Genomic DNA, 43,874 nt, shown 5'->3' with positions numbered 1-43,874 from the left:
GTCAATCCATGATGTCTACAGGGGAACCCAAGGCCCTGAAACCCAGTATCCCGTTCATGCTGATCGAAGGGGTCTTGATCTTTCCCCGTATGGCTCGCCGAGCACGGGGGTGTTGCGGGGAAAAAGCCCGTCAGGGGCGCCGCAAGGATGCGGCGCGTCGATCGTCAGGCCACGGATGGCCTGTCGATCGCCCCCCCGCAACGCCCCCGCGCGCAGGGTACCCCGAAGGGGCGAGACATCCGGGTGTCGTTTCTTTGGTTCCTTTCTTTGGACAAGCAAAGAAAGGAACTCGAGCCCCGCGCAGCGGGGTTCGAAACGCCTTTGATTTTCAAAGTCTCGCAACAGAGCAACAATCGAGAAAATGGTGACCATAGGCACCAAGAGGATCCAAATGACCGACAAACCCATCCGCACCCTCACCTTCGGCGCCGTAGGCTGGAACAACCCGCAGGTGGCCAACGCCCTCTATCCGGAGGATGCCCCGCGGGCCTGGTGGCTGCCGTGTTACGCGAGCCATTTCGACACCGTACTGGTGCCTGAGGCGGACTGGCAGGCCGCGGCGCCGGAGGAGGTGGCCAGGTGGCGGGAGGAACTGCCCTCGCAGTTCTGGTTCTATCTGCTGGCCGAGCATGCGCCGGACGAGGCGCATCTGGCCCAACTCGCCGCAGTGGGCAAGGCGCTCGGTGAGCGGCTGGGCGGGGTCGTGCTGGCGGGCGTGGCGGCCGATGCCTTGCCGGCCGCGGCGCAACGTCTGGACGGGGTGGCGCTGTTCAGCACCAGAGCGGATGCCGGCGGGCAGCGGTTGTGGACCGGTCCCGGAAGCCCCTGTCCCTGCGGCCACGCGGGGCTGGTGGATTTGGAGACCAGCCCCTCGCCCCGGGCGTTGCGCGAGATCCTCGAGGCGTTTCTGGCCTGCCAGCAGGAACCCTGGTCCGTCCTGTTCATGCGCGCGCCGGTGTCGACGTTCGACGATGCACGGGTGATCGGGAAGCTGCTGGGGGTGACTTGACTCCGCCCGCGGGCGCCCCGACACTCCCGGGTTGACTCGCGCGGCGCGCTGCGCGGATGCGCGCACCCAGAACCAGAAAAGAAGGGCTCCGGTTATCGAACCCCAGGTCCACAATCACGCCCCGGTCCGGCAAGACACCCTGGTGGAGATACGGGACCTGCATTTCTCGCGCCGCGGCCGACCCATCTTCCGTGGGCTCAACGCCAGTATTCCGCGGGGCAGCATCACCGCCCTAATGGGACCCAGTGGCACTGGCAAGACCACGCTGCTCAAGCTCATCGGCGGACAGCTTCGGCCGGATCGCGGGCAGATCCTCGTGGACGGCGTGGACATCCACCGCCTCGGCCGCGCGGATCTCTACCGCATGCGCCGGCGCATGGGCATGCTGTTCCAGACCGGGGCGCTGCTCACCGACCTAAGCGTGTTCGAGAACGTGGCCTTCCCGGTTCGGGAGAATGCCGTGCTGCCGGAAGGGGTCCTGCGCACCCTGGTGCTGATGAAACTCGAGGCGGTGGGTCTGCGCGGGGCGCGTGACCTGATGCCCAGCGAACTCTCCGGCGGCATGGCTCGCCGGGTGGCGCTGGCCCGGGCCATCGCCCTGGACCCGATGATGATCATGTACGACGAGCCCTTCACCGGGCTCGATCCCATCACCATGGGCGTCATCGTCGCCCTGATCAAGCGTCTCAACGATACCCTGGGCCTGACCAGCATCCTCGTCTCCCATGACGTGCAGGAGGCCGCGTCCATCGCCGATCGCCTTTATCTCATCTCGGACGGCCTGGTGGTGGATTCGGGCTCGCCCGCCGACATGGAGCGCACCGAGTCGCAGTGGGCGCAGCAGTTCATGAAGGGGCTGCCGGACGGGCCGGTGCCGTTTCACTATCCCGCGCCCGACTACCTCTCCGACCTGATGGGCGCCGCCCAGAAGGAAGGTGCCTGACATGCTGGGTTCACTGGCCAGTCTGGGGCGCTGGGCGCTGGGCGTATTCGAGCGCCTGGGACGCGGTCACCTGTTCCTGCTCAACATCCTGATGTCCCTGCATGTGGTGGTCACCCGGCCGCGGCTGGTGATTCGGGAGCTGTACTCGGTGGGCGTGCTGTCGCTCCTGATCATCGCGGTGTCCGGGCTGTTCGTGGGGATGGTGCTGGGCTACCAGCTCTACATCACCCTGGTGCGCTTCGGTGCGGAGGAGGTCCTGGGCTCCGCGGTGGCGCTGTCTCTGGTACGCGAACTGGGCCCGGTGGTCACGGCGCTGCTGTTCGCCGGCCGTGCCGGTTCCGCGCTCAGTGCGGAAATCGGCCTGATGAAGACCACCGAGCAGCTCTCCGGGATGGAGATGATGGCGGTGGACCCGATCAAGCGGGTCATCGTGCCGCGCTTCGTGGCGGCCTTCATTTCCCTGCCGCTGCTGGCCGCCATCTTCAGTGCAGTGGCCATCATGGGCGGCTATTTCATCGGCGTGGGCCTCCTGGGCGTGGACTCCGGGTCGTTCTGGTCCCAGATGCAGGCCAACGTGGATTTCTACGAAGATGTCATGAACGGCATCATCAAGAGCCTGGTGTTCGGCTTCGTGGCGGCGTGGATCGCCGTGTTCGAGGGCTATGACGCCGTGCCCACCTCGGAGGGTGTGAGCCGGGCCACCACCCGCACGGTGGTGCACACGGCGCTTGCGGTTCTGGCGCTGGACTTTATCCTCACCGGCCTGATGTTCGGTGACATCTGATACCTGGAGGCGGACGGGCCATGACGACACGTACCATTGAAATCTCCGTGGGCATACTGGTCGCCCTGGGCCTGGCGGCGCTGTTCATGCTGGCCATGCAGGTGAGCAACCTGACGGAGTACCGCAATGGCGACGGCTACACGGTCAGCGCCTATTTCGGCAATATCGGCGGTCTCAAGGTGCGGGCGCCGGTGACGGTCTCCGGGGTGCGGGTGGGACGGGTGAGCGCCATCCGCTATGATCCCGAGCGGTACCAGGCCCGCGTGGAGATGACCATCAGCGCCCTGCACGATTATCTGCCGGCGGACACGCAGGCGAGCATCTATACCGCCGGCCTGCTGGGTGAGCAATACATCGCCCTCGAGCCCGGTGGCGAGGACGAGGTCCTGGTCGATGGGAGCGAGATCTATTTCACCCAGTCCGCCATCGTGCTGGAACAGGTGATCGGGCGCATCGTGACCAACATGGCCACGCAATGACGAAACGAACCCATCCGGAACGACCGGGAGTCCAGTCATGATCAGTGGTATCCGATTCTTGCGGTTGCAGTCCCTGCTCCTGCTCATGTCGGCCGCGCTGGCCTTCGGGGCCGTTGCGCAGGCGAACCCCGGCGATCCGGTGGAAGTCGTGCAGACCTCGGCCAACCGGGTGCTGCAGCTTCTTCGGGACAACGAGGATCGTCTCAACAGCGATTCCAGGTTCGTCTACGACCTGGTTGAGGAGGAGATCCTGCCCCTGGTGGACGTCGAGGGGATGTCCCGCCTGATCCTTGCGCGGCACTGGCGTACGGCCACGCCCGAACAGCGTGAGCGCTTCGTGGAGGCCTTTACCGACACCATGGTGCGCGCCTACGCGGGGCAGTTGGCCGAGCATGCCGACAAGCGCATCATCGTCAACGAGCGGCGCAGCCGGACCGACGGCAACCGCGCCAGCGTGGCCACCGAGATCGTGGTGGGTCAGGGTCGGCCGAACATCCCGGTGGTCTATGACCTGAGGGTGGTGGACGGCAAATGGAAGGCCTTCAATCTCACCGTGGAAAGCTGGAGTCTGGTGACCAACTTCCGCACCAGCTTCGGCAACGAAATCGAATCGGCCCGCAGCGAGGCCGAAGGCCTGGAGAACCTGATCCAGCGTCTGGAGCGGCGAGACGGGGCGCTCGTCGAGGAAGCCGTGGGTTCGTGAGCGCCACCCCGTCCATCCGGCAGGCCGACGGCAACCTCCAGGTGGCGGGCCGGCTCGGGTTTGCCACCGTGGCCGACCTGTGGGCACAGGCCCTGCCCCTGTTCCGCGACGGCTCGGGGGCTTATGAGCTCGATGTTTCCGGCGTGGAGCACGTCGACAGCGCGGGGGTCGCGCTACTGGTGGAATGGATGCGCCTGGCCCGGGAACGCGGGGCCGGGTTCAGCATCGTCGGGGCGCCGCAGGCCATGAAGGACCTAATCCGACTGGCCGACCTGGAAGGCCTGCTGCCCGTGACGTCCTTCCGTCAGGATCCCGCCTGACCTCTGCAGCATCCGGCCCGCCCCCGGCGGTCCCCCCGAAAGCCGTTTTTCGCTATCATAGGCGTCTTTTTCCCACCGGACAGGGCCTTGCCGCGCCCAGAGATCGACGATGGACAAGCTGATCATTCGAGGCGGACATGCGTTGTCCGGGGATGTGCGCATCTCCGGCGCCAAGAATGCGGTGTTGCCCATCCTGGCCGCCACGCTGCTGGCCGACACGCCCATGAGCATCGGCAACGTCCCGCACCTGCAGGACGTGACCACCACCATGGAGCTGTTGGGCCGCATGGGCGCGACGCTGACGGTGGACGAGCGCATGCGCATCGAGGTGGATCCCACCACCACGGACCAGTTCGTGGCCCCCTATGAACTGGTGAAGACTATGCGCGCCTCCATCCTGGTGCTGGGGCCGCTGCTGGCACGCTTCGGCGAGGCCGAGGTGTCCTTGCCGGGCGGCTGCGCCATCGGTTCCCGACCGGTCAACCTGCACGTGGACGGGCTGGCGGCCATGGGCGCCGATATCGACGTGGACGCGGGCTACATCCGTGCCCGCGCGAAGCGGCTGCGCGGCGCTCGCATTGTCATGGACCTGGTGTCCGTGACCGGCACCGAGAATCTGATGATGGCCGCAGTCCTGGCAAAAGGCACTTCGGTGATCGAGAATGCCGCGCGCGAGCCGGAGGTGGTGGACCTGGCCAACTGCCTCATTGCCATGGGCGCGCAGATCTCCGGTGCCGGTACCGACACCATCGTCATCGAAGGGGTGGCGAACCTTGACGGCTGCCGCTATGACGTGCTGCCGGACCGCATCGAGACGGGCACCTTCCTGGTGGCGGGGGCGATCACCGGCGGCCGCATTCGTCTGCGCAATACCGCGCCCGGCACCCTGGACGCCGTGCTCGCCAAGCTGGAGGAGTCCGGTGCGCGGATCAACACGGGCCCTGACTGGATCGAGCTGGATATGGAAGGGCGCCGGCCCAGGGCTGTCAACCTTCGCACGGCGCCGTACCCGGCGTTTCCCACCGACATGCAGGCCCAGTTCATGGCCCTGAACGCGGTGGCGGACGGCACCGGCGCGATCACGGAGACCGTGTTCGAGAACCGCTTCATGCACGCCCTGGAACTGCAGCGCATGGGCGCCGACATCCGTGTGGAAGGCAACACGGCGGTCATCAGGGGCATGCCGTATCTGACCGGCGCCCCGGTGATGGCCACCGACCTGCGCGCATCCGCCAGCCTGATCCTCGCGGGGCTGGTGGCGCGGGGCGAGACTACGGTGGATCGCATCTACCACATTGATCGCGGCTACGAATGTATCGAGGAAAAACTGGCGCAGCTGGGCGGAAGCATTCGCCGCGTGCCCGGATGAGCACATCAACCCCATGAGCAACGACACTCTCACCATCGCGCTGTCCAAGGGCCGGATCTACAAGGATACCCTGCCGCTGCTGGCGGCCGCAGGGATTACGCCGGTGGATGATCCCGACACCAGCCGCAAGCTGATTCTCGACACCAATCACCCGGATGTGAAGCTGGTGGTGATCCGTGCCGCCGACGTGCCCACCTACGTGCAGTACGGTGCCGCCGACCTGGGCGTGTCCGGCAAGGACGTACTCATGGAGCACGGCGGCGAGGGGATCTACGAACCGCTGGATCTCGGCATCGCCCGCTGCAGGCTCATGGTGGCGGGGCGGCCGGGCGCGACCGACAGGGCGGGTCGCTTGCGCGTGGCCACCAAGTTTGTTAATACCACGAGACGGCACTATGCCGCGCAGGGCCGCCAGGTCGAGGTCATCAAGCTCTACGGCTCCATGGAACTTGCGCCCATCGTGGGTCTGTCCGACTGCATCGTCGATCTGGTGGATACGGGCAACACCCTGCGCGCCAACGGCCTCGTGCCCCTGGAGCACATCGCCGACATCAGCGCCCGGCTGGTGGTGAACAAGGCCTCCATGAAGATGAAGTCGGCGCGGGTCAAGGATCTGATCCGGCGCCTCACCGATGCCGTGGTCACGGCGATCCCCAACCCCTGAAGGCAAGAAGAACACGCTATGCGCTACCAGACCGATGACCTGCGCATCCTCGAGATCCGCGAAGTGTCGCCCCCCGTCCTTGTGCACGAGGAGTTGCCCATCACCGATGAGGCGGCGGCCACCGTGCACGATGCCCGCATGGACATTCACAACATCCTGGCAGGGCAGGATGATCGCCTGCTGGTGATTGCCGGTCCCTGCTCCATCCACGACGTGGATGCCGCCATGGAGTATGCGGGGCGCCTCAAGCACATGCGGGATGAACTGATCGATGACCTGCACATCGTCATGCGGGTCTACTTCGAGAAGCCGCGCACCACGGTGGGCTGGAAGGGGCTGATCAATGATCCCAACCTGGACGGCAGCTTCCAGATCAACAAGGGTCTGCGCCTGGCCCGCGGCCTGCTGCTGGACCTGGCGAAGATGGGCATGCCGGCGGGCACGGAGTACCTGGACCTGATCAGTCCCCAGTACGTGGCGGACCTGGTGGCCTGGGGCGCCATCGGCGCGCGCACCACGGAAAGCCAGGTACACCGGGAACTGGCTTCGGGCCTGTCCTGCCCGGTGGGTTTCAAGAACAGCACCGACGGCAGTCTGCAGGTGGCGGTGGACGCCATCCGCTCGGCTTCGCGGCCGCATCACTTTCTCTCGGTGACCAAGGCCGGCCATTCCGCCATCTTCTCCACGGCCGGCAACACCGACTGTCACATCATCCTGCGCGGCGGCAAGGAACCCAACTTCGATGCCGACAGCATCGAGCACGCGGCCACGCGCCTGAAGTCGGCCGGGTTGCCTGCGAGCCTCATGGTGGACTGCAGTCACGCCAACAGCCGCAAGGACCCGGCGCGCCAGGTCGAGGTGGCCAGGGTATTGGGCGAGCAGGTCGCCGGCGGCGACCGGCGCATCATCGGCGTGATGCTGGAAAGCCACCTGGTCGCGGGCCGCCAGGACGTGTCCAGGGACAAGGAACTCACCTATGGTCAGAGCATCACCGACGCGTGCATGAGTTGGGAGGATACCCGCCAGGTCCTCACCGAACTGGCCGCCGCCGTTCGCTCGCGGCGCGAGGCCGCTTGAGCGCCGAACAGTTTTTGCCACAGAGGGCACAGAGGTCACAGAGAAGAAGGGATTCTGTCACGTAGGTCGGGCTTCAGCCCGACGCCGGGCGCCGGTGGAAGCCCATTTGTCGACCGAATTTGAGCATTCTCTGTGCCCTCTGTGGCCAGCAACACACCGACACAGACTTTTCCGGACCCCACAGCCATGCCCACCATCAACCGCCTCAGCACGAGCGATGCCGATTTCCGCCAGCGTCTGGATGCGCTGCTTGCCTGGGAGGGTGTCTCCGACGAAACGGTGCTGGCCACGGTGCGCGAGATCCTGAACCGCGTGCGCGACGAGGGGGATGCCGCCCTGCTGGAGTACACGCGGCGTTTCGATCGCCGGGAGATCAGCGACGCCGCCGACCTCGAGATCCCGCTGTTTCGACTGGAGCAGGCGCGTACGGCCATTTCGTCCGAGCAGCTGGAGGCGCTGGAGACCGCGGCGGCGCGCATCCGGCGGTATTCCGAGCGGCAGAGGCTGAGTTCCTGGCAGTACACCGAGGAGGACGGCACCGTGCTGGGTCAGCAGGTCACCCCCCTGGATCGGGTCGGCCTGTACGTGCCGGGGGGGAAGGCGGCGTATCCGTCCTCGGTGCTGATGAATGCCATTCCGGCCAAGGTGGCGGGGGTGGAGGAACTCATCATGGTGGTGCCCACGCCCGACGGCGAGGTCAATGAACTGGTGCTTGCAGCGGCCGCCGTGGCCGGCGTGGACCGCGTGTTCGCCGTAGGCGGCGCCCAGGCGGTGGCGGCGCTGGCCTACGGCACGGATACCGTGCCCGCCGTGGACAAGATCGTGGGCCCCGGCAATATCTACGTGGCCACCGCCAAGCGCATGGTCTTCGGTGCGGTGGGCATCGACATGATCGCCGGTCCTTCGGAGATCCTCGTGATCTGCGATGGGCAGACCGATCCTGACTGGATCGCCATGGACCTGTTTTCCCAGGCCGAGCATGACGAGGATGCCCAGTCACTGCTCGTGAGTCCGGACAAGGCCTTTCTGGACCGGGTGGCGGAAAGCATGGACAAGCTGCTGGCCGACATGCCGCGGGAAGACATCATCCGTGCTTCGCTCGCGGCTCGGGGTGCGCTGATCCAGGTGGCGGACATGGACGAGGCCGTGGACCTGGCGAACCTGATTGCACCGGAGCACCTGGAACTCTCTGTGTCGGAACCGGAGCGGATGGCCGGGCGCATACGGCATGCCGGCGCCATCTTCATGGGCCGTTACACTGCAGAGGCCGTGGGCGATTACTGTGCAGGCCCAAATCACGTGCTGCCCACTTCGCGCACGGCGCGCTTTTCGTCGCCGCTGGGTGTCTATGATTTCCAGAAGCGTTCGAGCCTGATCAATTGTTCCGCCGAGGGCGCGGCCACGCTGGGGCGTACCGCCTCGCGGCTGGCCCGCGGCGAGGGCCTGGTGGCCCATGCCCGCTCGGCCGAATACCGTATCAAGTAAGGCATCGCCCATGACGGACACGACACTGGTGGCCCGCTGGGTCCGGCCGAGCATCCGCTCGCTGGCCGCGTATCATGTGCCGGACGCCTCGGGACTGGTGAAACTGGACGCCATGGAAAACCCCTATCACTGGCCGCCGGAACTGGTGGATGCGTGGCTGGAGACGCTGCGCAACGTCGCCCTGAATCGCTACCCGGACCCGCGTTCGCCGCAACTGATCGACACCCTGCGCCGGGTGGCGGGCATCCCGGCGGACCAGTCCGTGATCCTGGGCAACGGCTCCGATGAACTGATTCAGGTGATCATCATGGCGCTGGCCGGCCCGGGGCGCGTGGTCATGTCGGTGGAGCCCAGTTTCGTCATGTACCGCATGATCGCCGGCTACGCCGACATGGATTACGTGGGTGTGCCGCTGGGCGAGGGTTTTGCCCTGGACAGGGAGGCCTTCATCGCCGCCATGCAGGCACATGAGCCCGCGGTCGTGTTCCTTGCCTATCCCAACAACCCCACCGGCAACCGGTTCGCGCGCGAAGACATGGAAGCGGTCATCGAGGCGGCCCCTGGGCTCGTGGTCGTTGACGAGGCCTACGCGCCGTTTGCGGACGACAGCTTTCTCGGCGATCTCGGCCGCTACCCCAACCTGGTGGTGATGCGCACGGTGTCCAAGCAGGGCCTTGCAGGCCTGCGTCTCGGGTACCTGTGCGGCCCCCGCGCGTGGCTTGAACAGTTCGACAAGCTGCGCCTGCCCTACAACATCAACGTCCTGACGCAGGCCAGCGCGGCGTTTGCGCTGGATCACCATACGGTGCTCGACGAACAGGCCGCCGCCATCCGCCGCGACCGCGAGTCGCTCATGCAGGCGCTTGCCGAGATGCCGGGCGTGATTCCCTATCCCAGCGAGGCCAACTTCATCCTCTGCCGCGTGCCGGCAGGGCAGGGGGATCGGGTCTTCGAGGGCCTGAAGTCACGGGGCGTGCTGATCAAGAACCTCTCCCCCCAAGGCGGCCCCCTCACCGACTGCCTGCGCGTCACCGTCGGCCGCCCCGACGAGAACGAGCGCTTCCTCGCTGCGCTCGGAAGTGTTCTTGGTCAATAGTCAGTAGTCAGTTGTCGAAGGTGCAATACAACTGACAACGGACCACTGACAACGGACAGCGTTTATCGCCGCGCCGGACGCTTGCCGACGTCGCTGCGGATCTCGATGGTTTCGCCGTCGCGGATGCCCTGCATGGGGAGGGTGTCGCCGGGGCGGGCGCGGGCGATGAAGTTGAGCGCGTCCTGGGCGTCGTTGACGCGGTCGCCGCCGATGTGGGTGATGATGTCTCCCGGCTGCATGCCGGCGCGTCCGGCGGGGCTGTCGCGCAACACGCCGGCGATGAGCACGCCGCGCCGGTCGCTCAGGCCGAAGGATTCCGCCAGTTGGGGCGTGATCTCCTGCACCTCGATGCCGAGCCAGCCGCGCACCACCTGGCCCTGTTCGATGATCTGGGTCATCACGTCCCGGGCAAGGTCCACGGGAATGGCGAAACCGATCCCGTGGGATCCTCCGGAACGGGTGAAGATGGCGGTGTTGATGCCCACCAGTTCGCCATGGGCATTGATCAGCGCGCCGCCGCTGTTGCCCGGGTTGATGGCCGCATCGGTCTGAATGAAATCCTCGTAGGTGTTGATGCCGAGCCGGCTGCGGCCGGTGGCGCTGACGATGCCCTGGGTCACGGTCTGGCCCACGCCGAAGGGGTTTCCGATGGCCAGCACCACGTCTCCCACGCGCAGGCCCGCGGACCCTCCGACGGTGATGGTCGGCAGTTCGCCGCCGTTCTCGATGCGCAGCACGGCCAGGTCCGTATCCGGGTCGGTCCCCACGATGCGGGCATGCAGGCTGCGTTCATCGGCCAGCATGACCTCGATCTCCTCGGCGTCGCGGATCACGTGATGGTTGGTGAGCACGTAGCCCTGGGGGCTGAAGATCACCCCGGATCCGAGGCTTGTCTGGGTGCGCTGGCCCGGCGTGCCGAAGCGGTCTCCGAAGAAGCGCCGGAACAGCGGGTCATCGGCAAACGGATGCGACTGCTCGGCAACCGTCTTGCGGGTGTGGATATTGACCACGGCCGGGGCGGCATGGCCCACGGCGTCGGCGTACGAGACAGGGCCTTCCAGCCGGGGTCCGACGGGGGCGTCGTTGCCCTGGCGCACCTCCACCACGGGTCGTGTCTCGCGCACGATCTCGGGGAAAAACACCACGACCACGGCGGCTGCGATCACGCCGGCCACGACCACCTGCAGGAAAAATCGCGATACCTTCGTCATGAATTTACAATAGCATGAGCCGCGAGCGTCGGGTGGGCTTTTGGAGCGTGCCGGGCGTTTGAGTCCACGGGTTTCTGCTTCGAACGATTAGCCACAGAGGGCGCAGAGGTCACAGAGACACGGAACCTGAAAACCCAGGACCCGAAAGCCACCATGAAGGATGCCAACAGCTCGGCCCATCAACGCCATTATCGAATTCCAGCTCTGTGACCTCTGTGCCCTCTGTGGCTCAAGCCCGTATCAAATGGTTGAGAACCCCCATGACCGACATCCGCGAGATTGCCCGTTACGCCGACGAACTTCTGGAGGTCGGCCGTTTTGCCGATTACTGTCCCAACGGCCTGCAGGTGGAGGGCGGCCGCCCGGTGCGCCTGCTGGCCAGCGGGGTGACCGCCAGCCGGGCCTTCATCGAGGCGGCCATCGACCAGGGCGCCGATGCGCTGCTGGTTCACCACGGCTATTTCTGGAAGGGCGAGGATGCCCGCATCACAGGCATGAAGCGCGAGCGCCTGCGCCTGCTGCTGGCCCACGACGTGAGTCTGCTCGCCTACCATCTCCCCCTGGATGCCCATCCCGAGCTGGGCAACAACGCGCAATTGGCCGCCCGCCTCGGTTTCTCGGTGGAGGGCGTGCTGCGCGAGGACGGCATCGGCCTCGTTGGCAGCGTGGCCGAACCCGTGGACGCAGAAAGCCTGGGTGCGCGCCTGGAGGCAGCGCTCGGCCGGGCGCCGCTCTGGGTGGAGGGCGGGCCGGCGCGGATCCGGCGCATCGGGTGGTGCACCGGCGCAGCCCAGGGATTCATCGACCAGGCTGCGGGCCTGGGACTGGATGCCTATATCAGCGGGGAGGTCTCCGAGCAGACCGTGCACGTGGCCCGCGAGGCCGGCATTCATTACTTCGCGGCGGGTCACCATGCCACCGAGCGGGACGGCGCCAGGGCCCTGGGGGGGCGTTTGGCCGACGTATTCAAGCTTCAGCATGCCTTTATCGATGTGGATAACCCGGCGTGAATCAATGCAATGCGAGTTAGACGATCGTCCGAACTTGACCTGAACACGCAGTTCGGGAATCCTATCGCGTCTTAATTCGCCCGCCAAAGGAAGGGGTGCACGGCCGCAGGTCGGGCTCGCACCCCACGGATACCAGCCCGGCGTCAGTCCGGGCGGCAATAAACAGAATTGATTGCACTCTCAGTGGGAGATTGGTAATGGCTAACGATGGCGTTAACCAGGGCCGGCGCCGTTTTTTGGTGGCAGCCACAACGGTGGTGGGCGGCGCGGGTGTCGTGGCGGCCGCGATACCCTTTGTGGCGTCCTGGCAACCCAGCGCGCGCGCCCAGGCGGCGGGCGCCCCGGTCGAGGTGGACGTTTCACGGATGGAGCCGGGCCAGCTGATGCGCGTCGAGTGGCGCGGCCGCCCCGTGTGGATCGTGCGGCGGACCGAGGAGATGCTCGCGGCCCTGCCGGATCTCAATCCACGCCTGCGTGATCCGAACTCCGAGGTGGAGACGCAGCAGCCGCATTACGCACAGAACATCCATCGTTCCATCAAGCCTGAGTTCCTCGTGGTCATCGGTGTCTGCACGCATCTGGGCTGCTCCCCTTCGTATCGGCCCGAGGTGGCGCCGGACGATCTCGGTCCCGAGTGGCGCGGCGGGTTCTTCTGCGGCTGCCACGGTTCGCGCTTTGATCTGGCTGGTCGTGTGTACCGCAACCTGCCCGCCCCCACCAACCTGGTGGTCCCGCCGCATACGTACCTGTCCGACACCCTGATGGTGGTGGGTGAGGACGAAGGAGCAGCCTGATGAGCAAGTCATTGACCGCCCTGGCGGGCTGGATCGACGCGCGGTTCCCCATGACCAAGTGGTGGAACGAGCACCTGGCCCAGTATTACGCCCCCAAAAACTTCAATTTCTGGTACTTCTTCGGATCGCTGGCGCTGCTGGTGCTGGTGATTCAGTTCGTCACCGGCATCTTCCTCACGATGTTCTACAAGCCCGATGCGGCGTACGCCTTCGCCTCGGTCGAGTACATCATGCGCGACGTGGAATGGGGCTGGTTCATCCGCTACATGCATTCCACCGGCGCTTCTGCGTTCTTCATCGTGGTGTACCTGCACATGTTCAGGGCGCTGCTTTACGGCTCCTACAAGCAGCCCCGCGAACTGTTGTGGGTCTTCGGCTGGCTGATCTTCCTGGTGCTCATGGCCGAGGCCTTCATGGGCTACCTGCTGCCCTGGGGTCAGATGTCCTACTGGGGCGCCCAGGTGATCGTGAACCTGTTCTCCACCATCCCGCTGATCGGACCGGATCTGGTGACGTGGATACGCGGCGACTTCCTGATTTCCGATGCCACGCTGAACCGCTTCTTCGCGCTGCACGTGGTCGCTCTGCCGCTGGTACTGGTGATGCTCGTGTTTCTGCACATCATCGCGCTGCATGAAGTGGGTTCGAACAACCCGGACGGCATCGAGATCAAGAAGAACAAGGGGCCCGACGGCAAGCCCCTCGACGGGATTCCCTTTCATCCCTACTACACCGTGAAGGATATCGCCGGTGTCGGGGTGTTCCTGATCCTGTTCTTCGCGGTGGTGTTTTTTGCGCCCGAGATGGGCGGCTACTTCCTGAAGGCCGCGAACTTCGAGATGTCGGATCCGCTGGTGACGCCGGACTTCATTCCGCCGGTGTGGTACTACGGGGCGTTCTACACCACGCTGCGCGTGATTCCGGATCCGTTCCTGGGCGTGTTGACCATGTTCGGCGCGGTGTTCGTGCTGCTCTTCCTGCCGTGGATCGACCGCAATCCGGTGAAATCCATTCGTTACCGCAGCCCGGTGCACAAGTTCAATATCATGCTGTTCGGGCTGAACTTCATGCTCATGACCTGGCTGGGCACCGAGCCCACCGATACCGTGCTGGTCGAATGGGGTCTGCGCGCCACGGTTGTCTACTTCATGTTCTTCGTCGTGCTGTGGTTCCACAGCCGTGAGCGTTCCATGGCCTTCAGCCTTGTCAGCTTCCTGGTGCTGGCCGGCCTGTACACGTTCTATGACCTGACACGGGTGGATGCCGAGACGGCCATGCTGGTCTGGGGCACCTGGCTGTATCCCACGGCTTACCTTGCCATTACCCTCCTGCTGCCCGCCTTCGTTCGCAACCTGGGTCAGGACAAGCCCGTTCCGGAAAGGGTGACCGCGTGATGAAGAAACTGATTCTGGTACTGATTCTCCTGGGCCTGGCACTGCCGGGCATGGCGATCGCCGCGGGCCCGGCAGTCAAGCTGGATCGGGTGAGTGTGGACATCACCAACCAGGCATCGCTGCAGCGCGGCGCCCGCATCTTCGTGAATTACTGCATGGGTTGTCATGAAGCCCAGTACAGCCGCTATGCCCGTGTCGGACAGGATCTGGGACTCACCGAGGAACAGGTGCGCGAAAACTTCATCTTCACGCGAGACGACCGGGGTGATCCCACCCGCGTGGGTGATCTGATGACGAATGCCTATCCGCCACGCGAGGCCGCCGAGGCCTTCGGCGTGGCCCCGCCGGACCTGACCCTGGTGGCGCGGGTGCGCGGCGAAGACTGGCTGTACACATTCCTGCGCGGTTTCTACCTGGACCCGGAGCGCCCCTTCGGCGTGAACAACGCCGTATTCACCAACACCAGCATGCCCCACGTACTGTGGGAACTGCAGGGCTGGCAGGAACTCGTCTCGGATGACGACGGCGACGTGCGACTGGAGGTGGCCGAATCGGGCAGCATGAGCCGCACCGAATATGACGCCATGGTGCGCGATGTCGTGACCTTTCTGTCCTACATGGGAGAGCCGGTTCAGCATCAGCGCAAGATGATCGGGATCTGGGTGCTGTTGTTCCTGGGACTCTTTACGGTCCTCGCCTACCTGCTCAAGAAGGAATACTGGAAGGACATCCACTGACAGGACTCCCACGGCGGTCCGGGGCGGGAAGCCCCCAAATCGGGTGTGCCGCGTTATAATGGGCCTCCGGACACGGGGGATGACACATGGCACACAGATTCCCGGCGCATTCCCGCCGGTGAGGACCCGGGCCGTCCGAGGGAGAAACCAGCATGGCGTTGATCGCCGCAAGAAGGTCCGTAATGACGCTTTTCTCTGCGCCGCTGTGTGTGCAGAGCCACCGGGTACGTATCGTTCTGGCGGAGAAGGACATCACCGTCGACGTCATCAACATCGATCCGGACGACAAGCCGGAGGATCTCTCCGATCTCAACCCTTACAACTCGGTGCCCACCCTGGTGGACCGCGACCTGGCCCTCTACGGCCCTCAGGTGATCACCGAGTATCTGGACGAGCGATTCCCGCATCCGCCGCTGATGCCGGTGGATCCCGTGTCGCGCGCGGCCGCGCGCCTGGCCCTCTATCGTATCGAACGGGACTGGTACAGCGTGGCGGAGGAGGCCGAGGCCAACGGGTTCAAGCTGCCCGCCAAGAGCCGCAAGATCCTGCTGGAGAGCCTGGTGGCGTCGGCGGACATCTTTGCGTTGAAGCCCTACTTTCTCAGTGATGAGTTCAGCCTTGTGGACTGCGCCATTCTGCCGATCCTCTGGCGTCTGCCCGCCTACGGCATCGCGCCCAACAGTGTGCCCAAGCCGGTGGCGGCCTACGCCAAACGGTTGTTTGCAAGGCCGTCCTTCAAGCACAGCCTGACCGATGCCGAAAGGGAACTGCGCCCCTGAGCATCGGTTGACCCGTCTGTCGGCGGCACGGCCCGATCCTCCACTGATGATCCAGGCTTCTGACGGAGGCTGCCCATGACCGAACCCATGACTTCAAGCCGGCCGTACCTGGTGCGTGCCATCTACCAGTGGATCGTGGACAACGGCCTGACCCCACACCTGTTGGTGGATGCGAGCAACGACGACGTCATGGTGCCCTCCGATTTCGTCGAGGGCGGACGCATCGTCATGAACATCGCCCCCATGGCGGTTCAGGGCCTCACCCTGGGAAACGAAGAGGTCACCTTCAGCGCACGCTTTGGCGGAAAGCCCATGAGCGTGCAGATCCCTCTGCATCGCGTGATGGCCATCTACACCCGGGAGAACGGCCAGGGGATGATGTTCGCCGAGGAGGGCGGAGACGGCCCCTCCGGCGACGGCCCCGATACCGGAGGCAAGGGCAGCCACCTGCGCGTGGTCAAGTAGCCGTTCTTATCCGAACGGATCATCCGAACAGGAAAGTCAAAAGCCGGAAAGCGAAGGGCGCGAAGGCATGCGCGAAGGGACGCAAAGGAATTCTCGTGTAAGAAAACCTTGCACCCCTTCGCGCCCTTCGCGGTTTGCTTTTCGCGAGTCTGGTTAAAGCACCTCAAGAGGAGTTTGCGGTCAGCGACCGCGTCCGCCGCCTCCCGGACCACCGCCGCCGGGGCCGTAACCACGGTCAGGGCCCGCGCCCTCGGGGCGTCCGCCGCCGTCACGGGGGCCATAACCGCGATCCGGGCCGGCCCCTTCGGGGCGTCCCCTCGGCGTATCGGGCAGGTCCACGCCCCGTTCCTGGGCGCGTTGGGTCATTCGCTCGCGGTGCTCCTGCAGATAGGCCTCACGCTCCTCACCCCGAAGCGAGCGCATGTTTTGCCGGTGTTCCCGGATCTCGTCGCGCGTCATCAACTCACGGCCGTAGACCTCCTCCTCCTGCCCCATGGCGATCAGGGGGCTCATGGCACCCACTGCGAATGTTGCAAGCAGGGACTTTGTGAATGTTCTGCGGTTCATACGGCTCTCCGATGTATGGGTTCACGCATGCTTTGATGCGATTTCACACATTAGGTGCCGCGCCCGGCGTCGATCTGCTTTGCCCGTCACATTTCTCCGGGTGCGAAACGCTGACAAGCCCCAGAAGCCACACCGCAAAGGGCGCGAAGGTCTGCGCGAAGGACGCAAGGTTTTCTTGCAAGAGAGTTCCTTCGCACCCTTCGCGCAGACCTTTGCGCCCTTTGCGTTCCGGCTTCTGATTTTCAGAAAACACCAACAACTTCAGGCAGGGTCCGGGAAGCCCTTGCCCGGGTTCAGGATGCCCGCCGGGTCGAACTGGGCCTTGATACGGCGCATGAGGTCAAGAGTTTCGGGTTCGATCTCGCGGTCCACGAAGGCGCGCTTGACAAGGCCGATGCCGTGTTCACCCGAGAGGCTTCCGCGCAACTTCAGGACCAGTGCAAAGACCTCGTCCAGGCATTGTTCGGCGGCCTGCATCTGTTGTGGATCTTCGGGGTCCACCAGCAGGTTGACGTGAATGTTGCCGTTGCCTGCATGACCGAAATTGACGATGGTGATCCCGTGCCGCTTGCCGAGGGTCTGCAGGCCCTCAATCAGGTCCGGAATGTGTGATACCGGCACCACCACGTCCTCGTTGATTTTCTTGGGCGCGACGTTTCGCAGAGCCGGCGAGAGCGCCTTGCGCGTCGCCCACAGTGCCCGGACCGCCTCGTCGCTTCTCGCCACCTCCACCGACAGAGCGCCGTCCACCCGCGCGACCCGGGCCACGGCTTCGGCGGCGGTGTCCACGTAATCTGCGGCGCCGTCCACCTCGATCATTAACAGTGCCCCCGCATCCACGGGAAGGTCCGCTTCGGCATAGGCGCGAATCATCTCGATGGCGCCCCGGTCCATGAACTCCAGTGCGCAGGGGGTAACCGGTTGCGCCATCAACGCTGCCACGGCGCGTGCGGCGTCGCTCATGTTTCGATAGACCGCCTGCAATGTGCGCTTGGCATCGGGCAGCGGTGTGAGCTTCAGTGTGGCCTCCGTGATGATGGCCAATGTCCCTTCCGAACCGATGATCAGGCGCGTCAGGTCATAGCCGACCACGCCCTTGGTGGTGTGAACGCCGGTGCGCAGCATATGACCATCACCCGTGACAGCTCGCAGGCCAAGGGTGTTCTCGCGGGGCGTCCCGTATTTCACCGCCCGGGGTCCGGCCGAGTTGTAGGCAAGGTTCCCGCCCACGGTGCACACGGCAGCGCTGGTCGGGTCCGGTGGCCAGAAGAAACCGTGTTGCCCGGCTGCGTCCTGCACCGCCTGATTGGTCACGCCGGGTTCCACCACCATGAGCCGATTGTCCGGATCCACCTCCAGGACCCGGTCCATGCGCTCGAAGGACAGCACCACGCCACCGCCCACCGGCACGGTCGCCCCCGTGGTGCCCGTGCCGCGTCCGCGTGCCACCAGGGGCGTGCCGTGTTCATTGCAAAGCCGTACCACCTGCTGCACCTGCTCCGCGTCCGTGGCGAACACCACCGCATCGGGCAGGGCCTGCTGGCGTGAGTTGTCGTACCCGTAGGCCCAGCAGTCACCAGGCTCAGTGAGCACTTGGTCCGCGGGTACGCATAGGCGCAATGCGGCAATGAGGGGGCTTTCGTTGCTCATTTGTCTAGTGTGCCACGGGAGGCATCGGATGCAATTTGTCGGTTATCGGTACGAACTGACCGAAGAGCAGGCTCTCTCGCGAAGACGCGAAGCACGCCAAGGCAGCTCAAGGAGCCTCATGGCCATTCGCAATTCGCTCTTCTTCGCGGGCTTCGCGTCTTTGCGAGAGTATTCTTTTTGCTTCAGGCTCGCGCGCTGAATCACACGCTCAATCCAGCGGTGCGTCGAAGGCATTGGGAATCCAGTGGGGGGCGGCTCCGCCGTCCAGGGCGACCACGTCGAAGCGCACCGGGCCGTCCGGTTCACCCCGGCTGAGCAGGTAGTGGCGAGCCGCTGTACACAGTTTGCGCTGCTTGGCAGGCGTCACGCTGGCGGCGGCGCCGCCAAAGGTGCGGCTGACCCGCATGCGCACCTCCACGAACACCAGCGTCGCGCCGTGTGTCATGACCAGGTCGATCTCGCCGGCGCGGCAGCGGTAGTTGGTTTCGACCAGGCGTAGTCCCCGTGCCTGAAGGAAATTCAGCGCCTCCTGTTCGGCCCGCCGTCCCTGGCGTTGTGTTTTCACAGGCCGGAAGGTTCTCTGATGACGGTGGGAACCACGCGCGGCGCGGCTTCCGGTTCAGCGGCGACCATCGGTGCAAGGGGCCGCAGAGTGCCCCGATGGAAGCGGGCCCAGTGGAGCTGCCGGTGAATCCGGCCGGCGTCGTCCAGGTACAGGTTGCCGGTCAGGCCCGTGAAGCGCTCCCCGGGGCGGGCATGCAGGTGCTCGAGCAGGGGCACCAGGCGCAGCGCGTCGTGGCCCATGGCCACCAGCCGTGGCAGTGCGCGGCTGGAGGAGGACAGCACGGGTAGCAGCGACTCGCGGTCCGGTGTGCCGTCCACGGTGACGTCGAGCACCCAGGGAATGTCCGCGAGCACAACGCCGTCCAGGTCCTCGTCCGCGCGCGCATCACGCGTGCCGGAGTAGGCATGGGAAGTGCTCAGCACCGGGAGATCCCCCGCCCGGTGAAAGCGCAGCTGGGGCGCCAGCAGTCGCGCCTCCCGCGGAGAGCCCACCATGAACACCATGTCCAGATCCTGCCGGCGTCGGGGCTCGAACTCCAGCGTCGTGCGCACCACGCTCTGCAGCTGCCGATGGCGGCCGCGGCTCTCGGTGAGGCCTACGCCGAAGGTGATGGGTCCGGCAAAGTCCGATGCCTGGGGCGAGTAGAACTCGGTGGCGAGCACCATGCCGCCCAGATCCTCGAAGCGCTCGGCAAAGGTCCGGCTCAGGCGCTCCCCCAGGTCGTTGCGGGGCGCCAGAACCAACGCATGCAGGTGACCCTCGATGGCGGCCTGCTCGGCGGCCTGGCGGGCCTCGTCCTCCGGATTCAGCCCGTACTGGTAGAAGCGCTCGGGGGCAACGGAATCCGAGGAATGATTCAGGGCCAGGACGGGTACGGGCAGCATCTCCGCCCGTGAAAAGAGAGTGACCGCGCGCCGCTCCAGCGGGCCGATGACCAGATCCGCGCCGTCGTCCACGGCCTGTTGATAGAGGGTCCATGCCGCCTCGGCCTGTTCGCCGGTGTCATAGAGTCTGACCACCGGTCGGGCGTCCACCGGGAGACTGTAATAGGCGGCCATCACCCCTTCGTACACGGCGGTGGCCACCGTGGAGAGTCGCCCGCTCATGGGCAGCAGCAAGGCGACGGTGTCAGGGTATCGACCCAGGGCCGCCCACTGCTCCCGGAGCAGACGAATCATTTCGGGTGCGGCGGGGTGGTCGGGATAGGCACGGGACCACTCCTCGAGCGCGCGATCGAGTTCCTCGGGGATCGGCCCGGTACCTCGGGCGACGCGGGCCAGTGCCAGCCAGCCGGCCGCCGCGCGGCTTGGAACCTCGCCCTCCAGGCGCAGGAGCGTACTCCGCTCCAGGCTCAGCATCCGATCCCACAGGGCGGCCCGGTTGGCGGCCACGCCCTCGGCGTCCGGTTGCCACGCTTCCAGGCGGACATGGGTCTGAACGGCGCCTGCCAGGTCGTCGAGCGCCAGGTAGGCGCTCAGGCGTGTTTCCTCCACCTGACGTCCCAGGTGAGCGGGCACACCGACCACGTCCGCCGGCAATGCCTCAAGCGCGGCGGCGGGTTGCCCGCGCCACATGGCCAGTCGGGCAGTGGCGAGGCTGACGCGAGTTGCCTCCACCGGCGGCAGCTCCATGGGGGACAGTTCGGTCAGGACCGCTTCGATGCGCTCCTCGTCCTGGGGTTCGGGTTCGCTGTCCAGCAGCAGGTCCACCCCCCTGAGCCGCAGTTCCGTACGCTGCGGGTCCTCGGCTCGCTCGGCCAGCTCCAGGTACAGGCGTCCGGCCTCGACGAGCCGGCCTTCCTGTTCCAGGACGACGGCGCGGGACGGATCCGGCGGCTCCACGGGGCGGGGGGCCGGTGCACAGGCGGCCAGAATCAGGGCGGTGAGCAGCGCGGTCAGCAGCCGCGCAATGGACAGTGTCTGGGTCATGAAAATGATCGGAATTGGTCTCGTGGTACTGGCGTGCGCGCACCGGCGGCGAGCCAGATTACATGTTGCGGCCGATGCATTGCGGGCACAATAACAAGTATGCGCCGCCGGCGATGGGATTTCCGGCATCCAAGTCGCACACCGGGATGCCCGGGCGCGAACCATGCGGACAGCCTGCTAGCCGGCAGGGGGCCAGTATCTTGACGGGGGGTGGGTGTGTCAATTGAACCGGGCATCCTGTACGTGGTCGCCACGCCCATCGGCAACCTGGGCGACATCGCGCCGCGCGCGCTGGAGATCCTCGGCGCCGTGGACGTGGTGGCCGCCGAGGACACGCGGCGCACCGGCGCCCTGCTGAGCCATTTCGGCATCAGCGCCCGCCAGGTGAGCCTGCACGAGCACAACGAGCCCCGTCAGGTGCCCGGCCTGATCGAGCGCCTGCGCGCCGGCGGCACCGTGGCGCTGGTCTCGGACGCCGGCACGCCCCTCATCAGCGACCCGGGATATCGGCTGGTGGTCGCCGCCCGGGAGGCGGGCATCCGCGTCTCCCCCGTGCCCGGCCCCGTGGCTGCCATCGCCGCGCTCTCGATCAGCGGACTCCCGTCGGACCGCTTCGTGTTCGAGGGTTTCCTGCCTGCCAAGGCGTCTGCACGGCGCCAGCGTCTCCAGGCCCTGGCCGAAGATCCGCGCACCCTTATCTTCTATGAATCCAGCCACCGCATCGCCGACTGCCTTGCCGACATGCGGGAGACGCTTGGCGCAGATCGGCGCGCCGTGGTGGCCCGGGAACTGACCAAGACCTTCGAGCAGATCCGGGGCGGCAGCCTCGATGAACTGTGCAACTGGCTCGCCGAAAACGAGGATCACCGCAAGGGCGAGTTCGTGGTGCTCACGGCCGGCGCGCCCGAACCGACGGGGGAGGGTGTCACACCGGAGGCGGAACGGATCCTCGGTCTGCTGCTTGCCGAACTGCCGGTGAAGAAGGCGGCGAAGCTTGCCGCCGAGATCACGGGTCTGGGGAAAAACCAGTTGTATGCGCGGGCGGTGGGTCTGAAGTCGGGGGAGTGAGTTGACAAGGTAGAGGCAGGAACTGCGACGCAAAGGCGCAAAGACGCAAAGATTCGCCACTCATAGGGCGGCCCATGGCCGCCCTATGAACTGTTGGTGGGCTATTCGGGCTAACCCGCATATTTCACCAAGGCGGCCCGCGGCTTCGTGTAACCTTATGAATGAGTGGCATAAATCGGCGTATCTGGCGGAAATGCCGTGGTGACGGTTTGTACCTCCGCCGCCGGCCTATCGCGATGCTTGCGGCCTCTGGNNACCATCATTCGCGATCCTTGGTGAAATATGCGGGCTAAAGCCCCTGACTTGCCAACTGAATCCGACGTTTCCAGCCGTAGGAGACGGCCTGTTTGCATATGTGGTAGGCATGGTCGCCTGCCAGGATGCGGCGGGCGATCCCAGATAGCTGGCGCTTGATGTAATCCTTGTCGACCAAGCCCGGTCTTGGAACCAGATTCATTGCGGCGCTGCAGGTATTCTCGCGCATCAGCATCTCTCCAAGTTTCTCAATCACTCGGTCGTTGACGGGCCAATCCGCCGCTTCCTGACCAAAGAAATAGGCAAGGACAATTCGGGCGTCCCTTTTCTCTCGGTCCGTGAGCATGGGTGCTTCCCTCTTGTGTGCTGAATCAAGTCAGTGAACGCTCAAGACGATACGCTTGAACCCTTGGAAGTCCATGTTCAGGGCGTCAATGCGGAGAAAGTAATCCTCTTGTTCAGTCCTGGTGATGAGCGCTTGGCCGCTGAATCCCACGAGATCCCCGTCAGAAAGGAAATAGTGGATCCCGGCATGCCGAACGTGCAGCGCGTGGCTGGCATTCTCAAAATGGTATCGCTTCAGGGACAGGGCAAAACGCCACACCTTTTCGTCTTCCTGTGTCAGGAAAGCGGCGTCCTCCGGTGTTTTCAGAAAGATCATTTTGGGAATCTGGTTAGGCACTATCGTGACGCCGGCATCCCGGAGCTGCGGAAGGCGTTCCGGACCGATGACAAGAACTGCGTCATTACCGAGGTGAAGGTAGAGCGTCTCGCCATCTGCAACGATCCGCTCGGGAGGGGGGACGGAAACATGGAAGCCGGCAATGTCCAGCCTGATTCCGGACGCGGGTTCAGCGAGGAGTTCTGTTCGCTCCGCCACCGTGTAACAGTAGGCATGGTCACACAGTGGCTCCGCATGAGCGGGAGGCAGTCCAGGGAACAGAAGGAGGAAAAAAATCGAAAGATAGCGTGCGATGTGCATGTGATCTCCTTATCGTGCGGCGATCCGGCTCGTCTCCACCGCGTTTATCACGAATCTATACGATGGGAGAGGCGCCCGTCCACCCAGTGCGATATGCGGGTTAGGGTCGAAAGACCCTAACGGTCAGTTCGTCCACGGGGCGATAGTGCTTGTCGTTGGCAGTGAGCAGATCCAGGCCGTGTTCGAGTGCGGTCGCGGCGATGAGCGCATCGGCAAGCTGCATCGAGTTGGCCAGCGTGTGCTGTTCCACCAGAAAGGTGGCGCGGGCCGAGATGGTTTCGTCGATATGGATGATGTGGGCGTGCCAGAAGTGGAGCGCCTGCCGCAGTACCTTGAGTTCATTCTTGTCTCGCGTGCCCTGGACCAGTTCCATATAGGTGACGGCCGAGAGGGCGAAGCCGGGCAGGGCGTCGAGCACTTCGGCGGCCTCTGGATTGCCGCGAAGGTTCCAGATCAGGACGTCCGTGTCCACCAGAATCAAGGCAGTTTCCTCCGCTTACGAAGGCGTCGCACCTGCTTGTCAACGTCCTCGTCACGATCCTGCCAGAGTCCGAAGGCGGGATTGCGTGCGCGTGATCGGGTGCGCCCGGTCTCATCGCGCCAGCGCGTGAGCAGTGCCCGCCCCTTGCCACGGTAGGTGATGATCACCTGCTCTCCGCGATCCGTAGCCGCGAGGATTTCGGCGGTATGCAGTCTGAGATCCTTTGTGGTGGCGCGCATGGCAATTGATCCGATAAAGTTACACTCGCAAGTGTAACCATGTGCGTGGACTTTTCAAGTGTGGACGCACCAAGCTGTAACCCTGTCTCAGGCATTCCTGATTCGCCCCCTTTGCGTCATGGCGTCTTTGCGTCGAGGGACCGCACTCAACAGTTACCCGGATTACGGGCGTCAGGCACCGGAGCTGGGGTCCACCCTTTCCCACTTCCCACTTCCCACTTCCCAATTCCCAATTCCCAATTCCCAATTCCAACTTCCCCTTGTAACTTTCAGTATCCCGCGTAGTCTAACCCCCCGGAGTCGGCCGGACAGTCGCTGCGATGCCTGCATCGTGGAGGAAAGTCCGGGCTCCGCAGGGCAGGGTGCCAGGTAACGCCTGGGCGGCGCGAGCCGACGGAAAGTGCCACAGAAAACAGACCGCCGATGGCCGGGGCGCAAGCTCCGGATCAGGCAAGGGTGAAAAGGTGCGGTAAGAGCGCACCGCGCGGATGGCAACATGCCGCGGCACGGTAAACCCCACCCGGAGCAAGGCCAAATAGGGGTGCATTGGTGTGGCCCGCACCGCACCCGGGTAGGCTGCACGAGGCGCGCGGTGACGCGCGTCCCAGATGAATGACTGTCCCCGACAGAACCCGGCTTACAGGCCGGCTCCCCCGATCCGGCGCCCCGGGACATATCCCGGGGCGTCTTTCCTTCACCACTTTGCGCCTCATTCACCCGGGGCGGGTGTCTCGTGTACCCGACAACCGGACCCCGTCACGGGCATGACAGGCTTCCCCGAAACTTAAAGTGACTTGTGAGGTGTAGCCCTCAACTCCGTGAACTTAAATCCCCTGTTTGAAATGTCCCGGGCCCTCTGTTCTCCGACTCTCAGAAGCCATGGCTAAGTCTTTGTGACACAAGCACAATTCTTGCGCCACTGGCCCTGATTTTCCTTGACACCACGCGGAACGCGTACCTATAGTGTAGAAATGTGGGGAATGGTGGGGGAAAGTGGTTTTCCCTCCCAAGAGGGCCGGGCGTGTTTCGAGGCGTGACCAATCTCAACCTGGATGCCAAGGGGCGCATGGCCATGCCGTCCCGGTATCGCGATCGCCTGATGGATACCTGTGAAGGTCGGCTGGTCATCACCGTCGACCGCGACGGCTGTCTCCTTGTCTATCCCCAGCCCGAATGGGAACGCATCGAGCAGGCCCTCATGTCCCGCCCCAACATGGACCGCCAGGTGCGCCGCCTGCAGCGCCTGCTGGTGGGGCATGCCACCGAGTGCGATCTGGATGGGCAGGGCCGCATCCTGCTGCCCACGCCGCTGCGCGAGTACGCCTCCCTGGACAAGCGGGCCGTGCTGGTGGGGCAGGGCAACAAGTTCGAGCTCTGGGACGAGGACACCTGGACGCAGCGCCGCGAGGCCTGGTTCCGGGAGGAGGACGAGGCCGGCGATCTGAGCGCGGCACTGGAGAGCCTCTCCCTGTGACCGGGGGCACGGACCCGGAGCCCGAGGGTCATCGCCCGGTATTGCTGGAGGAGGCCGTCGAGGCGCTGGCCGTGAGGCCCGACGGCACTTACGTGGATGCCACCTTCGGACGGGGCGGGCACAGCGGGCGGATTCTCGAGCGGCTCGGGCCGCGGGGCCGGCTGATCGCGCTGGACCGGGACCCGCAGGCGGCGGCTGAGGCGCACAGGCGCTTCGGCGCGGACGGACGCTTTCACTTCGAGCGGTGCTCATTCGACATGCTGCAGCAGGTAACAGACAGACTGAGCGTCACCGGCAAGCTGGACGGGGTCCTGCTGGATCTTGGGGTGTCTTCGCCGCAGCTGGATGACCCGAACCGCGGTTTCAGCTTCCAGACCGACGGCCCCCTGGACATGCGCATGGATCCGGACAGCGGCGAGTCGGCCGCTGCCTGGCTTGCCCATGCGCCGGAGGCGGAGATTGCGCAGGTGCTGAAGGAATACGGCGAGGAGCGCTTTGCGCGTCGCATTGCCCGTCGCATCGTTGAAACGCGGCGCGACACCCCCATCGAGCGGACCGGTCAGCTGGCGGAGATCGTCGCCGCGGCGGTGCCCTCCCGTGAGCGCCACAAGCACCCGGCGACGCGTACCTTCCAGGCCATTCGCATCCGCGTCAACGACGAACTCGAAAGTCTGCGCCGCTGCCTTGCGCAGCTGCCCGCACTGCTCGCGCCGGGCGGGCGGTTGGCAGTGATCAGCTTTCACTCCCTCGAGGACCGCCTGGTGAAGCGTTTCATGCGCGAGCAGGCCGAAGGCGAGCGTCTGCCGCGGGGGTTGCCCGTGCGCGAGGGACGCCGCGGCCAGACGCTGCGACTGGTGGGGCGGGCCGTGCGCCCCGCAGAGGAGGAAGTGAAGGCGAACCCGCGGGCGCGCAGCGCCGTGTTACGGATGGCGGAGCGTCTGTCGTGACGCTGCGCCTGACGGGTCTTGCCGCATTGTTCCTGGCCGTGATCGTGTCGGCGCTGGGCGTCGTTTACAGCAAGCACCACAGCCGCGGTCTGTTCATCGCGCTGCAGGAGGAGCTGGATATCAGGGACCGGTTGAACGTGGAGTGGGGGCAGCTGCAATTGGAACAGAGCACCTGGGCCACCCACGGCCGCATTGAGGAGGTGGCGCGCGGCCGCCTGGAGATGACGCTTCCCGACGCGCGCACCACCGTGATCCTGCTGGAGTGAAGGCACCGATGCCGGAATCGCCGGACAACATCAGCGCATTTCGCCGCAACGCGGTGCTGGGGCTCTTCGTCCTGGCCTTCGTGCTGCTCGGCGCGCGCGCCTTTGACCTGCAGATCCTCAAACAGGACTTCCTGCGCGGAGAGGGGGATGCCCGCCACCTGCGCGTGGTCTCCATCCCGGCTCACCGGGGCATGTTGCTGGACCGCAACGGCGAGCCCCTGGCCGTGAGTACGCCGGTGGATTCCGTCTGGGCCAATCCCCGGGAGACGCTGCAAAGCCCGGAGCGCTTGCGCGAGCTCGCCGCCGTGCTGGGTGCCGACCACCGCGAACTCCATCGCCGGCTCAGCGAGCGCGCCACGCGGGAGTTCGTATACCTGCGCCGCCACGTGAACCCGGACGTGGCCGCCCGCGTCCAGGCGCTGGGTGTGCCGGGCGTGGCACTGCAGCGCGAGTTTCGCCGCTACTACCCCATGGGCGAGGTGGCGGCACACGTGCTGGGTTTTACCAACATCGATGACCAGGGCCAGGAGGGACTGGAACTGTCGCTGAACCGCTGGCTTACGGGTGAGCCGGGAGCCAAGCGCGTGCTGCGGGATCGCCTGGGGCGCGTCATCCGCGACGTGGAGAACATCCGGCCCGCGCGGCCCGGCAAGGACGTCACCCTGACGCTGGACCAGCGGGTCCAGTACCTGGCCTATCGGGAGCTCAAGGCGGCGGTGCAGGCCCATGGCGCGCGAGGCGGATCCCTGGTGATCATGGACGCACGCAACGGCGATATCCTGGCCATGGCCAACCAGCCGGCCTTCAACCCCAACAACCGGGCCGGTCTCGTTGTCGAGGCCTCGCGCAATCGCGCTGCCACTGACGTGTTCGAGCCGGGCTCGACCATCAAGCCGTTCACGGTGGCTGCGGCCCTGGAGAGCGGGGCGGTGCGCCCCGACATCACGCTGGACACCGCGCCCGGGATGTATCGGGTGGGCCGCCACACCATCCGCGACATTCGCGACTACGGGCGTATCGATCTCGCCACCCTGATCGCCAAGTCATCCAACATCGGTGCCACCAAGCTCGCCCTGGACATGGAGCCGGAGGCGATGTGGGGGCTCCTGCACCGGGCCGGCCTGGGGCGCAGCACCGGCAGCGGGCTGCCCGGCGAGGCCCCCGGCCTGTTGCGTGACTTCTTCTACTGGCGAGAGGTGGATCAGGCCACCCTGGCCTTCGGTTACGGGCTGTCCGTCACGCCGCTGCAACTGGCCCGGGCATACGCCGCGCTGGCCAATGACGGCGTCATGCCGGCACCGCGTTTCGTGCAGGGTCAGCAAACGCGTGACGTCGAGCGGGTCATGTCGGCGGACACGGCGCGCCAGATCCGTCGCATGCTGGAAACGGCCGTTTCGCGCGAGGGCACCGGGCATCGCGCCGCCGTGGAGAGTTACCGCGTGGCCGGCAAGACCGGCACGGTGCGCAAGAGCGGTGTCGGCGGCTACGCGGAGGACCGCTACGTATCGATGTTTGCGGGCATGGCGCCGGCCAGCGCGCCGCGACTGGTCATGGTGGTGACCATCGACGAACCCGCCGGCGAGGACTACTACGGCGGCCAGGTGGCCGCGCCGGTGTTCGCACGCGTCATGCAGGGTGCCCTGCGTCTGCTGGACGTCGCGCCGGACGATCTGCCCGGGTTGCAGCAGGTGTCGGCGGGGGAGGGGGCGGTATGATGGCCATGCAATCCGCTCCCGCCGAATGGAGCCTGGCCGCCCTGCTTGAGGGGCTGGCACCGGTCCCGCCCGGTCAGGATGTCCGGGTGACGGACCTCTGCATCGACAGTCGCCGGGCCCAGCCCGGCGCGGTGTTTTTTGCCCTGGCGGGTCATCGCACGCACGGTCTGGCCCACGCCCGTGAGGCCGGGGACCGGGGCGCCGTCGCCGTGGTGTGGGAACCTGTGGAAGGCGTTCGGCCGCCCACAGACCTGGAGATCCCGTGCGTGGCGTTGCCCGAACTCTCCCGGTACCTGGGCGAAGTGGCGGACCGCTTCTTCGGGCATCCCTCGCGGGCCATGAAGCTGGTGGGCGTGACGGGTACCGACGGCAAGACATCGGTGACCCAGTTTCTTGCACAGGCCCTGGACCCCGAACCGGGCCGCTGCGGCGTCATCGGAACCCTTGGCGCCGGCGTTTACGGCACCCTGACCGACAGCGGCTTCACGACCCCCGATGCGGTTTCGCTGCACCGGTGCCTGGCGGACCTGCGCGGTCGCGGTGTGCGCCACACGGCGATGGAGGCCTCTTCCCACGCCCTCGCGCAGGGACGCCTCAACGGCGTGGCGCTGGACATCGCCGTACTCACCAACCTGAGCCGCGACCACCTGGACTATCACGTGGACGAGGCCGCGTACGCCGCGGCCAAGGCACGCCTGTTCGATTGGCCCGGCCTCGAGGCGGCCATCCTCAATCTCGACGATGCCTTCGGTCGCCTGCTGGCCGAGCGTCACGCAGGAAGGGTGGCCGTGCTCGGTTATGGCACGCAACGCCCGGCCGCCGATCCGCAGCTGGATCACGTGCTGGCCACGGCCGTCCACTTTCATGCCGATGGCCTCTCGTTCCGGGTCCACACGCCCTGGGGCGACGGACGCCTGGAGGCGGGCCTGCTGGGGGACTTCAACGTCTCCAACCTGCTGGCCACCCTGACCACCCTGCTGCAACTGGGCGTGAGCCTGTCCGATGGCCTGGACCGGCTGTCGCGGGTGCGCACGGTGCCCGGCCGCATGGAGCGTTTCGCGGGCAGCTCCGGGGCCACCCTCGTGGTGGATTATGCGCACACCCCTGCGGCGCTGGCCCAGGTGCTGCACGCCCTGCGGGCCCACTGCGGTGGTCGCCTGTGGTGCGTGTTCGGTTGCGGCGGTGACCGGGACCCCGGCAAGCGCCCGTTGATGGCCCGGGCCGCAGAGCAATACGCGGACCGGGTGGTGGTCACCAGCGACAACCCCCGGCACGAGAACCCCGAATCCATCGCCCGGGAGGTGATGGGAGGCTTCGAGCACCCGGAGCGGGTGCAGCTCGAGCTCAACCGCCGCGCAGCCGTGGAGGCGGCCTGGCGGGAAGCCGCGGCCGGCGACGTGGTGCTGTTGGCCGGTAAGGGTCACGAGACGGTGCAGATCGTGGGCGATGAGCAGCGCCCCTTCAGCGACCGTGCGCTGGCGCGCAGCCTGGTGGAGGGCGGGCCATGATGATCCTGTCACTGTCCGAGATCGCCCGCATGGTCGACGGCCGACTGGAAGGTCCGGACGGCGTGGCGGAGGGTGTCAGCATCGATACCCGCAGCCTGCAGCACGGCCAGCTGTTCGTGGCCCTGGCGGGAGCGCACCATGACGGGCACGCCTTTGTGGAAGACGCCCTGCCCGCCGCCGGCGTGATGGTCAGCCGCACGCTGTCCACCAGCCTGGGCCAGGTGGTGGTGGACGACACCCGGCTCGCCCTGGGCCGCTTGGCGCGCGCCTGGCGCCGGGAGCTGCCGGTGACGGTCATCGCGCTGACCGGCAGCAATGGCAAGACCACCGTCAAGGAGATGCTCGCCGCCATCGCGCGCGAACACGGGCCGGTGCTCGCCACCCGGGGCAACCTCAACAACGATATCGGCGTGCCCCTCACCTTGCTGGAACTGGCGCGCAACCACCGGCACGCCGTGGTGGAAATGGGCGCCAACCATGCAGGTGAGATCGCCTATCTCACGGATCTCGCAAAACCCGACGTCGCACTGATCACTAACGCGGGGCCCGCCCACCTGGAGGGTTTCGGCAGCATCGAGGGTGTGGCTCGGGCAAAGGGCGAGATCTTCCGCGGATTGAGCAGGACCGGCACGGCCGTGATCAACGCCGACGATCCGTATGCCGAGTACTGGCGCTCACTGAATACGGGCCACCGCATCATCACGTTCGGGCTGGAACAGCCTGCCGACATCACCGGCACCTGGACCGCGCCCGCCCACCTGGCCATCCGTCTGGGCGATACGGACCATCACCTGTCGCTGGCCTTCCCCGGCCGGCACAACGCCATGAACGCGCTGGCCGCCGCTGCCGCGGCAACGGCGGCGGACATCCCGGTGGGCGCGATCCTGCGCGGCCTGATGCGGGTGCATCCGGTGAGCGGCCGACTCACGCCGCGTCCGGGACTGGACGGGGCGCTGTTGCTGGATGACAGCTACAACGCCAACCCCGCCTCCACGCTGGCCGCGCTGGATGTGCTCGCGGCCAGCCCCGGCGAGCGCTGCCTGGTGCTCGGGGACATGGGAGAACTCGGCGACGAGGCCGAGCAACTGCATGCCCACGTAGGGCGGCGTGCGCGGGAACTGGGCATCGAGCACCTTCTTGCCACCGGCCCGCTCACCGCCCATGCAGTGCAGGCCTACGGAGAGGGGGCGCGTCACTTCGGGGAATGCGCGGCACTCATCGACGCACTGCGCCCGATGCTGAATCCCTCCATGACGGTACTGGTCAAGGGTTCGCGCAGCCAGCGCATGGAGCGGGTGGTCCAGGCCCTGCAGGCCGGCAATCACCACAAGAATCACGATGCCGGGGGAGCCACCCATGCTGCTGAGTCTCGCTGAATTCCTGACGCAGTATTACCGGGGGTTTGCGGTATTCCAGTACCTCACCCTGCGCGGCATCCTGGGCGTGCTCACGGCGCTGCTGATCGCTTTCCTGGTGGGCCCCGCCATGATCCGCCGGCTGAGCCTTTACAAGGTCGGCCAGCAGGTGCGTCACGACGGCCCGCGCACCCACCTGACGAAGGCCGGCACGCCCACCATGGGCGGTTCCCTCATTCTCGTCGCCGTGGCGGTGAGCACGCTGTTGTGGAGCGACCTGGGCAACCGCTTCGTGTGGATCGTGCTCATGGCCACGCTGCTGTTCGGCCTGATCGGCGGGGTCGACGACTACCGCAAGCTGCGCTATGGCAATGCCAGGGGCCTCTCGGCGAGGCACAAGTTCTTCTGGCAGTCGTTGGTGGGCTTCGCCATTGCCCTGCTGCTCTACTACTCCGCCCAGACGCCGGTGGAGACGACCCTCTTCGTGCCCGTGTTCAAGGACGTGGCCATTGAACTGGGGCCCTGGTTCATTCTCCTTGCCTGGTTCGTGATCGTCGGCACCAGCAACGCGGTGAATCTCACCGACGGCCTCGACGGGCTGGCGATCCTGCCCACGGTGCTGGTGGGTGGCGCGCTGGGCGTGTTTGCCTACGCCGCCGGCCATGCCGTGTTCGCCGACTACCTGGGCATCCCTTCGGTGCCCGGCGTGGGTGAACTGGTGGTGTTCACCGGCGCACTTGTCGGTGCCGGACTTGGCTTCCTGTGGTTCAACGCCTACCCGGCACAGGTATTCATGGGCGACGTGGGCGCGCTCGCCCTGGGCGCCGCACTCGGGGTGCTGGCCATCGTCACCCGCCAGGAGATCGTGCTGGTGATCATGGGTGGCGTGTTCGTGGTGGAGACCCTGTCGGTGATCCTGCAGGTGGTCTCCTACAAGCTCACCGGTCGGCGCATCTTTCGCATGGCGCCGCTGCATCACCACTTCGAACTCAAGGGCTGGCCCGAGCCGCGGGTCATCGTGCGCTTCTGGATCATCACGGTGATTCTGGTGCTGGTGGGCCTGGCCACCCTGAAGCTGCGCTAGCCCGCATATCTCACCGGGCGGACGCCGGCTATGACACAGCACGCTGAAACATGACATGAGCAGGACGGTTGAGACATTGATCGTGGGACTGGGCACAACGGGACTTTCGGTGGCGCGCCATCTGCTGGCGCGCGGCGCGCCGTTTCGGGTGGCCGACAGCCGTGCCGAACCGCCGGGTCTCGCGCAACTGCGGGCGCTGGCCCCGGGCGTGCCGGTGCACACGGGTCCCTTTGACATCGAGCTGTTCAAGGGCGCTCGCCGTCTCGTGGTGAGCCCGGGGCTGAGCGTGCGCGAGCCCGCCGTGGCGGCGGCCCGGGAGGCCGGTGCCGAGATCGTGGGCGACATCGAGCTGTTCGTGCGCATCGTCACGGCCCCCGTGGTGGCCATCACCGGCTCCAACGGCAAGAGCACGGTCACCGCGCTGGTGGGCGAGATGGCGCGCGCCGCCGGGATGAGTGTTGGCGTGGGCGGCAACATCGGCACGCCCGCGCTGGATCTGCTCACCGACCCCGAACCGGCGCTCTACGTGCTGGAGCTGTCCAGCTTTCAGCTGGAAACCACGGAGAGTCTGTCGCCGGTGGCCGCCGCCGTGCTGAATCTTTCGGCGGACCACCTGGACCGCTACGACGACCTGAACGCCTATGCCGCCGCCAAGGCCCGCATCCTCGCCCGCGCCGCAACCGCCGTCATCAACCGGGATGACCCGGTGGTGGCGGCCATGGCCGGCGGCGAACGGCGCGTGAGCTTTGGCCTCGGCGAGCCGGGTCCCGGGGAATGGGGCCTGGTCACGCGCGACGGAGAGGCGTGGCTCGCCTGCGGCGACATCCCCTGGATCGCCGAGTCCCGACTGCGGATCCCCGGGCGGCACAACACCGCCAATGCGCTGGCGGCACTGGCCTTGGGCGAGGCGGCGGGCCTGCCGCGCCAGGCCATGGTGGAAGCGCTAATGGCGTTTCAGGGCTTGCCGCACCGCTGCCAGTGGGTGGCGCGCATCGGCGGGGTCTCCTGGTACAACGACTCCAAAGGCACCAACCTGGGTGCCACGCTGGCAGCGCTGGCCGGTTTTCCGGGCCCGGTGGTCCTGATTGCCGGCGGCCAGGGCAAGGGCCAGGACTTCACAGCTCTGCGCGACGCGGTTGCCGGCAGGGCTCGCGCCGTGGTGTTGCTGGGCGAGGATGCACCGGTGATCCAACGTGCGCTGGGTGACACGGTGCCCGTGGTGTCCGTGCCCGACATGACCTCGGCGGTGGCGGAGGCCGCGCGGCTCGCGCAGACCGGAGACAGCGTGCTGCTCTCGCCCGCCTGCGCGAGCCTGGACATGTTCGACAACTACCAGCACCGGGGCGAGGTCTTCATGGCCGCGGTGCAGGAGCTGGCCCAGTGAGCGCCGTGGACATCCAGGCGAGCCGGGACGCCGCCGAGCAGCTGCGGGTGCAGCTGGCGCAGCGTCTCGATCTCACGCTGGTGGTGTGCGTGGCGGCCCTGCTCGGGATCGGGCTGGTGATGGTGGCCTCGGCCTCCGTGGGCATCGCCGAGCGCCACATGGACAATCCCTTTTACTTCCTCTACCGCCAGGCGCTGTACGTGCTGCTCGGTCTGGCGGCAGCGGCGCTCATGTACCGCATCCGGCTGGCCTACTGGCTGGCGGCCACGGCCCTGCTGCTGGCGCTCACCTTCGTGCTTCTGGCGGTGCTGCTCATCCCCGGAGTGGGGATCACCGTCAACGGCTCCACCCGCTGGCTCAGCCTGGGTCTGTTCAACCTGCAGGTGTCCGAGGTGGTGAAACTGCTCATCACCCTGTACATGGCCGGCTATCTGTGCCGCCACGGCCGCGCGGTGCGCGAGCAATTCTCCGGTTTCCTGCGCCCCATGCTGGTGCTGGGAGGCGTGGCCGTGCTCCTGCTCGCACAGCCGGATTTCGGCGCGGCGGTGGTGCTCATGGCCATCGGCCTGACGCTGCTGTTCCTGGGCGGTGCAAGGCTCTGGCAGTTCGCGCTGCTGCTGGGCACCGTGGGCGTGGCCCTTGTGGCGCTGGCGGTGACCACCCCGTATCGCATGGCCCGCCTGACGGCGTTCGTGGACCCCTGGACCGATCCCTTCAACAGTGGCTTCCAGCTCACCCAGTCGCTCATCGCGATCGGCAGCGGATCCTGGTTCGGGGCGGGGCTCGGCGCCAGCGTGCAGAAGCTCTTTTACCTGCCCGAGGCGCACAACGATTTCCTGTTTGCGGTGCTGGCCGAGGAACTGGGTCTGGCCGGCGTCACCGTGGTGGTGCTCCTGTTCGGCCTGTTCCTCTGGCGCAGCTTTGCCATTGCCCGGGCGGCCGAGGCGGCCGGCCACACCTTCGGCGCCTATCTGGCCTACGGGATCGGCGTGTGGATCAGCCTGCAGGCCTTCGTGAACATGGGCGTGAACATGGGCCTGCTGCCCACCAAGGGACTGACCCTGCCGTTCATGAGCTACGGCGGCAGCTCCATGCTGGTGAGCTGCGCGGCGGTGGGCCTCCTCCTGCGGGTGCACCGCGAGACCGTGGAGACCGGCGCCCTGCGCGGCAGCCGCCCGTTGCGGGCGAGGAGCGCCTCATGAGCGAGCGTCCCATCCTCATCATGGCCGGAGGCACGGGCGGGCACGTCTTTCCGGGCCTTGCAGTGGCCGAGTTCCTGCGCGGCGAGGGCGAGGAGGTGCAATGGCTGGGCACGCGTGCCGGACTGGAATCGCGCGTCGTGCCGGCCGCGGGGTTCGCCCTGCACACGCTGCCGGTGGCGGGCCTGCGCGGCAAGGGCATCGTCAACTGGCTGCTGGCCCCCTGGCGCCTGGGCATCGCCCTGTGGGCGGCGCTCGGGCTGCTGATGCGGCTCAAGCCCCGGATGGTCCTGGGCATGGGGGGGTTCGCTTCGGGGCCGGGCGGCCTGATCGCCTCGGCGCTCAATATCCCCCTGGTGATCCACGAGCAGAACGCCGTGGCGGGGCTGACAAACCGCTGGCTCGCCCGGGTGGCGGAGCGCGTGCTGGAGGCCTTCCCCGGGACCTTCCCGGAGAAGGTGGGTGCCCACCACACGGGCAACCCGGTCCGGACGAAGATCAGTGCGCTGCTGGCGCCGGACCTGCGTTTCCTGGGCCGCGAAGGCCCCGTGCGTCTGCTGGTGCTGGGGGGCAGCCTGGGTGCACTGGCCCTGAACGAGACCGTGCCGGCCGCCCTGGCCCGCCTGCCCGCGGAGGTCCGTCCGCTGGTGCGACACCAGGCCGGCGAGCGCACCCTGGACCAGGCCCGTCGGGCCTACGTCAAGGCCGGCGTGGAGGCCGAGATCACCGCCTTCATCGAGGATATGCCTGCTGCCTACGCCTGGGCGGACGTGGTGGTGTGCCGTGCAGGCGCGCTGACGGTGTCGGAACTGGCGGCGGCCGGCCTGGGGGCGATCCTGGTGCCCTTCCCCCATGCGGTGGACGACCACCAGACCGTCAATGCCCGGTACCTCACCCGGGCCGGCGCGGCCGTGCTGATCCCCTCCGCGGAGTTCGACGCCAAGCGCCTCGCCGCGGAGCTTTCCGTGATGGACCGGACCCGTGCCCTGGCCATGGCCGAGGCGGCACGCGCCCTGGCCATGCCCGACGCCACGGAAGCGGTCGCACGTCACTGCCTGGACGTCATCGTGGAGCGGGGCGCATGAGTACTCCGGTGACAGGCATGAACGTCCCCATGCGGCGCATCCGGCGCATCCACTTCGTGGGCATCGGCGGATCGGGCATGGGCGGCATCGCCGAGGTGCTGGCCAACCTGGGCTACCAGGTGAGCGGATCCGACATTGCCGAGAATGCCATGACCCGACGCCTGGAAGGCCTGGGGCTGACGGTGTCCCGCGGCCACGAAGCGGACCACGTGCGCGACGCCGACGTGCTGGTGGTCTCCAGCGCCATCGATGCGAACAACCCCGAACTCAGGGCCGCCCTGGCCGCGCGTATTCCGGTGGTGCGCCGTGCGGAGATGCTGGCGGAGCTGATGCGCTTTCGTTACGGCATCGCGGTGGCCGGTACCCACGGCAAGACCACCACCACCAGCCTGGTGGCGAGCCTGCTGGCCGAAGGCGGGTTGGACCCCACCTTCGTGATCGGTGGTCGGTTGAACAGCACCGCGAGCCACTCGCGCCTGGGCCAGAGCCCGTACCTTGTGGCCGAGGCAGACGAGAGCGATGCGTCTTTTCTGCACCTCCAGCCCATGATCGCCGTGGTCACCAATATCGACGCGGATCATCTGGCCACCTACCAGGGGGATTTCGCAAAGCTGCGCAGCACGTTCCTGGAGTTCCTGCACCACCTGCCTTTCTACGGGCTGGCGGTACTGTGTGTGAACGACCGCCATATCGCGGCCATGCTCACCGAGGTGGGCCGGCCCACGCTGACCTACGGCATCGATACGGCCGCGGACGTGACCGCCCGCAACCTCAAGGCCGAAGGCACGCGCACGCAATTCGACATCGCCCTGCCGGGGCGCACGGCACCGCTTGCAGTGACGCTGAACCTGCCGGGCCGCCACAACGTGCTCAATGCTTTGGCCGCCGTGGCCGTGGCGTTCGAACTGGGTGTCGCCGACGAGGCCATCCAGCGCGGCCTGGTCCACTTCCAGGGCATCGGGCGGCGCTTCCAGGTGTACGGGGACATCGCCACCGGCGTCGGCACCGTCACCCTGGTGGACGACTATGGCCATCACCCCACCGAGATCGCCGCCACGCTGGCCGCGGCGCGCGATGCCTGGCCCGGCCGGCGGTTGGTCCTGGCCTTCCAGCCGCACCGCTACACGCGCACCCGGGATCTGTTCGAGGATTTCGCCGAGGTCCTGTCCGAGCCCGATGCCCTGGTGCTGCTGGACGTGTATCCGGCCGGCGAGGCGCCGATCCACGGTGCGGACGGCCGCACCCTGGCCCGTGCCATTCGTGCCCGCGGCCGCGTTGATCCCGTCTTCGTCGATTCCCCGGAGCGCTTCGTGGACACGCTGCAGGGCGTGCTGCGTGATGGGGATGTCCTGCTGACCCAGGGAGCCGGCAACGTGGGCGGACTGGCCGCCTCGCTGCCCGCCGCCCTGGCCCGAGTATCCGGGGAGGAGCATCCATGATGACCGCAGAAAACCTGCAAGCCCTGCGCGGGGAGCTGCTCGAGAATGAATCCCTGGCCCGCTACAACTCCTGGCGGGTGGGCGGACCGGCCGAGCATTTCTACCGCCCTGCCGACCTGGACGACCTGACCCTGTTCCTGTCGACGCTGCCCAAGAGCGAGCCGCTGCTGTGGCTCGGGCTGGGCAGCAATCTGCTGGTGCGCGACGGCGGCGTGCGCGGCACGGTGATCGCCCTGTCCGGCGCCCTCACCGGACTGGAACGCCTGCCGGGCGATCGGGTGCGCGCCGAGGCCGGCGTGGCCTGCGCCAAGGTGGCCCGTTTCTGCGCGGACAACGACCTCACCGGTGCCGAGTTCCTGGCCGGCATCCCGGGCACCATGGGCGGCGCCCTGGCGATGAACGCGGGCGCCTGGGGCGGCGAGACCTGGTCCTGCGTGGAGACCGTGGAGACCGTGGACCGCACCGGTCGTCGGCACCTGCGCGACGCCGACCGCTACGAGGTGGGCTATCGCAGCGTGATCACGCCCATGGAGGAGTGGTTCGTGGCCGCGACGCTCAAGCTGACGCCCGGTGACGGCGCCGCGAGCAAGGCGCGTATACGCGAACTCCTGGCACAGCGCGCGGAGACCCAGCCCACGGGTGTCGCCAGTTGCGGTTCGGTGTTCCGCAATCCGCAGGGCGATCATGCCGGGCGCCTGGTCGAGGCAGCCGGCCTCAAGGGTTTCCGTCTCGGCGGCGCACAGGTGTCCGAGAAGCACGCCAATTTCATCATCAATACCGGCGACGCCACGGCGGCCGACCTGGAAGCCCTGATCCTTCACGTACAGGCGCAGGTCGAGGCGCGCTTCGGTGTGCGCCTGGAGCCCGAGGTGCGCATCGTGGGCGAGGCGGCCGCGAGTTCCGGGGAGGGCGGGCGATGAATCCCGCGGACTTCGGCAAGGTGGCAGTGCTCATGGGCGGCTGGTCGGCCGAACGTGAGATCTCGCTCCTGAGCGGGCGCGCCGTGCTCGAGGCTTTGCAGCGTGCCGGTGTGGATGCCCACGGCGTGGATGCGGGTCGGGATGTGATCGGCGAACTGCAGCAGGGGCGCTACCAGCGCGCGTTCATCGTACTGCACGGTCGCGGCGGCGAGGACGGGGTCATCCAGGGGGCCCTGGAGCTCATCGGCCTGCCCTACACCGGCAGCGGCGTCATGGGTTCGGCCATCGCCATGGACAAGCTGGTCACCAAGCGCCTCTGGCGCGGCGCCGGCATGCCCACGCCCGACTACCAGGTGCTGAATCGCGACGCCGACTGGTCCGCCGTGACCTCCGGACTGGGCATGCCGCTGATCGTCAAGCCCGCCCTGGAGGGTTCGAGCATCGGCATGACCCGGGTCGAATCACTGGATGACCTGCCGGCGGCCTACGAACAGGCGGCGACCTGCGGCGGCGCCGTGTTTGCCGAGCGCTGGGTGGCCGGGGACGAGTTCACGGCGGCGATCCTGGGCGACGAGGTGCTGCCGCTGATCCGCCTGGAGACGCCCCGGGCGTTCTACGACTTCGAGGCCAAGTACAAGTCGGACACCACCCGTTACCACTGCCCCAGCGAACTGGACGACGCGGTCGAGCAGCGCCTGCGCGCTCTGGCAAAGCAGGCCTTCGATGCCGTGGGCGCTTCCGGGTGGGGCCGTGTGGATCTCATGTTGGACCGGGTCGGCGTTGCGTGGCTGATCGAGGTGAACACGGTGCCCGGCATGACTGATCACAGCCTGGTGCCCATGGCCGCGAAGGCGGCGGGCATCGACTTCGAGGAACTGGTGCTGCGCATTCTTGCGCAGACCCTCGATCACGGGGAGCGGCAATGACGTGGCGAAGCGGGATGCCATGGCCAGGCGCAAGCAGAGCGGCAGACCGGCGCCCTGGTGGCAGGGGCTGCGGCTGCGCCGCACGCTTCGCCTGCTCTTCTGGGGAGGCGTGCTCGTGGTGAGCGCGGGCGCCATCGCGGCGGGCGTGGACCGGGCGATGCAGCCCGACACGCTGCCCATCCGTTCGGTCCTGATCGAGGGCGAGCTGCGCCATATCGACCGGGGTGAACTGGAAGAGGTGCTGGCGCCTCACGTGACCGGCGGCTTCTTCAGCGTGGACATCGGGGCGGTGGAACGCGCTGCCATGGAGCTTCCCTGGGTGTACGGCATCAGCGTGCGCCGGCAATGGCCCGACACGTTGATCGTGGGTGTCACCGAGCAGGTGCCGGTGGCGCGCTGGGGTGACAGCGGGCTGGTGAACCGTTTCGGCGACGTGTTCGAGCCGTCGCCACAGACGTTGCCCCAGGGGCTGCCGGAGCTGGCGGGCGGCGCGGGGCGTCAGCGCACGCTCATGCGCCGGTACCTGAGCGTGCAGGCCCGGCTGGCGGACGTGGGTCTGGAAGTGACCGGCGTGCGCGAGGACGCCCGTCAGGCCTGGCGAATCGAACTGGCGGACGGCGCGCGGATCCTCATGGGGCGCGACACCGGTGCGGATCACCTGGAGCGGCTGCTGCGGGTCTACCCGCGGGTGGCGGCTCACCGGGACGAAGCGATCCGCACCATGGACCTGAGATACACCAACGGCATCGCCGTGGCCTGGGACGAACCGGCCCGGGTGACGCACTGAACGACCGTGAGGATGAGGATAAAGAGAGGCGCTATGTCGAAGCGATCCGATAAGGGAATGATTGTGGGCCTGGATATCGGTACGTCCAAGGTCGAGGCCATCGTGGGCGAGATCAACGAAGATGGCCAGATCGAGATCATCGGTATCGGCTCCCATCCCTCCCGGGGTCTCAAGAAGGGCGTGGTGGTCAATATCGAGTCCACCGTGCAGTCCATCCAGCGGGCCGTGGAGGAGGCCGAGCTGATGGCCGGCTGTCAGATCCATTCCGTGTTCACCGGGATCGCCGGCAGCCACGTGAAGAGCCTCAACTCCACCGGCGTGGTGGCCATCAAGGACAAGGAGGTCACCGCTGCAGACGTGGATCGCGTCATCGACGCGGCGCGCGCCGTGGCCATCCCGGCGGATCAGCGCATCCTGCATATCCTGCCCCAGGAATTCATCATCGACGAGCAGGAAGGCATCCGCGAACCGGTGGGCATGTCCGGCGTGCGCCTGGAGGCCAAGGTGCATCTGGTCACCGGTGCGGTGTCCGCCGCGCAGAACATCGTCAAGTGCGTGCGCCGCTGCGGGCTGGAGGTGGATGACATCATTCTCGAACAGATGGCCTCCAGCCATGCCGTGCTGACCGAGGACGAGAAGGAACTGGGCGTCTGCCTGGTGGACGTCGGCGGCGGCACCACCGACATCGCCGTGTTCACCGACGGCGCCATCCGCCACACGGCGGTCATTCCCATCGCCGGCGACCAGGTGACCAACGACATCGCCGTGGCCCTGCGCACACCCACCCAGTACGCAGAGGACATCAAGATCAAGTACGCCTGCGCGCTGCGCCAGCTCGCCAACCCCGACGACACCATCGAGGTGCCCAGCGTCGGCGACCGCGCGCCCAAGCGCCTGTCACGCCAGACGCTGGCCGGTGTGGTGGAGCCCAGGTACGAGGAACTCCTCTCCCTGGTGCAGGCGGAACTGCGCCGCTCCGGTTGCGAGGAACTGGTGGCCGCGGGCGTGGTGCTCACGGGCGGCTCGTCAAAGATGGAAGGTGTCATCGACCTCGCCGAGGAGGTCTTCCACATGCCCGTGCGCATGGGTCTGCCGCAGCACGTGAGCGGTCTGGTGGACGTGGTCAGAAACCCCATTCATTCAACCGGCGTGGGTCTGCTGCTGTTCGGCCACCAGAGCCGCGCGGGCCGCGGCGTCGAGAGCCGCCAGATGAACAACCTCCAGGCCGTCTGGAAGCGCATGAAGGGCTGGTTTCAGGGCAACTTTTGAGCAAGTGGGAAGTGCGAATTGTGAAGTGCGAGCGGGGTGGGCGAACAGATTTCAGGGCTTGGGGATTCGGGCCGGGTGCAGGCCGGGCCCCTGGAAAAACAACAAGACCGATTTTGTTTCACGAATCAGATCAACCGAAGCGTTGAGGAGGCATGACAATGTTTGAACTGATGGATACCTTTCCGCAGAACGCCGTGATCAAGGTCATCGGCGTCGGTGGTGGCGGCGGCAACGCCGTTCAGCACATGGTCAACGCCAGCATCGAGGGCGTGGATTTCGTCTGCGCCAACACCGATGCGCAGGCGCTGAAAAACCACACGGCCAAGACGCTCCTGCAACTGGGCGGACATATCACCAAGGGGCTGGGTGCCGGTGCCGATCCGATCATCGGACGCGAGGCTGCGCTGGAGGACCGTGACCGCATCGCCGAGGTGATCGAGGGGGCCGACATGGTCTTCATCACTGCCGGCATGGGCGGCGGCACCGGCACCGGCGGCGCGCCCGTGGTGGCGCAGATCGCCAAGGATATGGGGATTCTCACCGTGGCGGTGGTCACCAAGCCGTTCCCGTTCGAGGGCAAGAAGCGCCTGGCCGTCTCCCAGGCCGGCATGGAGAACCTGGCCAAGTACGTGGATTCGCTCATCACCATCCCCAACGAGAAGCTGCTCACGGTGCTGGGCAAGAACATCTCGCTGCTGGACGCCTTCAAGGCGGCCAACGACGTGCTGCTGGGCGCCGTCCAGGGCATTGCCGAGCTGATCACCAGGCCGGGACTGATCAACGTGGACTTCGCCGACGTGCGTACAGTGATGTCCGAGATGGGCATGGCCATGATGGGCACCGGCAGCGCCTCCGGGCAGGATCGCGCCCGACTGGCGGCGGAGGCGGCTATTGCCAGCCCGCTGCTCGAGGACGTGAACATCGCCGGGGCCCGGGGCATCCTGGTGAACGTCACGGCCGGGCTGGACATGTCCATCGGCGAGTTCGAGGAAGTGGGCGACGCCATCAAGGAATTTGCCTCCGAGGACGCCACCGTGGTGGTGGGCACCGTCATCGACCCCGAGATGACCGACGAACTGCGTGTGACGCTGGTGGCCACGGGCCTGGGCAGCAATGTCCCGGCGGCCAGGGCCTCCGTGGCGGCGCAGCCCCAGGAGAAGCCCAAGGTGAAGCTGGTGGAGGCCCCGCCGGAGGCCGAGCCGGACTACGGGCATCTGGAGCGGCCCACGGTGATCCGCAAGAACCAGGGCAACGCCGCGGTGGACGTCAACGGGCACCTGAACATGGAGTACCTGGACATCCCCGCCTTTCTCCGCAAGCAGGCGGACTGACGGGAAGGCCGGCGGCAGCGCCGTTCGCCGGGAAAATCGGCCCGTGGGGATGCATGTGCACTAAAAACATGCATTTGTGGCCGCTTGGTGCCATAATGTTGCGGTTTTTTGCATCTCCGGCCCAATCCGCGCCCGACAGAAGGCGTGGCCCGGAACCTGCATGTCTGGATTCGGCGTTTCCGAATCAGAGGGGAATCCCGCGTTGATCAAACAGCGTACGCTCAAGAACAGCATCCGAGCCACCGGCGTCGGACTTCACACCGGCGAGAAGGTCTATGTGATGCTTCGCCCGGCCCCCGTGGACACCGGGGTGGTGTTTCGACGCATGGATCTGGATCCCCCCGTGGAGATCAAGGCGAGCCCGGACAACGTGGGCGATACCCGGCTCTCCACCACCCTGGTGGACGGTCCCGTACGGGTATCCACCGTGGAGCACCTGCTCTCTGCCGTGGCCGGTCTGGGCATCGACAATCTCTACGTGGACGTGAGCGCCGCCGAGGTGCCGATTATGGACGGCAGCGCCGGCCCCTTCGTGTTCCTGATCCAGTCGGCGGGCATCGTGGAGCAGGAGGCGCCGAAGAAGTTCATCCGCATACGGCGCTCGGTCGAGGTGAGCGAGGGGGACAAATGGGCCCGCTTCGAGCCGTTCGACGGCTTCAAGGTGGGATTTTCCATCGACTTCAAGCACCCGATCTTCAGCAACGGGGTGCAGACAGCGGAACTGGATTTTTCCACCACTTCATTTGTGAAAGAGGTGAGCCGCGCGCGCACCTTCGGCTTCATGCGCGACATAGAGATGCTGCGCGAGCGCCAGCTGGCGCTGGGCGGGAGCCTGGACAATGCCATCGTTCTGGACGATTTCCGCATCCTCAACGAGGACGGCCTGCGCTACGACGACGAGTTCGTCAAACACAAGATCCTGGACGCCATCGGCGACCTGTACCTGCTGGGTCACAGCCTGATCGGCGCCTTCACCGGCTACAAGTCCGGTCATGACCTGAACAACCGGCTCATTCGCAGCCTGATCGCCCAGGAAGACGCTTGGGAGTGCATCACCTTCGAGGACGAGGGCGAGGACGCCCCGATCTCCTACGCGCAGCCGGTCACCGCGTTCTGAGGGTTGTGCCCCGG

General features: G+C 66.4%; 44 protein-coding genes and 1 other RNA gene. 36 read left to right on the top strand and 9 right to left on the bottom strand.

Translation table 11 applies throughout. The annotated features are described in order from the left end of the window. Positions 1–391: 391 nt before the first annotated feature. The 11 genes from B1C78_RS04800 to hisC all read left to right on the top strand — a co-directional run bounded on the left by B1C78_RS04800 (position 392) and on the right by hisC (position 9,929). The gene (locus tag B1C78_RS04800; protein ID WP_077278011.1) at positions 392–1,009 is read left to right on the top strand and encodes a DUF72 domain-containing protein; all 618 of its coding nucleotides are present in this window, start codon (positions 392–394) and stop codon (positions 1,007–1,009) included. 142 nt (positions 1,010–1,151) lie between these two features. Further along, positions 1,152–1,952: an ABC transporter ATP-binding protein gene (locus B1C78_RS04795; protein WP_077278015.1), complete on the top strand. Its 801-nt coding sequence runs from the start codon at positions 1,152–1,154 to the stop codon at positions 1,950–1,952. A 1-nt stretch (position 1,953) separates the two neighbouring features. Continuing rightward, positions 1,954–2,736 (top strand): lipid asymmetry maintenance ABC transporter permease subunit MlaE, encoded by a 783-nt coding sequence (gene mlaE, locus B1C78_RS04790; RefSeq protein WP_077278010.1) that lies wholly within the window; start codon positions 1,954–1,956, stop codon positions 2,734–2,736. A gap of 20 nt (positions 2,737–2,756) precedes the next feature. Next, a complete protein-coding gene (gene mlaD, locus B1C78_RS04785; RefSeq protein ID WP_077278009.1) occupies positions 2,757–3,215 on the top strand; it encodes an outer membrane lipid asymmetry maintenance protein MlaD in 459 nt (152 codons plus the stop codon). 37 nt (positions 3,216–3,252) lie between these two features. Beyond that, complete coding sequence (locus B1C78_RS04780; RefSeq protein ID WP_077278008.1) at positions 3,253–3,918, top strand: MlaC/ttg2D family ABC transporter substrate-binding protein; 666 nt, start codon at positions 3,253–3,255, stop codon at positions 3,916–3,918. Next, positions 3,915–4,238 carry an STAS domain-containing protein gene (locus B1C78_RS04775; protein WP_077278007.1) on the top strand — a complete coding sequence of 108 codons (324 nt, stop codon included), beginning with the start codon at positions 3,915–3,917 and terminating at the stop codon, positions 4,236–4,238. Before B1C78_RS04780 ends, B1C78_RS04775 begins: the two co-directional genes overlap by 4 nt. 109 nt (positions 4,239–4,347) lie before the next feature. Beyond that, positions 4,348–5,607 (top strand): UDP-N-acetylglucosamine 1-carboxyvinyltransferase, encoded by a 1,260-nt coding sequence (murA, locus tag B1C78_RS04770; RefSeq protein WP_077278006.1) that lies wholly within the window; start codon positions 4,348–4,350, stop codon positions 5,605–5,607. Positions 5,608–5,620: 13 nt separating this feature from the next. Then, positions 5,621–6,271, top strand: a complete 651-nt coding sequence (hisG, locus tag B1C78_RS04765) for an ATP phosphoribosyltransferase (protein ID WP_077278005.1) — start codon at positions 5,621–5,623, stop codon at positions 6,269–6,271. 18 nt (positions 6,272–6,289) lie between these two features. Further along, positions 6,290–7,348, top strand: coding sequence for a 3-deoxy-7-phosphoheptulonate synthase AroG (aroG, locus tag B1C78_RS04760; RefSeq protein WP_077278004.1), 1,059 nt, complete (start codon positions 6,290–6,292; stop codon positions 7,346–7,348). A gap of 186 nt (positions 7,349–7,534) precedes the next feature. Beyond that, positions 7,535–8,833 (top strand): histidinol dehydrogenase, encoded by a 1,299-nt coding sequence (hisD, locus tag B1C78_RS04755; RefSeq protein ID WP_077278003.1) that lies wholly within the window; start codon positions 7,535–7,537, stop codon positions 8,831–8,833. 10 nt (positions 8,834–8,843) lie between these two features. After that, the gene (hisC, locus tag B1C78_RS04750) at positions 8,844–9,929 is read left to right on the top strand and encodes a histidinol-phosphate transaminase (RefSeq protein WP_077278002.1); all 1,086 of its coding nucleotides are present in this window, start codon (positions 8,844–8,846) and stop codon (positions 9,927–9,929) included. 62 nt (positions 9,930–9,991) lie between these two features. Here the strand turns inward: hisC and B1C78_RS04745 are convergent, their stop codons facing one another. Beyond that, positions 9,992–11,140, bottom strand: coding sequence for a Do family serine endopeptidase (locus B1C78_RS04745; protein WP_077278001.1), 1,149 nt, complete (start codon positions 11,138–11,140; stop codon positions 9,992–9,994). 260 nt (positions 11,141–11,400) lie between these two features. Between B1C78_RS04745 and B1C78_RS04740 the strand changes: the two genes are divergently transcribed. From B1C78_RS04740 to B1C78_RS04715, 6 genes are all read left to right on the top strand, one after another. Next, the gene (locus B1C78_RS04740; RefSeq protein WP_077278000.1) at positions 11,401–12,150 is read left to right on the top strand and encodes a Nif3-like dinuclear metal center hexameric protein; all 750 of its coding nucleotides are present in this window, start codon (positions 11,401–11,403) and stop codon (positions 12,148–12,150) included. 197 nt (positions 12,151–12,347) lie between these two features. Beyond that, the gene (gene petA, locus B1C78_RS04735; RefSeq protein ID WP_077277999.1) at positions 12,348–12,944 is read left to right on the top strand and encodes a ubiquinol-cytochrome c reductase iron-sulfur subunit; all 597 of its coding nucleotides are present in this window, start codon (positions 12,348–12,350) and stop codon (positions 12,942–12,944) included. Beyond that, on the top strand, positions 12,944–14,338 hold the full coding sequence (locus tag B1C78_RS04730) for a cytochrome b (protein ID WP_077277998.1): 1,395 nt from the start codon (positions 12,944–12,946) through the stop codon (positions 14,336–14,338). Before petA ends, B1C78_RS04730 begins: the two co-directional genes overlap by 1 nt. Continuing rightward, complete coding sequence (locus tag B1C78_RS04725; RefSeq protein WP_077277997.1) at positions 14,338–15,075, top strand: cytochrome c1; 738 nt, start codon at positions 14,338–14,340, stop codon at positions 15,073–15,075. Before B1C78_RS04730 ends, B1C78_RS04725 begins: the two co-directional genes overlap by 1 nt. Before the next feature lie 152 nt (positions 15,076–15,227). Then, positions 15,228–15,854, top strand: a complete 627-nt coding sequence (locus tag B1C78_RS04720; protein ID WP_077277996.1) for a glutathione S-transferase N-terminal domain-containing protein — start codon at positions 15,228–15,230, stop codon at positions 15,852–15,854. 87 nt (positions 15,855–15,941) lie between these two features. After that, positions 15,942–16,319, top strand: coding sequence for a ClpXP protease specificity-enhancing factor (locus B1C78_RS04715; RefSeq protein ID WP_245795313.1), 378 nt, complete (start codon positions 15,942–15,944; stop codon positions 16,317–16,319). Between the two features lie 180 nt (positions 16,320–16,499). Here the strand turns inward: B1C78_RS04715 and B1C78_RS04710 are convergent, their stop codons facing one another. From B1C78_RS04710 to B1C78_RS04695, 4 genes are all read right to left on the bottom strand, one after another. Further along, on the bottom strand, positions 16,500–16,886 hold the full coding sequence (locus tag B1C78_RS04710; protein ID WP_077277994.1) for a hypothetical protein: 387 nt from the start codon (positions 16,884–16,886) through the stop codon (positions 16,500–16,502). 261 nt (positions 16,887–17,147) lie between these two features. Further along, entirely contained in the window at positions 17,148–18,536 is a 1,389-nt protein-coding gene (locus B1C78_RS04705; RefSeq protein ID WP_077277993.1) for an FAD-binding oxidoreductase, read from the bottom strand. 208 nt (positions 18,537–18,744) lie between these two features. Continuing rightward, a complete protein-coding gene (locus B1C78_RS04700) occupies positions 18,745–19,101 on the bottom strand; it encodes a YraN family protein (protein ID WP_077277992.1) in 357 nt (118 codons plus the stop codon). Continuing rightward, entirely contained in the window at positions 19,098–21,029 is a 1,932-nt protein-coding gene (locus B1C78_RS04695) for a penicillin-binding protein activator (protein ID WP_077277991.1), read from the bottom strand. Before B1C78_RS04695 ends, B1C78_RS04700 begins: the two co-directional genes overlap by 4 nt. Before the next feature lie 216 nt (positions 21,030–21,245). On the opposite strand from B1C78_RS04695, the gene rsmI reads away from it, so the two are divergent. After that, positions 21,246–22,097, top strand: a complete 852-nt coding sequence (gene rsmI, locus B1C78_RS04690; RefSeq protein ID WP_245795312.1) for a 16S rRNA (cytidine(1402)-2'-O)-methyltransferase — start codon at positions 21,246–21,248, stop codon at positions 22,095–22,097. Between the two features lie 289 nt (positions 22,098–22,386). Here the strand turns inward: rsmI and B1C78_RS04685 are convergent, their stop codons facing one another. The 4 genes from B1C78_RS04685 to B1C78_RS04670 all read right to left on the bottom strand — a co-directional run bounded on the left by B1C78_RS04685 (position 22,387) and on the right by B1C78_RS04670 (position 24,054). Next, the gene (locus B1C78_RS04685) at positions 22,387–22,698 is read right to left on the bottom strand and encodes a hypothetical protein (protein WP_077277989.1); all 312 of its coding nucleotides are present in this window, start codon (positions 22,696–22,698) and stop codon (positions 22,387–22,389) included. Between the two features lie 30 nt (positions 22,699–22,728). Then, positions 22,729–23,334: a hypothetical protein gene (locus B1C78_RS04680; protein ID WP_077277988.1), complete on the bottom strand. Its 606-nt coding sequence runs from the start codon at positions 23,332–23,334 to the stop codon at positions 22,729–22,731. 100 nt (positions 23,335–23,434) lie between these two features. Continuing rightward, the gene (locus tag B1C78_RS04675; protein ID WP_077278014.1) at positions 23,435–23,812 is read right to left on the bottom strand and encodes a type II toxin-antitoxin system VapC family toxin; all 378 of its coding nucleotides are present in this window, start codon (positions 23,810–23,812) and stop codon (positions 23,435–23,437) included. Then, the gene (locus B1C78_RS04670; RefSeq protein ID WP_077277987.1) at positions 23,812–24,054 is read right to left on the bottom strand and encodes a prevent-host-death family protein; all 243 of its coding nucleotides are present in this window, start codon (positions 24,052–24,054) and stop codon (positions 23,812–23,814) included. The genes B1C78_RS04675 and B1C78_RS04670 overlap by 1 nt, the downstream gene beginning before the upstream one ends. Positions 24,055–24,350: 296 nt before the next feature. On the opposite strand from B1C78_RS04670, the gene rnpB reads away from it, so the two are divergent. The 18 genes from rnpB (at position 24,351) to lpxC (ending at position 43,860) form a co-directional block, all read left to right on the top strand. Then, an RNA gene (rnpB, locus tag B1C78_RS04665) (RNase P RNA component class A) lies at positions 24,351–24,710 on the top strand. Positions 24,711–25,075: 365 nt separating this feature from the next. After that, positions 25,076–25,528 (top strand): division/cell wall cluster transcriptional repressor MraZ, encoded by a 453-nt coding sequence (gene mraZ, locus B1C78_RS04660; RefSeq protein WP_077277986.1) that lies wholly within the window; start codon positions 25,076–25,078, stop codon positions 25,526–25,528. Continuing rightward, positions 25,525–26,475: a 16S rRNA (cytosine(1402)-N(4))-methyltransferase RsmH gene (gene rsmH, locus B1C78_RS04655; protein ID WP_077277985.1), complete on the top strand. Its 951-nt coding sequence runs from the start codon at positions 25,525–25,527 to the stop codon at positions 26,473–26,475. The genes mraZ and rsmH overlap by 4 nt, the downstream gene beginning before the upstream one ends. Beyond that, the gene (gene ftsL, locus B1C78_RS04650; RefSeq protein ID WP_425443956.1) at positions 26,472–26,741 is read left to right on the top strand and encodes a cell division protein FtsL; all 270 of its coding nucleotides are present in this window, start codon (positions 26,472–26,474) and stop codon (positions 26,739–26,741) included. Before rsmH ends, ftsL begins: the two co-directional genes overlap by 4 nt. Before the next feature lie 8 nt (positions 26,742–26,749). Further along, positions 26,750–28,456, top strand: coding sequence for a peptidoglycan D,D-transpeptidase FtsI family protein (locus B1C78_RS04645; protein WP_077277984.1), 1,707 nt, complete (start codon positions 26,750–26,752; stop codon positions 28,454–28,456). Beyond that, on the top strand, positions 28,453–29,964 hold the full coding sequence (locus B1C78_RS04640; RefSeq protein WP_077277983.1) for a UDP-N-acetylmuramoyl-L-alanyl-D-glutamate--2,6-diaminopimelate ligase: 1,512 nt from the start codon (positions 28,453–28,455) through the stop codon (positions 29,962–29,964). Before B1C78_RS04645 ends, B1C78_RS04640 begins: the two co-directional genes overlap by 4 nt. Next, positions 29,961–31,340 carry a UDP-N-acetylmuramoyl-tripeptide--D-alanyl-D-alanine ligase gene (locus B1C78_RS04635; protein ID WP_077277982.1) on the top strand — a complete coding sequence of 460 codons (1,380 nt, stop codon included), beginning with the start codon at positions 29,961–29,963 and terminating at the stop codon, positions 31,338–31,340. Before B1C78_RS04640 ends, B1C78_RS04635 begins: the two co-directional genes overlap by 4 nt. Next, positions 31,321–32,403, top strand: a complete 1,083-nt coding sequence (gene mraY, locus B1C78_RS04630) for a phospho-N-acetylmuramoyl-pentapeptide-transferase (protein ID WP_077277981.1) — start codon at positions 31,321–31,323, stop codon at positions 32,401–32,403. The genes B1C78_RS04635 and mraY overlap by 20 nt, the downstream gene beginning before the upstream one ends. A gap of 55 nt (positions 32,404–32,458) precedes the next feature. After that, complete coding sequence (murD, locus tag B1C78_RS04625) at positions 32,459–33,787, top strand: UDP-N-acetylmuramoyl-L-alanine--D-glutamate ligase (RefSeq protein ID WP_077277980.1); 1,329 nt, start codon at positions 32,459–32,461, stop codon at positions 33,785–33,787. Further along, positions 33,784–34,989 (top strand): putative lipid II flippase FtsW, encoded by a 1,206-nt coding sequence (gene ftsW, locus B1C78_RS04620; protein ID WP_077277979.1) that lies wholly within the window; start codon positions 33,784–33,786, stop codon positions 34,987–34,989. Before murD ends, ftsW begins: the two co-directional genes overlap by 4 nt. Next, positions 34,986–36,071, top strand: a complete 1,086-nt coding sequence (gene murG / locus B1C78_RS04615) for an undecaprenyldiphospho-muramoylpentapeptide beta-N-acetylglucosaminyltransferase (RefSeq protein WP_077277978.1) — start codon at positions 34,986–34,988, stop codon at positions 36,069–36,071. The genes ftsW and murG overlap by 4 nt, the downstream gene beginning before the upstream one ends. Before the next feature lie 17 nt (positions 36,072–36,088). After that, positions 36,089–37,510 (top strand): UDP-N-acetylmuramate--L-alanine ligase, encoded by a 1,422-nt coding sequence (gene murC, locus B1C78_RS04610; RefSeq protein ID WP_077277977.1) that lies wholly within the window; start codon positions 36,089–36,091, stop codon positions 37,508–37,510. Further along, entirely contained in the window at positions 37,510–38,430 is a 921-nt protein-coding gene (gene murB, locus B1C78_RS04605) for a UDP-N-acetylmuramate dehydrogenase (RefSeq protein WP_077277976.1), read from the top strand. Before murC ends, murB begins: the two co-directional genes overlap by 1 nt. Then, complete coding sequence (locus B1C78_RS04600; RefSeq protein ID WP_077277975.1) at positions 38,427–39,356, top strand: D-alanine--D-alanine ligase; 930 nt, start codon at positions 38,427–38,429, stop codon at positions 39,354–39,356. Before murB ends, B1C78_RS04600 begins: the two co-directional genes overlap by 4 nt. Continuing rightward, positions 39,322–40,143, top strand: coding sequence for a cell division protein FtsQ/DivIB (locus tag B1C78_RS04595; protein WP_245795310.1), 822 nt, complete (start codon positions 39,322–39,324; stop codon positions 40,141–40,143). Before B1C78_RS04600 ends, B1C78_RS04595 begins: the two co-directional genes overlap by 35 nt. A gap of 33 nt (positions 40,144–40,176) precedes the next feature. Beyond that, positions 40,177–41,412: a cell division protein FtsA gene (gene ftsA, locus B1C78_RS04590; protein ID WP_077277974.1), complete on the top strand. Its 1,236-nt coding sequence runs from the start codon at positions 40,177–40,179 to the stop codon at positions 41,410–41,412. Positions 41,413–41,570: 158 nt separating this feature from the next. Then, the gene (gene ftsZ, locus B1C78_RS04585; RefSeq protein ID WP_425443955.1) at positions 41,571–42,743 is read left to right on the top strand and encodes a cell division protein FtsZ; all 1,173 of its coding nucleotides are present in this window, start codon (positions 41,571–41,573) and stop codon (positions 42,741–42,743) included. Between the two features lie 202 nt (positions 42,744–42,945). Continuing rightward, complete coding sequence (gene lpxC, locus B1C78_RS04580) at positions 42,946–43,860, top strand: UDP-3-O-acyl-N-acetylglucosamine deacetylase (RefSeq protein WP_077277972.1); 915 nt, start codon at positions 42,946–42,948, stop codon at positions 43,858–43,860. Positions 43,861–43,874: the final 14 nt, after the last annotated feature.

The sequence above is a fragment of the Thioalkalivibrio denitrificans genome, from assembly GCF_002000365.1.
GTDB lineage: Bacteria > Pseudomonadota > Gammaproteobacteria > Ectothiorhodospirales > Ectothiorhodospiraceae > Thioalkalivibrio_A > Thioalkalivibrio_A denitrificans.
Note: the sequence above shows the minus strand (reverse complement) of the source record. Positions and strands in the feature narration are given on the sequence as shown.

Bases quoted from the DNA above. Each gene is read 5' to 3' on its own strand.
- B1C78_RS04800 (WP_077278011.1), top strand. From the start codon at position 392: ATGACCGACAAACCCATCCGCACCCTCACCTTCGGCGCCGTAGGCTGG.
- murA (WP_077278006.1), top strand. From the start codon at position 4,348: ATGGACAAGCTGATCATTCGAGGCGGACATGCGTTGTCCGGGGATGTG.
- mraY (WP_077277981.1), top strand. From the start codon at position 31,321: ATGCTGCTGAGTCTCGCTGAATTCCTGACGCAGTATTACCGGGGGTTT.
- B1C78_RS04695 (WP_077277991.1), bottom strand. From the start codon at position 21,029: ATGACCCAGACACTGTCCATTGCGCGGCTGCTGACCGCGCTGCTCACC.
- murG (WP_077277978.1), top strand. From the start codon at position 34,986: ATGAGCGAGCGTCCCATCCTCATCATGGCCGGAGGCACGGGCGGGCAC.
- petA (WP_077277999.1), top strand. From the start codon at position 12,348: ATGGCTAACGATGGCGTTAACCAGGGCCGGCGCCGTTTTTTGGTGGCA.
- murB (WP_077277976.1), top strand. From the start codon at position 37,510: ATGACCGCAGAAAACCTGCAAGCCCTGCGCGGGGAGCTGCTCGAGAAT.
- B1C78_RS04600 (WP_077277975.1), top strand. From the start codon at position 38,427: ATGAATCCCGCGGACTTCGGCAAGGTGGCAGTGCTCATGGGCGGCTGG.
- murC (WP_077277977.1), top strand. From the start codon at position 36,089: ATGAACGTCCCCATGCGGCGCATCCGGCGCATCCACTTCGTGGGCATC.
- B1C78_RS04670 (WP_077277987.1), bottom strand. From the start codon at position 24,054: ATGCGCGCCACCACAAAGGATCTCAGACTGCATACCGCCGAAATCCTC.
- hisG (WP_077278005.1), top strand. From the start codon at position 5,621: ATGAGCAACGACACTCTCACCATCGCGCTGTCCAAGGGCCGGATCTAC.
- B1C78_RS04720 (WP_077277996.1), top strand. From the start codon at position 15,228: ATGGCGTTGATCGCCGCAAGAAGGTCCGTAATGACGCTTTTCTCTGCG.
- mlaD (WP_077278009.1), top strand. From the start codon at position 2,757: ATGACGACACGTACCATTGAAATCTCCGTGGGCATACTGGTCGCCCTG.
- B1C78_RS04745 (WP_077278001.1), bottom strand. From the start codon at position 11,140: ATGACGAAGGTATCGCGATTTTTCCTGCAGGTGGTCGTGGCCGGCGTG.
- B1C78_RS04780 (WP_077278008.1), top strand. From the start codon at position 3,253: ATGATCAGTGGTATCCGATTCTTGCGGTTGCAGTCCCTGCTCCTGCTC.
- hisC (WP_077278002.1), top strand. From the start codon at position 8,844: ATGACGGACACGACACTGGTGGCCCGCTGGGTCCGGCCGAGCATCCGC.
- B1C78_RS04685 (WP_077277989.1), bottom strand. From the start codon at position 22,698: ATGCTCACGGACCGAGAGAAAAGGGACGCCCGAATTGTCCTTGCCTAT.
- ftsA (WP_077277974.1), top strand. From the start codon at position 40,177: ATGTCGAAGCGATCCGATAAGGGAATGATTGTGGGCCTGGATATCGGT.
- B1C78_RS04725 (WP_077277997.1), top strand. From the start codon at position 14,338: ATGAAGAAACTGATTCTGGTACTGATTCTCCTGGGCCTGGCACTGCCG.
- B1C78_RS04635 (WP_077277982.1), top strand. From the start codon at position 29,961: ATGATGATCCTGTCACTGTCCGAGATCGCCCGCATGGTCGACGGCCGA.
- B1C78_RS04710 (WP_077277994.1), bottom strand. From the start codon at position 16,886: ATGAACCGCAGAACATTCACAAAGTCCCTGCTTGCAACATTCGCAGTG.
- aroG (WP_077278004.1), top strand. From the start codon at position 6,290: ATGCGCTACCAGACCGATGACCTGCGCATCCTCGAGATCCGCGAAGTG.
- B1C78_RS04705 (WP_077277993.1), bottom strand. From the start codon at position 18,536: ATGAGCAACGAAAGCCCCCTCATTGCCGCATTGCGCCTATGCGTACCC.
- ftsZ (WP_425443955.1), top strand. From the start codon at position 41,571: ATGTTTGAACTGATGGATACCTTTCCGCAGAACGCCGTGATCAAGGTC.
- B1C78_RS04715 (WP_245795313.1), top strand. From the start codon at position 15,942: ATGACTTCAAGCCGGCCGTACCTGGTGCGTGCCATCTACCAGTGGATC.
- hisD (WP_077278003.1), top strand. From the start codon at position 7,535: ATGCCCACCATCAACCGCCTCAGCACGAGCGATGCCGATTTCCGCCAG.
- B1C78_RS04645 (WP_077277984.1), top strand. From the start codon at position 26,750: ATGCCGGAATCGCCGGACAACATCAGCGCATTTCGCCGCAACGCGGTG.
- B1C78_RS04680 (WP_077277988.1), bottom strand. From the start codon at position 23,334: ATGCACATCGCACGCTATCTTTCGATTTTTTTCCTCCTTCTGTTCCCT.
- mlaE (WP_077278010.1), top strand. From the start codon at position 1,954: ATGCTGGGTTCACTGGCCAGTCTGGGGCGCTGGGCGCTGGGCGTATTC.
- B1C78_RS04740 (WP_077278000.1), top strand. From the start codon at position 11,401: ATGACCGACATCCGCGAGATTGCCCGTTACGCCGACGAACTTCTGGAG.
- B1C78_RS04640 (WP_077277983.1), top strand. From the start codon at position 28,453: ATGATGGCCATGCAATCCGCTCCCGCCGAATGGAGCCTGGCCGCCCTG.
- B1C78_RS04730 (WP_077277998.1), top strand. From the start codon at position 12,944: ATGAGCAAGTCATTGACCGCCCTGGCGGGCTGGATCGACGCGCGGTTC.
- murD (WP_077277980.1), top strand. From the start codon at position 32,459: ATGAGCAGGACGGTTGAGACATTGATCGTGGGACTGGGCACAACGGGA.